Origin of the sequence: Portibacter lacus, assembly GCF_021533215.1 — a bacterium.
GTDB classification, from domain to species: Bacteria; Bacteroidota; Bacteroidia; order Chitinophagales; family Saprospiraceae; genus Portibacter; species Portibacter lacus.
This window is the reverse complement of sequence record NZ_JAJNKA010000005.1, coordinates 230,687-288,357: the sequence shown is the minus strand read 5'-3', so window position 1 is coordinate 288,357 and position 57,671 is coordinate 230,687. Positions and strand designations below refer to the sequence as shown.

Sequence of the window (57,671 nt, the reverse complement as noted above, 5' to 3'; positions counted from 1 at the left end):
AAAATCTGATCCTGAAAAGATTAATGAAGTTGAATTCTTCGTTAAGAGCTTTGCTAAAGATTTAGCGATTAACGAGAATATATACCCTAATATACTTATTAGTGTAACGGAAGCAGTGAATAATGCCATAATTCATGGTAATCAGAAAAATAAGAATAAGGAAGTTAAGATCGAACTATATAAAGTAAAGGAAGTACTTACCATCCTTGTTAGTGATCAAGGTGATGGCTTCAATCCAGAAGAAATTCCCGATCCTACTTTAATCGAAAATCTAGAAAAACTAGGTGGTAGAGGCGTATTTCTGATTCAACAACTATCAGATATTGTTCAATACACAAATGACGGTCGAACAGTAGAAATGCAGTTTTTTTTATGAGTGAAGAATTAGACTTGCCTGTTGTATTCCATTTTGAAGACATCGAATTTGAATTAATACCGGAAGAAAAATATACTACTTGGGTACACAAAATGGCGGAAGTCAATAAAGTATCCATCGAGGCCATTAACTATATCTTCTGCAGCGATGAATATTTACTAGATATTAATCGTAACTACTTACAACACGACTACTACACTGATATTATTAGTTTTCCTTATCATGAAAAGCCTAATCCTCTCCAAGGCGATATTTTCATTAGCATAGACCGAGTTAAAGAGAACGCAGCAGATTTAAAAATCGATTTCAACACGGAACTACTAAGAGTTATATCCCACGGACTCTTACATTTCTGTGGTTTCAAAGATAAAACATCTGAAGACCAACAAATAATGAGAGAGAAAGAAGAGGAAATGATGAATCTGTTCTAGAAACTAAATCATTAAGTCTTTCCCTAATTAATCAACACTATTAGTATTAATAATCTTTTACTATTTTTAACATCTACTTTCAGAAGCTGACTGTACATTCACAATTAACACCAATCTAACATGATCTATAAGTATTGTATAACTATTCTAATACCCGTCCTTTTATTTTTTTCTGATACTCTACCTACAAATAAAGACTATGATATCATTGTTTACGGTGGAACATCGGCTGGAATTGTAGCAGCAGTACAAGCTACCAGAATGGGCAAGACAGTTTTGGTAATAGAGCCATCAAGTCATATCGGAGGTCTAACTACAGGAGGATTAGGTGCGACAGATATTGGAAATAAACAAGTAATAGGAGGGATATCAAGATCTTTCTATGAAGAGATATACCAGAAATATCAAGATCCCAAGAATTGGAAATACCAGGATCGCTCAGACTATATCTCAGAAGAAAAAGATAAGAATATTAATTCCCAATGGACCTTCGAACCAAGTATCGCAATGGAAGTTTTCGAAGATTGGATTAAAGAAAATAAGCTAGAGATTATTAAGAATGAACGACTGAAATTAACGGACGGCGTTACCTCTAAAAATGGTAAAATCACATCCATTCATATGGAATCAGGTAAATCTTATCAAGCGAAAGTTTTTATCGATGCAACTTATGAAGGAGACCTAATGGCAGGAAGTAAAGTATCCTATACTATAGGAAGGGAAGCAAATAATGTCTATAACGAAACCCTGAATGGTGTTCAAGTAAAACATGCCATATATCATCAATTTCCAGATGGCGTAAGTCCATATATTATCGAAGATGATCCTAGTAGTGGACTACTTCCGAATGTCAATGCAAGTATAGCAGAGGATGGAACAGGTGATAATATGGTTCAAGGCTTCTGCTTTAGAATGTGTATCACTAACGTGCCTGAAAATAGAATCAAAACAGAAAAGCCTACAACTTATAATGAAAGCGAATATGAATTACTATTCAGAGCGATAGAAGCAGGATATAATGGTCCATTCTTTATCATGAGTATGATGCCTAATCACAAAACTGACGCCAACAACAAAGGTCCATTTTCAACTGATTACATCGGAAAAAACTTCGACTATCCAGATGGCACCTATGCAGAGCGTGAGAAAATCATTAATGATCATGAAGTATATCAGAAAGGACTACTATGGACACTCTCATACCATCCGAGAATACCACAAAAAATTAGAGACAAGTTTTCACAATGGGGACTTCCTAAAGATGAATACGATGAAAATGGCAATTGGACGCCTCAATTGTACATCAGGGAGGCACGAAGAATGGTCAGCGATTTCGTCATGACGGAACATCATTGTACTCAAGAATCGATAACTGCAGACCAATCCATCGGCATGGGTGCTTATACCATGGATTCACATCATATGCAAAGGTATGTGAACAAAAATGGCCACGTGAAAAATGAAGGTGATGTAGAAGTAGGTGGGTTTTCTCCTTATCCTATTAGTTACAAAGCCATTGTACCTAAAAAAGAAGAAGTTACTAATTTAATTGTTCCGGTTTGCTTGTCTGCATCTCATATAGCTTTTGGTTCCATACGAATGGAGCCTGTTTTTATGATCCTTGCTCAATCCGCTGCTACTGCCGCTAGCATTGCTATAGATCATCAGATTGACGTCCAAGACGTTACCTATTCAGAGTTAAAGGAAAAATTGGTAAAAGATGGTCAAATTTTAAATTATGAATAGTAAATATTCTACTTTATAAGAATATGAAATTCATAATTTTATCATATATATCTTAATAAAATCATATTTATACTAAAAAACTTCACATTCTAATTTATTATTCTTTGATTTGTGTAATTGAACTAGAAATTTAATGTTCTTTGAAAAGTACTTATCAAGAAAGGTGGAGGGAATAGGCCCAATGAAACCTTAGCAACCTGATCTTTATTAAGGTGCTAATTCCTAGCTTATGATTATATCTAAGTTAGATAAGTATGAAAAAACTCATTTGTTTTTCCATTTCTAATCTTTAAGAATTCCTGATAGCTGCTTTTCAATTAAAGCGATGTGTAGATTTTATGGAAATATACTCTAATAGAATAGGAATAAAACTAGAAGTTGAAGGACGCAATTTCCCTTTCGAAATTGCCTATCACACTTATGGAAAATTAAATGAAGATGCTTCGAATGCGAAATGGGTATTTCACGCATTAACTGCTAATTCTGATGCGGCAACTTGGTGGTCCGGACTTTTTGGTCCTGATAAGATATTGGATCCAGAAAAAGATTTCATCATTTGTGCTAATATGCCAGGATCTTGTTATGGATCTGTTGGTCCTTTAAGTATAAATCCAGAGACAGGAAAAAAATATTACCACGATTTTCCACAACTTACTCTTCAGGATATTGTGAAATGTTTTAATCTCCTGAAATCTCATCTTGGGATCGAAACGATAAATTTAGGAATTGGTGGTTCGATGGGAGGCAGTGTTTTATTAGAATGGAATGTCTTATTTCCGGATGATTTTAAAAATTCAATTTTAATAGCAACAAGTGCATATGAGTCATCTTGGGGAAAAGCAATTCACACTGTTCATAAAATGGCGATCGAAACAGATCCAACTTGGAAAAACGATCAAGATGATGCCGGAATTCATGGCCTAGAAGCGGCCAGAGGTGTTGGTATGCTTTTTTATCGCACGTATGAGAGCTTTAATCAGGCACAAATAGATAATATTAATTCTATAAATAATTATAAATCAGATAGTTACATTAGATATCAAGGAAAAAAATTAATTAATAGGTTCAATGCATTCTCATACTACTTTTTGCTCAATTCTCTTGATACACACAATATTGGAAGGGGAAGAGGGAGTGTAATTAATGCTTTAACGAAAATTAAGAGTCACTCTTTAATTATTGGTATAAATTCTGATATACTCTATCCGAAAGAAGAACAAAAGTTTTTAGGCGACCATATTCCTAATTCAGAATTAGAATTTATAGATTCTGAATATGGACATGATGGTTTCTTGATTGAAACAGAAAAAATAAACGCACTCAGTAAAAAGTTTTTAAATAATAGATAATGAAAGTATTAAAGTTTGGAGGTTCTTCAGTCAAAGATGCAGATCGAATAAAACTAGTCATTGACATTTTAAAAAATCAAAAAGAAAAATATACAGTCGTTTTTTCTGCTTTAGGAGGAGTGACCGATATGTTAATTTCTATGAGTGAATCTGCTGCGGAAGGTAATTCAGATTATTTAAAAGATTTCGCGACATTTAAAGAGAGACACATTGAAGTGGCTAAAGCTCTTCTGAATAAAACAATCCAAAAGAAGGTAATCAAAGGACTAGAAGGTAACTTCTTAGAACTCCAGAATATACTAGAAGGAATCAAACTTCTACTCGAAGCGACTCCTAGAACAATGGATTATGTTTTGTCTTTCGGTGAAAGAAATTCGGCATATATCATTGCTAATGCTTTAACCCAAAGAGGAGTAGAAGCTGATTACTTGGATGCACGAAAAATTATCAAAACAGATAAAAACTTCGGATCAGCCGCAGTAAAATTTAAAGAAACCAATAAGTCGATAAAAGAACATTACGACAAAAATGATAATGTACAAGTCGTTACTGGTTTCATCGCTTCTCATACCGGCGGGTTAACAACAACACTAGGTAGGGGAGGATCGGATTACACTGCTGCTATACTTGGTGCAGCGTTGAAAACAAAGTGTATAGAAATATGGACGGATGTAGATGGAATTCTGACCGCTGATCCAAGAAAGGTACCTGAAGCATTTACCATTCCTATTGTTACCTATGAAGAAGCAATGGAAATGTCGCATTTCGGTGCTAAAGTGATCTATCCACCGACCATACAACCAGCTCTAAAAGCTAAGATCCCTGTTTACATTAAAAATACTTTTAATCCTTCACATGACGGTTCATTAATCAGTAATAAAAAGGATAAGAATAATAAACCGGTGAAAGGAATTTCATCGATCTCTAATATCGCCTTGCTTTCCTTACAAGGAACAGGTATGTTCGGGGTACCAGGAACTGCAGGTAGGCTATTTTCCAGTTTGGCTAGAGAATCCATTAATATCATATTAATAACACAAGGATCCTCTGAACATTCTATCAGCTTTGCTATCCAGCCCAAAGAAGTTAAAAAGGCAGTAAATGTAATAGAGAAAGAATTCGAACACGAGATCAGAAGTGGATCTGTAGATAAAGTTAAAAGAGAAGAAGATCTCTCTGTTATCGCTATTATTGGGGAACATATGAGAGAAACTCCAGGAATAGCTGGAAGATTATTTAAATCTTTAGGTCAAAATGGGATTAACGTTATAGCGATTGCACAAGGATCTTCTGAATTGAATATCTCTGTAGTTATCAAAATGAATGACGAGAAAAAAGCTTTGAATGCTCTTCATGAGTCCTTCTTCTTATCAGAAACAAAGTCTCTACATATCTTTATGGTAGGTGTGGGTCTAATAGGTTCTACATTACTGGATCAGATTAACAAGCAACGTCAGATACTGATAGATGACCGAGCACTTGATATTAAGGTAGTAGGAATTGCGAATAGCAGGACTTTCTTAATTAATGAAAATGGAATTGACTTAGATAAATGGAAATCTGATTTAAAGAAAGGAGAGCAATTCAGTATGGATGATTTCTCTAAGGCAATGGTAAATCTCAATCTTAGAAATTCAGTTTTTATAGATAACACCGCTAGCTCTATCATAGCAGATAAGTATGAATTCATATTAAATAATAGTATCTCAATTTCTACTCCTAATAAAATAGCTGCATCATCTTCTTTCAAGTATTACGAGAAACTTAAGGAACTAGCTAAAAGAAGAGGTGTAAGTTTTAAATATGAAACCAATGTTGGAGCTGGACTTCCTGTGCTAAATACACTTAAGGATCTAATCAATAGTGGTGATAAAATAAACAAAATAGAAGGTGTTCTTTCTGGATCACTATCATATATATTTAATTCCTTCACAGCAAAGGACAAGTTTTCAGCGATTGTCAAAAAAGCACAAGAACTTGGCTATACTGAACCTGATCCAAGAGAGGATTTAAATGGGGGAGATATCAAGAGAAAAATTACAATTCTAGCAAGAGAAAGTGGTGCTTCACTAGAGATGAAAGATGTGAAAGTGGACTACCTTTTACCTAAATCTTGCAGGGATGCTAAAACGGTAGAAGACTTTTACAGTGAATTGGAAAAGAAAAATGATTATTTTCGCGACCTAATTACAAAGTCTGAAGAAGCTGATCAGAAACTAAGAATGATTGCTAGATACGAAAAAGGCAAGACGACTATAAAATTAGAATCTGTTGATTCCGATCATCCATTTTATGGATTGAAAGGAACAGACAACATGATCATATTTACAACGGAGAGATATAAAGAATTGCCTTTGGTGGTTAGAGGACCTGGAGCAGGAGCAGATGTTACTGCCGCCGGTATTTTCGCAGAGATCATAGGAATAAGTAATAGTTTTTCATAATAAGCATAGAAATAAATGGCAGTAGGTATAAAAGTATTTGCACCCGCATCAGTAGCGAATGTGGCATGTGGATACGATGTTTTAGGTTTTGCTCTAGAAGAACCTGGAGATGAAATCGTAATAACAAAAGTTGATAAGAAAGGCTTAAGAATAACTAAGATAACAGGCGGAAAATTACCTTACGATCCTTTAAAGAATACTGCTGGTTTTGCAGCTTTAAAAGTCCTTGAACATCTGGAATACGATGGTGGATTAGAAATGGAGATTCACAAGAAAATGCCTTTTGGTTCTGGATTAGGATCGAGTGCAGCAAGTGCAGTTGCTGGCGCAATGGCTGTGAATGAAGTGCTGAATAAACCATTGACTAAACAAGAATTACTTCCTTTCGCAGTGCTAGGTGAGCAGATAGCAGATGGTGCATATCATGCTGACAATGTAGCTCCATCTCTTTTAGGTGGTATGGTCCTTATTAGAGATACACAGACTTTAGACTTTCATAAAGTTTATATTCCTGATGGTTTATACGTAGTGGTTATACATCCACACATAGAAATTCTCACTAAGGATTCTAGAGGTATTTTAAAAACAGAAGTATCATTAGCAGATCATATAAAACAGTCAGCAAATCTTGCTGGTCTGATGCTTGGAATGCAAAACTCTAATTTTGAATTGATTAAAAATTCTCTGGAAGATATCATCATAGAACCTCAAAGAGCACATCTAATTCCACACTTCTATGATATAAAGAATGCAGCATTGACTAATGGTGCATTAGGATGTAGTATATCTGGAGCAGGACCTTCTATTTTTGCACTGTGTGACAGCACTATTATTGCCGAGAATGTAGCCATTCAAATGGAAAAGGTATTATTAGATCAAAAGATTTCATGCACAATTTACAAGTCCCGCATAAATAATGAAGGCGCAATTTTATGTTAATTCATAATTACCTATACTTTTAGTTTCAAAATAAAATCAAGTATGCAATTATATAGCACGAAAAATCCGGATTTAAGAGTTGATTTTGGGCAAGCGATTTTAAATGCTTTACCAAAAGACAATGGCCTTTATATGCCCACAGAAATTCCGAAATTAGGAGATGATTTTATTAAGAACATTAGGAAGATGTCTTTCCAAGAAATGTCCTATGAAATAGCTAAGACGATTATCGGTGATTCTATTCCTGCCGATATATTAAAAGAAATCGTTTATGATGCTATTAACTTTCCAGCAGAAGTGGTACATATTCATGACAATATTTATTCGCTTGAATTATTCCATGGTCCTACACTTGCATTTAAAGATTTCGGAGCTCGGTTTATGTCCAGGGTGATGAAGTATTTTAAGAAAAAAGGAAAGAAATTATACATATTAGTTGCAACATCTGGCGACACGGGTGGGGCAGTAGCTTCAGGCTTTTATAAAGTAGATGGCATAGAAATAGTAATTCTTTTTCCTAAAGGGAAGGTTAGTCCACTCCAACAAAAGCAATTAACCACACTCGGTGAAAATATAACAGCAGTTGAAATCGATGGTACTTTCGATGATTGCCAAGCCATTGTAAAAAAGGCTTTCCTAGATGAGGAAATGAGTGAAAATTATGATCTATCATCAGCCAACTCTATTAATATTTCAAGACTTATTCCACAATCTTTTTATTATTTCAATGCATTAAAGCAAGTTGATTATAATGAAAATGTGAGTTTTGTAGTCCCATCTGGAAATTTTGGTAACATAACAGCAGGGATTTTAGGACAGAAAATGGGACTTCCAGTTAAACATTTTATTGCAGCTACAAATGCAAATGATGTTGTTCCAGAATATATTGCAACAGGAGAATATAGACCAAGACCAGCCACTGCAACAATAAGCAATGCTATGGATGTCGGCGATCCATCTAACTTTCCACGCCTTTCAGATTTATATGGTTCCACGTGGAACACTATCAAAGATAAACTCAAAGGTTATGCCTATTCTGATGAGCAAACTAAGGAAACCATACTAGAAGTTTATAAAGATTATGGTTATTTACTAGATCCTCATGGAGCCATAGGATACCTTGCAGCCATGGAGTATAAATATGAAACTGGATACGAAGAACCTATTATATTTTTAGAAACTGCACATCCAAGTAAGTTTAAAGAAACTGTAGAAGAAACTCTCAATCAAGAAATAGAAATACCAGAGAGATTAAGCATCCTTTCTGAAAAACAAGAACACTTTTATCCACTTCCTAACAAGTATGAAAAATTCAAGAAGTGGTTTAAATCAACTTTCGAAGAGACAGAAAACTAATAAATTTCCGAATCATTATGTACTATTAGATGTAATTAAAGTTACATAGAAAATTCTAAATTTTGATTTTCGATAGTTTAAATAGCTTAATACTATGGAACGACCTGCTTAACTAAAACTTCAACTATTCCTTTCTCTATCATATCAATTTGTTCTGCAGCTAAATAACTGAGATCAATAATTCTACCTTCTATAAATGGGCCACGATCATTAATAGTTACTTGAACTGCTTTTTGATTATTTTTATTGATAACTTGAACAACTGTACCAAAGGGAAGAGATTTGTGAGCAGCTGTTAATTTTTGCTGATCAAAAGTATCACCATTAGCTGTTAATTTTCCTTGATAATAATCAGAATAGTACGAAGCTAAACCTTCTTCTTTATGGATATTAATATGACCTTTACTTACAGGCTTAAATGATAAAAGGCCAAATAGAAGTATTAAAGTAATAAGGGTTTTCATTATTGGAATTTATTAGGTTAATATTAAATTCCAAGTTTCATTAACATTAGTACTACAAAAATAAGCTATGTAAGAACAGGTATCAATAGGTGATATAAACAATAACATATTTTTAGCAGTTATCTGTCATTTGCAATCTAGTTTGTTCCACGTGGAACAAATATTCATATTTTCATATATTTAATAAATTATTATATTTATTGAACGAATAAAAACTAACATGTTGACCAAACATTTCTTTATAATACTATCTCTATTTCTTCTAAGCTTTTCCAATTGCACAGAGCCTTACAACTTCGAACAAGAAGGCCGTGCTTCATATTACGCTAATCTATTTATAGGGAAATCAACAGCAAGTGGTGAAATATTCTCTCAAGATAGTTTAACAGCAGCACATCCTACATTACCCTTTGGAACAGAAGTTTTAGTAACAAATATCCAAACCGGAAAAAGTATAAAAGTTACTATAAATGATCGAGGACCCTTCGTTAATGATAGAATAATTGATTTAACAAGAAGAGCAGCTGATACGCTTGAATATCTTACAGCAGGAGTTACAGATGTAAAAATTCAAGCTATAGTAGATGAAGAATTTTTAGTAGAGTAATAATAAATAATTATAAGAATACCATGATGAAACAAAATGCACACCTTATTCTTATTATTTTAATAATAGGAAGTCATTATAATTGCACCCATTCAACTACCAGTAAAATTCAATTAGAAGATAATCAAGAATTCAATATAAATCCCTTTGAACCTTATAATGGAATTCCACCATCAGAAATAAACGGCTATCATCTTGTATTCAACGATGAGTTTAATCATGAAGGTGAAATGAAAAATGAATACTGGGATTCAGAAACAGGATTCAGAAGAAACAATGAAGAACAATACTATCAATCTGAAAATTCTTACTGCAGTAATGGAACACTTAAAATTATTGCTAAAAGAGAAATGATTAAGAATGAACTATATGATGCTAATAGTAATGACTGGAGGAAAAAGAGAGAATATGCAGAATACACCTCATCCAGTTTCATAACGAAAAAACAATACCACGAGAAATACGATTTCATATTAATGGAAATGAGGGCCAAATTACCCATAGAAACAGGCGGGGTAGAAGACTACGGAATATGGCCTGCATTCTGGACAACTGGTGATGGACCTTGGCCACATGCAGGTGAAATAGATATACTAGAATATTATAATGGTTATATGTTGGCAAATTTTGCTTACAAAGATAATAATGGTACCAAATGGAAAGGGAATAAAGCTGAAAACGCAGCCAACTCAAAATTGGAAAATATTATTAACGGCAAAGCAATTGGTTTTAAAACTGATAAAGATTGGTTGAACAAATACCATACTTGGAAACTAATAGGAGATGGAAAATATCTTACGATTTATCTTGATGATGTATTTATGACTAGAATAGAAAACGACACTAAAAATTTAGATACTTCTAAAATTAAATACCCATTTAAAGATAATAAATGTAATATGTGGATTAATCTAGCAATAGGAGGCAACCCTCATCCAGATAAAGAACAACTATCAAAAACTGAATTCCCAAGAACTTATGAAATAGATTATGTAAGAATCTATGTAAAGAATAAATAATACCGATATTAGAATACTAAATTCAGTTTCAAGGAATCACAATACGTTCCACATATCTTCTTCTTTTATTATTAATAATTAATAGATAAATACCACAATCATAATTATCTAATTGGATATTTTCAACCTTATTATGAATAGACTTACTAAAAAGAATTCTTCCATTAATATCACTCAAACTTAATATAATACCATCATCATTTCTCTCAAAAAACTTGATATCTAAAACATCATTATGTATAGGATTAGAACCAATCTGATAAGCAAAATCAGTATTCCTTCTATCTACAGATATGATTTTAGAGTAACTAAAACTTCCATCATAATCTACTTGACGTAATCGATAATAGTTACTAACCATTAACGATGATCTATCCGTGAAGGAATAAGAATGTTCCATTGAAGATGATCCATTCCCATCTACTTTGCCAATAGTTTCAAAATTTACACCATCCACACTTCTCTCTACTTCAAAGTAATCATTGTTAATTTCTGAACTACTTATCCAATTCAATTGGACTCCATTAATTTTTGAATCCCCACTAAATAGTAAAAGATCTACTGGTACTAAAGAATTCATAGTTAACGTCAGCTCAGTTTCTCCATAATCTAAAGACCAGTTATAACCTGAAGGTAATATAACCGTATCAAAAGTACCACTTCTACTACCATAAGTCATAATTGTGAATTCTTCCCCTTCAGACGGAATCTTTCCATCGTTTAAAAGAACCTCGAGTTCTCCTAAGAAAGTTACGGATCCAGATGTAGAAATAAGATCATTAATACTTGATCCTATTTTGCTTATATATTTAGGAATAACTTCTGGCTCATTCATATAAAAAACTAGTGCATTATCACCTAAATCTAATGTATCAGGAGAGTTGCTAATACTCAAAGTTCTGTAATTATAAATTGATCCACCACCTGTGAAACTTCCAGTATTTTCTATTATACCATGATTTACAAAAATAGTTGTATTCTCAAATATATCTGAATTATTAAAAGTACCCAAATTATTAAAGGTGCCAATATTTAGCGAATAATTGTTGTTGTCAAATAATCCATCATTTTGAAAAGAACCTCTATTATTTAAATTATTGGTATTTTCAAAATAATCGTAATTATTAAAAACACCCCTAATTTCCAAAATACCTTGATTTACAAAAGTCGCATTATTATTATAAGTACCAGAAATAGTACAATTCCCATTGCATGTACAATATAAATTACATTCCTGTTGAGCAGTTAGAATTATTGAATTGAAGAATAAGCATACTGTGAAACAGATAAGTTTCATGCTCCCATAGAGGAATTTTGGTAAGTTTATTTTCATAGCGTCATTTATATATTTATAAAATATAGTTTCTTCTATAAGCAGAGTATAATTAAATAACATCTGTAAGTTAAGTTGATTCGAACCTAAAGAAAATACGTAGAGCTACGTAAAATAGGAAAAAGGACTGTTAATATTTTGATTTTGACTTCTACTAAACATAAATAGATAATAGACAAAAATTCACAAATGAACGATTCATAAACCCAATGAATGGACACAAAGTAAAAGGGTAATAATTGCTAAATTTAATGCATTATTTACTTATAATTACCTTTTGAATTATGTTTGTCTTTGGTGATTCCAATCTTAATAAGAATATACCTTTTAGATCTCTTACGTTTATCTCACTTTGCCAATTGGAAAGTTTCTCTTGCTTAATAATATTTCCAGCCATATCATATAATATATAATTAAGCTCATCGGATAATTCAGCATCCAAATGAATATTTAACATTCCATCTAACACTGGATTTTCATACCATATAATACGACTCCCTGCTTTATTAACACTGATGATCTTACTATAGTCATAGTCTCCATTATTATCCACTTGTTTCAATCGATAGTAATTTTCTCCTGATATCGAACTCCTATCTATGAAATCATAGATCACTTCCTTGTTCGTTGTACCTCTTCCTTCCACCCTTCCTATTGTTACAAACTCATTCCCATCTCCACTCCTCTCTATTGAGAAGTAATCGTTGTTTGCTTCTATACTGGTTATCCAATTTAGGTGGATATCATCACCTATTGCCTTTCCTTCGAAACTAAACAATTCTACAGGTAATAGGGTATTCATAGTTAAGGTCAATTCTGAGCTTCCATAATCCAGGCTCCAATCATAGCCTGCAGGTAAGTTTACATTTGTGAAGGTTCCGGTTCTACTGCTGTAACTCATTAATGTGAATGATTCTCCCATTAATGGCACCTTGCCATCTATCAGTAGTACTTCTAATTCTCCTGAGAATGTTACCGCTCCACCTACATTGATCACATCATTCGAGTTAGTTGAAAGCTCTGCTAAATACTTAGGAAAATCTGTAGATTGAGGACTTGAAAAAGTTAGGGAACCATCGATATTAATAATTCCTGGCGAATTTCCAGGACTCAATAAACCCCTATTAATAAATTCACCAAAACCTACAAAGTCTCCTAAATCAGTTATGGTATCTATGTTTTCAAAAGAGCCGTGATTGTAAAAAGTATAGTCATTGTTAAAAGTACCTTCATTCTTAAAAGTACCGTAATTGTTAAAAGGGTAGTCATTGTAAAAAGTACCTTGATTGTGAAAATCAGCTTCATTGTAAAAATCAGCTTCATTGTTAAAAGTACTTTCATTGTTAAAAGTACGATAATTCAAATAAGTACCTTCATTGTTAAAAGAGCCGTAATTGTGAAAAGTATTGTGATTGTAAAAAGTACCTTGATTCAAATAAGAATCGTAATTGTAAAAAATACCGTAATTGTAAAAAATATAGGAATTATTACAAATACTTGGACATGAATTTTGAGCTTTTACTTCTGTAGACGCAATGACTACTGTAAGAATTACATAAAGTATTATTTTCATATAATTATTGATTAAAAAATTAGCTTTAAACATTCTAAACAATAAATTAAGAAAAAACAATCTCAAAGTAAATAAGTAGGTCTACGTATATCCGTGTGTAATATATGCTACGCTCTTTTCCTAAACATAAATAGAAAATACACAGAACTCGCAAGAAGTAGAATGCCAAATCCCTGGTGCAATACACCATACAAAACTGGAATACTCCCCTTACTCATTAACAAAGTAATAATACCAAGAGCAACTTGTGTATGTAGAAGCAGCAGAAAAATTGTGGTAGGTACGCTTGAATATGCTCCCAAATTCCTCCTCAATAACTTTATTCCGAAAAATAATCCATATGCATAACTAACATAGGCCATCGTTCGATGAAGTACCTGAACTAGCGCACTCATAAAGGGATTCGTATCATAATTAATGATACTTTCCACATTCCAATGTGAAGTGTTGAAAAGTACTTGTGGAATAATCTCACCGTTCATGTCAGGCCAAGTAGGATAGAACAATCCAGCTTTCATACCACTCATTAATCCACCTAAAAGTATCTGTATTATTAACAGAGTTATTAACACTCTTGCCGTTGATTTAGTCTTCTTATCAATAATCCGCATCTTCGGAATTTCTACGTGGAGAATTGCCCAATACAAAGCAATGAATACAGAAATACCTATTGCTAAGTGAACTGTCAACTTATATGCATTCACCCATGGTCTTTCGATAAGCCCACTAGCCACCATAATCCATCCGAAACTCGCAGCAAGAGCTGCTAAGAAGACGACTAGTCCCAATCGTCTAATCAATGGCTTAGGAAGCATTTTACGTGAAACAAAGAATAGAAAAGGGATAAGAAAAACGAATCCCATCGTTCTGGCCCACAGTCGGTGAAAGTATTCCCAGAAATAAATGAACTTGAATTCCTTAAGTGACATTCCTTCATTAATTTTCTCGTACTGGGGCGTCTGCTTGTACAAATCAAATTCCTGCTCCCAAGCGAGTTCATTCATTGGCGGAAGTGTTCCAGAAACAACTTCCCATTTCGTGATGGACAATCCGGACTCAGTCAACCTCGTTATCCCACCGATTACAATTTGACCTAGCAGCATAATCAATCCAATGTACAACCAAACTTTAACCCATTTCGAAACTTGCATTCTCAAAAACTTTTTATTCTGAAGCAAATTTAAGCTTTAACTTTCTTTTAAAATCTTCGAATTTCCCTTTCTTCCTAATTATAATAATTCTATATAAATTTATTAATCTATCATTACTATTAAGGGTGTTAGTATGTGAGTAATAAATATTCTATTCTAACTGATAAGTGATTACTAATATTTAGATCACCTTACTCAACGTCTTTACGCTTTCTAAAACATTGACACAAAAGTAATTAACAATATGAATGTTAATTGTGAATAAGTTAAATAGGAGTAAAAATTTTGTGTGAGCAATGTCAGTAATCCAATTTTACCTGATGATAAGTATAGAGTAAAAAAACATATATTAATTATTTATAATATAATTCTGTTGGTAACTAGGTCCAGTGTTTATTAAGTTGGAGTTATCCACATACACCAACATATTATTTGTTAATAAGTTAAAATTAATGATATTTTAGTTCAAGTATTTATATAGTATAATTTACTTTAATGTTTGTAAGTATAGATATCGCAGCTAACCAATCTTACCGAAACTCAATAATGGCTATATTCTAACAAAATGGAATAATAATCTGTATTTCTGAGCTATCAGCTAGCGATTCACTCCATCGTCCTTCACTTTATCAATATTGGAGTTCATTACGAACAGTATAAAAAGTCATCCTATCTATTTCTCTAGTGCTATCGTCATTTTCCTAATTCGATCTTCTAGCGTTTCCGAAGTCAACTTATCCCGACTTAAACTGTCAACAATGATAGGAAAAGCAAATGGAGTTGGTCTATTAGGGTAGGAGAAAACTAGATTTTGATGTTCAATTCTTTTAAGGGCCTTACGCATTCTATCTTCTTCTAGCTGAAACGTTCTGACTTCTTCGAAGGTCTGCTGAAACAGTAGATTATCATCTTCATATTCTCTGAAAACATCGAAGAGTAAGTGAGAAGTTGTTTGTAAGTGGCGTTCCTTTTTAGTCTTTCCAGGAAAACCTTCGAATAACAACCCTGATATTTTAGCGATGTCTCTGAATTTTCTCCGTGCTAATTCTATAGCATTGATACTTGCCTGAATATCTTCGAATAAGTTCTGGGTGGAAAATATAGATTTGTCAATGTATTTTTCTACGTCTATTTTTTGATCAGATAACAACTCGAAACCGTAATCATTCATGGCGATCGAGAAACTAATGGGAAGAATGAATGATAATCTTCGTGCAATAAGAGCAGCTAGACCTTCATGAACATATCGACCTTCGAACGGAAAGAAAACCAAGTGATATCCGTCGTCTGTTTCGAAGTACTCTATTAAAAATTCATGCCTATCGGGAACATGAGAAATTTCTGATTGCTTAGCAAATAATTCCGCAAGTGTACTAAGTTCAGGGTCATCTTTGTCATAGTTTCCAGTTTTCAACTTAACGTACTGATCTCTTAGCGCTTCAGCTAGATTAGATGAGAGCGACATTCTGCCACCTTGCCAAGAAGGTATTTTTCCAGTTTTCTTCTTACTTTTTCTCACTTGAGCTTCTAGACCTTTTAACCTCACAAATTCCAATGGCCTTCCTGCAAACCAAAAATGATCTCCTGGATTAAACTGAGAGATAAAGTATTCTTCTACAGTTCCTATTCTCTTACCACTGACATATTTGAGAGTTATACTTACACTTCCCACGATAGTACCAATGGACATTTTATGGATCGTAGCTACTCTTTTATTGAGTATTTTATAGACACCATTGATAATACCAAGTTTTTGATATTCATCATAAGCTTGCAAAGAAGAACCACCATTGACTAAAAAATTAAGAATCCAGTCCCATTCATTCTTTGTAATACTATGGTAACAGAAAGTAGATTTCACTTCTTTGAATATTTCTTCAGAGGTGAATCCTCCCGAGACCGCTAATGTTACTAAGTATTGGATTAATACATCGAAAGATCGTATGTATGGAATTCTTTCTTCTACAATGTTATTTTCGATGGAGTATCGGAGGGCTGCTGCTTCCATTAGTTCTAATGCATGAGTAGGAGCGAAGAAAATTTTACTTTTCTCTCCTGGTCTATGCCCACTTCGACCAGCTCTTTGTTGAAAACGCGCTACACCTTTCGGACTGCCGATTTGGATAATCGCTTCCACAGGTCTAAAGTCGACCCCGAGATCTAAGCTGGAGGTACAGACTACGGCTTTTAATTTTTCTTTGTGCAAGTTTTCTTCTACCCATTCTCTTAGTTCTCTGCTCATGGAACCATGATGCATTGCTATTAATCCTGATAATTCTGGATCTTGCGCTAATATTTTCTGGTACCATATCTCGCATTGAGATCGAGTATTGGTAAATATTAAAGTAGTCGTATGTTCATAGATAATAGGCAGAATGTGATCCAGCATTTTAATTCCTAGATGACCAGCCCAGGGAAAATTATCCATTTTATCTGGAATGAGCGATTTGATTTCTATTTCCTTCTGAACATTTGCCTTTATAATAATGTGATTATCGTTGATTTTATCGACACCTAGAAGCACATCTAAGGCTTGATCAAGATTCGCAATTGTGGCAGATATTCCCCATAACCTCAGATTAGTTGTAATGTTTTTAATCCTAGACAACGCTAATTCTACCTGAACTCCACGCTTAGAACCCATTAATTCATGCCATTCATCAACGACGATACTTTTAAGATTTTTTAAAAGATGCTTATAATTCTTATTGCAAAGTATAATGTGAAGACTTTCCGGAGTAGTAATTAAGATCTGTGGAGGATCTTCGAATTGTTTCTTTCTATCGTTAGCGGAGGTATCTCCTGAGCGAATTTCTACACGCCAGTCCATTCCGAATCCATCGATAGCTCTTTCAGCCGCTAATTTTATTTCTTTGGTCAATGCACGAATAGGAGCAATCCATATACATTGTAAGCCAGTAATTTCTTCTTTTTGTATTTCTTTACGTTGTAGGTATTCTAATAAAACTGGAATGAGTAAAGAATATGTTTTTCCACTACCTGTCGGTGCATTAATGATTCCAGAGTAATTATCTAAAAACTTATTCCACGCCTGCTCTTGAAATGGATAAACTTTCCACTCGTTTGCCTTAAACCATGTCTTCGCAAATAAAATTAGGTCGCTGTTTTCCATATAATAAATAGACTGCAGTTCTCATTATACAAAGTAGAAGATAACATTAGCAAAATGGCTTTTGTATAATTGTCAATGTCAGACTTATTTTTTTAGTGAATATACATTGGAGATCTAACAAAAGAAAGGTGATGAAGTTTTCTGATACCCTAAAAACTGGTTTTGAAAATGTGTATGACGCTATAATGATATTTAGGAGTAATGTATTCTCTCAAACATTATAATTATTATTCCTTAATTAAATTAGCATTTAAATTTGGAGTTATTATTCTTTAACTTCATCAGAAATAAGAAGCTATGATTTATATATTTTCCTTTTTACTAGCTTTTACAGGAATATCTACGGATAAAAATCCGGAAGAATTAGGCAAGGTGCATTGGATGCGTGATTATGATCAAGCTTTGCAAAAGTCAAAAGAGACGAACAAGCCAGTCTTTATTTTATTTCAAGAAGTGCCAGGCTGTTCTACTTGCAAGAATTATGGTCAGAATGTGCTGAGTCATCCTTTCATCGTGGAAGCCATAGAGGACGAGTTTATTCCACTTGCCATTTATAATAATAAAGGTGGAGCGGATAAAAAAGTACTTGAGAAATATAATGAGCCTGCATGGAATAACCCTGTTGTTAGGATTGTAGATGCTAATGGTGAGAATGTAGTCCGTAGATTATACAGCAATTATAGTCAGCAAGGAGTTACGAATTCTATGATAGCCGCTCTATTAAAGAGTAATAAAATTGTCCCAGACTACCTTCATCTCTTCGAAGAAGAACTGCGGACGAATCAAGGAAGTCTGAAGGAAAGCTATGTTTCTATGTATTGCTTCTGGACAGGAGAAAAAGTGCTAGGCGATATAGATGGAATTGCTGAAACAGAAGCTGGATTTATGGATGGCAAAGAAGTGGTTAAATTCAAATATAATCCAGATTTAGTCGATTATAAGGATATTGTAGAGCGAGCAAATAAACTAAAATGTGCAGATGGCGTCTATTCTGATGATGTTCAAGAAAGGAAAATTGCACAATCAGCAACTCACCAACCATCAAAACCTACGAAATCTTACCGAAGTGATCAAACACCGAAGTACTATTTAGCTAACACGGTCTACCAATACATACCGATGACGACTTATCAATCGCTCAAGATAAATACGGCTTTAGGCAAAGGAGAATCAGCTAGTGAATTTTTGAGTCCTAGACAGAAAAATTTATACGCTCACATTGAAAAAAATCGAAATAAAAACTGGAAAACGGTATTTAGAGATGATTTTGCTAAAAACTGGTGGAAAACTTATTCATTACTAGCAAATCAGTCGTAGACATTTACTAAGATCTCTACGTTTCGAATTGGATTCATAGACAATGTGACCTTCTTCATCTGATAAGAGCCTGAAATATGAACTTGTTCTTGCTTTTATCGTGTTAAAAGCTGAAATTGAAACAATAAATAAAAAATTATGCACGAGGAAGAATATTATGAATATGCTGGATTTGGACAACGCTTTTTAGCGATTATTATAGATGTAATAATTTTAGGAGTCTGTGGAAGTGGAGTGGCTATGCTTTTCGGAGGATTGTTTATAGGAACTGCAGGAGGAAGTGCAATGTTAAGTGATGGAGAGATAGGAGAAGGAGCAATGCTTGTGGGTGTGCTTTTGTATTTAGTTTTCATTTTCTCAATGATGGTAGCTGGCTGGTTATATTTCGCTCTTCAAGAATCTTCATCTAAAATGGCAACACTTGGAAAAAGAGCTGTTGGTATTGTAGTTACGGATATGGAAGGAAATCGTATTTCGTTCGCAAGAGCAACAGGTAGATATTTTGGGAAAATGATTTCAGGAGCAATCATGTATGTAGGCTATATTATGGCAGCGTTTACTGAGAAAAAACAAGCGTTACATGATATGATCGCGAATTCGCTGGTAATGAAGGATCATTAGAAAGATTAGGTAGGTTTTAATAATCAGGAAATAGCTTAATTAATCTTTTTTCATAGAAGGATAACTCCTTTCCTAAAATTTTTGCTTTCCTAGCCAAGGTTAGTAATGTTTCTTACAGCGTAAATCTATTGGGTTAAGCCAGTTCACAAGAATATTGAAATATTATTAAAGCAATTCTTATTAGTTATTGCTCTCTATTTTGATAATATTTTTTCCTGGAAAAAGCCTCACGTCTCCAAAGGCAAGACTGACTTTTTCGCCATTAAGAGTTACCACCTTTCCTATTCTATCGAGAACTTCAAATTCAGCAAGCATTCCAGCTGGAATATCAATGGAATAGATTTGTAGCTTATTATCTACGTATTCATATTCTCCCTTAATATTTCCTTTCACAGTTGGTACTTCGATCTTACTTTCTGTCAGTTTACTCATCTGAGGCTTAATCGATGCAATACCGAAACCAGGAGTTTTTGGTTGAATTCCCCATAGTCCTCTAGGAATTATATTAGCTGGCGCTGCTCCCCAAGCATGGTTCCAGTCACCATTTGATTTGTACTTCATGTCCCAAGCCTCTAAGGTAATGGTTGAACCTACTTTTATCATATTATACCAACTCCTATCATGTGTTGCAGTCATTAATGATAGGGCATAATCCGCTTCACCAGCATTATAAAGTGCTTCCATAAGATATTGTGAACCATACACGCTGCAAGCCATTCCCCTAGATTTAATATGCTCGACAACACTTGGAATATACTTTTCTGGTACTATATTAAATGCCAATGCCATCATATTAGCATGGAGTGAAGCATGGTCTGTTCCTTCTCCATCTACATATCTACCCTTTTTTTTATCAAAAAGTTTTTCATTAATAGATTGCTTTGCTTGTGCTGCCAAGTATTCAAATTCTAATTGTTCTTCACTTTTTCCTAGACCTTTGGCAAATTCTGCCATAATGACCATATTCTGATAGTAAAGACAATTAATCACAGTGCTATAAGGCATAAAAACGAAACCATCTCGCTCACCCATCACTTCAGGATTTCCTCCCCAGCCTGCAGGTGGCCAATCTACGATGTCTTTCATTTTGGTTTTCGGATCTTTAAAACCTAATTTCTTCATAAATTCAGGACTTGAATTAGTGGAACTCACAAGTCCATCTTCCCTCCTCAACTCCATTAAAGTCTTGTATTTCAATGGCTCATAGTATTTTTCTACGAGTTCTAGATTACCAGTGTACATATAATCTGCATAAAACATTAAGGCTACATGCTGTTGCCATTCTGTCGGCCATGTAGGGTTTTTCATAAAATATTCAATGGTCTGTCTGGCAATAGCATATTCTTTATCTGTGGTGTAATGACTCAACTGATTCAAATATGCATCTGCTTCATAAGGAATTCTTTCTCTATCACCATCTACATAAAGTCCAGCAAAAGAGGTTGCTTTTATAGAATACTTACAGATATCCCACACTTGATTCAGTATATCATCGGAGCTAGTAAATCTAGAATTATTATTATCCCAATAGTTAAAAAATGCAAGTTGTGAAAAGTCTTCCTTTCTAATTTTTGAATTTGTCTTTTCTAATTCAGCATAGCGGAAAGGCATCAATACTGGAATCGAATCAGGTAACTTAACTGCCATAGGCCTAGAATGCCGAAAGTCCATTTCTACTTCTAACTGATAGGAATGGTTTCCTTTTTTAACAGGGACTTCAATTTTTTGATAACGAATATGTCCACCTGGATTTCGATCTACATGTCCTTCATCTAGTTTCTCTCCAAGATGAAAGACTAAAGTTTCATTCTCTTTAGCAGTATAATCGAATTCGAGCGTCGCAAAAGCATCCTTTCCAAAGTCAATCAATGTCGAAGATTCGAGTTGTGTTATTGCCACAGGAGCAATTCTTTCCTTTATAAACTTATTAGCACTTGTAATGGTATTTTCGCTTTTTCCTGTTGTAAATTTTTGGTGATTAGAATAATCCACAGGGCGGTTCATTTCATCCCAAATTCGAACTTTCCAATAATAACTTTTGTCAACCATCAGTGCTTTGCCTTCATATTCTATATTATTGGACGAGCTGGATAGTACTTTTTCGCTATCCCACATGTCACCTATATTGTTCTCGATGTTGGTTAAGCTAGAAGCAAGCAATATCTGATAAGCGGTTTGAAATTTAGAATCTAATGATATTTCCCAGGCAAATTCAGGTTTTAGGTCGATTATAGAAATCCCAGAAGGTTCCCGTATACGTTCTACAGTCAATACTGAAGGTGCAATAGAGTCAAAGCCCTGGCCATCCGTTGGGATAAAATTGGTACTAGGTTTTATGTTAGCTTGTGCAAATGCTTTGTTCAGTGTAAATAATGAAAGAGCAATAAAGAGAAGAATCGATTTCATAAATAAATAGGTTTAGGTGTTAATAACATCACTGCTCTAAACCTACTAAATGTTTATAATATAAATATCGATTTGAATAAAAAAAATTATGCTCTAATCATAGAAGACTTTCATACTGCTTCCAAATGCATTCTAGTCATGGTTTTCAAATGAAAAAATTGATACTTAGAAGATTGTGAGCCTAATCCAATAATGTCTTAATATCAGCCAAAGTATTGGCCTCGCTTGCCTTCTTGTCTTTTCTCCATCTAAGGATTCGAGGAAAGCGTAAAGCAATTCCTGATTTATGTCTCTTGGATTCCTGAATCCCTTCGAATGCCAATTCGAAAACCAAATCCGCTTTAACAGAATGTACAGGCCCGAATCGCTCGATCGTATTTTTTCGCACAAAGCGACTTAATTCTTGGAACTCTACATCAGTTAGTCCAGAATATGCCTTCGCAAAAGTGACTAAACGATCTCCATCCCAAAGCGCGAACGTGAAATCAGTAAATAAATTCGCCCTTCGGCCATGACCTCGTTGTGCATAAATCATTACTGCATCAATCGTGAATGGATCTACTTTCCACTTCCACCAATCTCCTTTTTTTCTACCATCTCGATAAGGAGAATGAAGATTTTTCAACATAAAACCTTCTGTCTTCCGAGCTCTTGCTTCCTCTATCAATGCTCTTAACTCCGACCATTCAGTAAACTCCACTTGCTCAGAAAGAATCAAGTTTTCACTATTGCTTTCTTTCACGAGTTGATTCAACAATGAACGTCGCTCTTTCAAAGGGAGCTGGCGAATATCTTCTCCTTTATATTCTATTAAATCGTAGACCATAAAGACGACAGGAACATCTTTGATCAGTTTCTTTCCGACTGATTTCCGACCGATTCTTTTCTGTAAATGTTGGAAATTCATTGGCTGGCCTTCATAAAAAGCTAGAATCTCTCCGTCTATAACAAAGTCATATTCAAGGCCATTAGGAATAGTGTGTAGTTCTGGAAAGCGATCAGTAACGAGTTCTTCTCCTCGTGACCAGATGAAAACTTCATTTTCACGGTATATAAATTGACCTCTAATACCATCCCACTTCCATTCAGCGCTCCACTCTTCCACTGGGTGAAGGTCTTCTAGTTCTTTTTCTACAGAATAAGCCAGATAGAATGGATATGGTCGAGAAATATTATCCTTGAAATCCTCTGAAACCATTAGGTCTTGAAAACTAATATCGAATGGTGACCAATCGCCCATTAATCGATGCGCAATCTTACTATCATCAACTTCTAAGTATTTAGACAAAGCTTTTGTAATAAGCCGTTGCGAGATTCCCACTCTGAATCCACCAGTGATGAGTTTATTGAAAAGAAACCGCTGATTCTTATCCAGAGCATTCCATGCTTCGATGATGTATTCTTTTTTTACTTCCTCAGGCTCATTTTTTAATGCTGCGATCTCAGTGATCCATTGTGCTAAAGGCTTATCTACTGAAACCTTATTCACAGGGAGTACCAATGCAATCGTTTCAGCGAGATCACCTACGATATGATAACTATTCTCGAACAACCAGTCAGGAATATTTGCTAGTTCTGCTGCCCATAATCTGAGAAAAGTGGTACTCACCGTTCTTTTTGGACGCCGATGTGTGAACAAGGCAATCGCCCATATTTTATCTGGATCTGGGGCTTCCTCGAAAAATTCAACCAATGCTTTTACTTTGGCGTTCGTGGAAGTCGTCTGCTCTATTTTCTGAAATAATTTGCTAAACGCTTTCATCCGCAGTGCTTTCTAATTCAACTTCATCACCTTCATATTCCGTTTCTAGGATACTCGCATCATATCCTTGCTCTTGAAGATATTTGGAAAAAACATTGACATAACCATGAGTAACAAGAATTTTTTCAGCCTCTGTGGCATTTATGGTATCTAGTAAACCAGTCCAATCCGCATGATCACTGAGGACAAATCCTCTATCAACGGAACGTCGTCGCCGAGCACCTCTTAAATTCATCCATCCAGAGGCAGAAGCGAGATCTACGTTTTTAAGTTTGGATATAAAATTAGAATTCATAAATCCGGGTGGCGCAACAATCATGGCACCTTCTAATTCTTTTCTTGGAACGTCTGGATCTAGCCTGAACGTTTTTTGGATATTAAATCCTGAATCGCGGACGATTTCATTTATATTTTCGACTGCGGCATGGCAGTAAATTTTGCCGATAGAAGCATCAAGACCACTGATCACACGCTGTGCTTTTCCAAGGGAATAAGCTGAAACGAAACTTATCTTTTTATCAGCATAGTTTTTCGCCCACCATTCATTGATATCGCTAAATATTTCTGCCTGCGGTCGCCAGTTAAATACCGGCAACCCGAAGGTACATTCCGTAATAAAAGTATTGCACTTCAGTGGTGCAAATTCGCCAGAAAGGTGATCCTTCTCTGTTTTATAATCTCCAGAAACAACCCAAACTTCACCCTTGTATTCTACCCTTATCTGTGCCGATCCGATGATATGGCCTGCAGGGTGGAAAGAGAACTTTACGCCATTGACCGATAAGGTTTCCCCGAAAGGAATACTGCTTACGTTCTGTGTACTTAGTCTATGTTTAATGATATTTTTCGATGCATCGACACAGACATATTCTGACGATCCAGGTCTGGCATGATCGGCATGAGCATGTGTAATGAATGCTTTTTTAACTGCTTTCCACGGATCTATATAAACATCCGCAACCTCGCAGTAAATTCCTTTATCATTATGTTCTAATAGTTTTGCCATTTATTTATCTAGCACTCAGTGCATATACTGCAAATGTTCCAAGCCAATGTGTTCCTTCGTAATGCTCGGAAGCAATATTAGGTAGCGTTGCTTTTAGATGTTCATTTGCAGATGTTATCATTTGCTCTCTTAGTTTTTCATTGAATGAATTGTTCGCAATACCGAAAAAACAAGTTGCTCTACTAAGGTTTAATCCGTCCAGATGGACAATCTTCGGATCAGATCGGTCAGAAACATTGGCAGGGATAAGGAGGCTCTTCAGTTCTTTTTTATCTAGGAAGTCCTCGAACCATTTGTTGAACGATTTCGGGTCTAGTACTCGTCTCATGATGTTCGCTTCTTCGAGACAGGGCGAAAGAAAATCTTCCCCAGATGGCTCCCATGATGCAGGGCAATCTTCATCATCTAAGTAGTAAGTTAAGGCGGCTTTTCTGATGTACCATTCCAGCTCTTCTTGTCCAGTTGTAATGGCATAATCGAAAGCGAAACTTAATCCGAAAGCTGTATTAGGATGAACCCCAGTTCTTATAGGATAAGTCTGAATAAGTAGAAATTCCTCATACTTTTCGATGATCACCTCGATTAACGGTTTCAGATTAGCGTACCATCTCTGGGCATTATCATCATCCCATTTGTATAATTCTTCACCGAGTTTCATCAGCCATGCCCATCCATACATTCGCTCCCAAGATTTACTTTCAGCTTGAATGTAATTGATCTCAGCTACGATATTTTCAGCAGTTAAACTAATATTTAGTTTATCTATAATCTCTTGCTCTGAATCCAGTCCAGGATAAGTTCTAAGGAGATGTATGAGCATCCAGTGTCCATGCACAGAAGAGTGCCAGTCGAAGCAACCATAGAATGCTGGATGCAGTTCTTTAGGACTTTTGAGCATAGTTGCATCTTGTAATACCTGATTCAGTTTGTTCGGGTATTCTTGGTGGACACAATTAATAGCGAGCTTCGCAAAAAAATCTGCGCCTTCTTTTTTCAAAGTTACTGCGCCATCGCTCCCTAATTCTATATATTGATCATTTTGCGTATTCGCTATTTGGGCGAAGAAGAAGAGTAATAGGATAAAAAGTATTCTCATTTTGAAATAAGTCTTAGTTTTAGGATTGTGTAATCACAACCGTTTATGAAAAAGGAATTTACGGCGAATATCTTGTTTTTAGTAGGTCTTAATCTTTTGATTAAACCTTTTTATGCTTTAGCAATAGATACGTCGGTCCAGAATATTGTTGGTACGGAGGCTTACGGTATTTTTTTAGCACTATTTAATTTTGTCTATATCCAGCAAATATTCGCAGACTTAGGCATTCAGAATTACAATAATCGAAAGATATCGCGGAATCCGGAACAGCTCTCCAGCTTTCTGCCTGGCGTATTAGGTGCTAAGTTGCTTTTTTCTATAGGTTTCGGAATACTAGTAACCATCACAGCTTATTTTTTCGGTTATCTAGCATATTTTCAGAGTATTCTAATCTGGATAATCGCGAGCCAGGCATGCCTTTCCTTTCTTCTTTACGTAAGAACGAATATTTCGGGGTCAGGAAAATATTTTACGGATAGTTTTATATCTGTATTAGACAAGCTCATTTTAATTATCTGGATGAGTTACGTGATCTGGGGAAATCCAGGCATTGTAGATATCACGATCAGCTACTTTGTTAAAGTACAATTCGGGAGTATAGCCATTACATTGTTTTTCGCCTTGATTTATACACATCGAAAATTAACAAAGCTGTCATTAAGTATTGACTTCAGTTTTATCAAGTCTTTGTTAAAAGAAAGTCTTCCGTACGCTTCCCTTGTTTTATTAATGGCGGGCTATTCAAGAATGGATAGTATCATGTTAGAACAGATGCTTAATGATAATGGTCAGGAAGCTGGACTTTATGCACAATCCTTCAGGTTATTCGATACGTTTAACAATTTCACATTTCTTTTCGCGGTCTTGTTATTGCCCATGTTTTCAAGGATGATTAAGCAAAATGAAAAGGTTAACGAATTGGTTTCTTGGGCATTTCGGTTGTTGACATTGGGAAGTATTTTTGTCATCGGAATGACCATATTTAGAGGAAAGGATATCTTATCTTTTTTTTATGTCAATGTGGAGAGTGAATATCCAGCAGCCTTTTTGTTCTTAATGATAGCCGGGTTTGCCTTAAGTTTGAATTACATATATGGGACTTTATTGACTGCGAATGGAAGCATCAAGATTCTCAATTATATTGCTTTGTTTGGCTTTGTACTAAATCTAGGAATTAACTATTATTTGATACCAGAATTGGGTAAAACAGGAGCTGCATTTGCCACAATGATCACACAATTTGTGGTGTTGATGATACAAGTGTTCTATTCATATCGAATATTTCATCTATCATTTTCTTGGGTGAACATGGTTAAGCTCATTTTAATGTCTTTGGTTGTCATCGTTCTATTCTATTTTACGAATAGCTACATGATTGATCGTCTTTTTATATCTATATTTTTCAATGGCTTACTCTTTCTAATGATTGCTTTCTTGATTGGGTTGATTAAAAAGTCAGACTTTAAGATGATATAGGTAGTCCTTTATTTAGGTCAATATTAGTATATAGTATACTAAATAATTAAATGCAGGAAGTCTCAGAATATAAACCGAAGTCAGGATTTAAGGAAAAGAATGTTGGGTTTTCATACATTTGCGAAATAATTGAATTAAATGAATAGTACGGATAGTTTATTATCGTTGATTAAAATATTTAGAAAGTGGTTCAAATCCATTCTTATATTATGTTCAATAGCCGTTATTGCTGCAGTGATTATTTCTCTAACATTGGACAATTACTACAAATCAACCACCATCTTCTATGCTGCTAGTTCAGATTTGGCAAAGCCAGCACCAATAGGAGGATTCGAAATAAACATTGACTATTATGGTCGAGATGAAGATATAGATAGACTGCTTTCTATTGCTAATTCTGGAGAATTAGCGAATACATTAATAGAGGAATTCAATCTAGCAGAACACTACGAAATTAAGACTGAGACAGCTAAGGGTAAGTTCAAAGTGAATGAGCATTTTAGAAAATTATTTTCTGCTCAGAAAAATAAGTTCGATGCGATAGAGATCTCAGTTGAAGATAAAGATCCAGAACTTTCACGAAAGATAGCAAATAGAGCTAGAGATGTAATTAATGAAATTGCACAACGAACGATTAAAAGAAGTCAATCTTTGCAGATTGAGAAATTTAAGTCCAATATTACTAGAAAGACCATTGATCTTGATTCTCTAACCAGAAAAATAGAAAGAGAAAAAAGCAAGTACGGGATTTTTGATACAGAATACCAAGGTCAAGCATTAACGGAAGCACTGGCATCAGCTACTAATAAATCGCAGATAGCTGCGATTGAAAAGCAAATTCAGGATTTCACGAAAGGAGTCTCTAGAGTTGTTGTATTAGAGCAGGAACAAAGAGAGTTCGGTCTTCAGTTAAGTTTGGATAAAGAAAGGTATAAACAATTATTATCGGCGAAGCAGTCGGATTATAATGCGATTCACCTAATAGAATCTGCTGAAACTCCGTTAGTAAAATCGAGACCGAAAAGATCTATATTAGTGCTGTCTGTAGCATTGATCTCCTTATTCTTCAGCTTATTGGTTGCGGTAGTTGTAGAAAAATACAAATCGGTGAACTGGAATGAGGTAAAATGATCTCTGCTATAAAACATAGCCATTTTTACAGCCCAGAGCGTCTTTTCATTATGCTGGGTTTAGTCTTTGTTTTATGTGTTAGTGCCGCTATATATCTAGAAGCATATTACTTGGCGCTAGTTCCATTTGTACTTGTTATTGGTATCTGGGGAATTTTAGATATATCTAAACTCTATTATTTATTGATTTTCGTCCTTCCGATCACGATCGAGTTTTACTTACCGAATGGTCTGGGAATCGATGTGCCGGGCGAGTTACTGTTAATCGGGCTAACAGCACTTTCTCCTTTCATCTTTCTATTAAAATTTAAACGAAGTGGTGTAAACTATATCACTCATCCAATTACGATAGGTTTACTTTTTCACCTAGGATGGATACTTGTAACTGCAGTTTTAGCAGATAGCATAGTGATTGGTATCAAGTTTTTTTTGGCTAAACTGTGGTTCGTTATTCCATTTTATTTCCTGAGTCTGTACATATTTAAAGACAAGAATAGATATAAGATGTTTTTTTGGACACTGCTTTCGATGTTAAGTCTGACCATCATTTATGTGTTAGTAAGACATGCTATGTTGGATTTCTCATTTTCAGAAGTGAATGCAGCGGTGAGTCCTATCTATAGAAACCATGTGAATTATGGCTTGCTCATGACGGCCTTCCTTCCGTATTTGTGGGCATTTTATAAATGGTATGATAAAGGTTCTTTGGAAAGATTACTGATTGCGTCATTAGGAGTCATGTTTCTAGTTGCGATCTATTTCACCTACACTAGAGCTGCGCAATTAGCAGTCGTTATTGCGATCGGATGTTATTATATCATCAAGTTTAAGCTTGTTAATATAACCATACTGACTAGTGGAATTATCGCTGTCTTGTTAGGTTTCTACTTTGTCAATAATTCAAAGTATCTCGAATTCGCGCCTCAGTATGAGAAGACGATTACGCATGAGAACTATGATAATCTGATCGAAGCAACCATTAAGTTAGAAGATATATCCACGATGGAGCGGGTGAATCGGTGGGTTGCTGGCGGGCACATGATAGGTGAAAGGCCGTGGACAGGATTTGGTCCTGGAAATTTTTACTTTAATTACAAGAACTACATGGTGAGTAGTTTTGTGACCTATGTTTCTGACAACCCTGATAAGTCTGGTATTCATAACTATTTTCTTATGACGATGGTGGAGCAGGGAGTTATAGGGCTATTGGTTTTTATCATTTTCTTGTTTACTGCGATTATATGTGGTTCTTCACTTTATCACCAGATTATGGATCCACAAATGAAAGCATTAGTCATGGCTGCTACGATATCCATTATCTTAATTGCAGTGACGGTGTTGATTAATGACTTAATCGAAGCTATAAAAGTGGGAGGAATGTTTTTTATCGCCATGGCCATTATCGTAAGGGAACAAGTGAGGTTGAGGAATCAAGCCTAACTTATTGTGAAATATTCTCCAGCTTGAATTGGGATGGAGCTACTCCGAATTCCGATTTGAAACACTTAGAAAAATACTTAGGATCGCTGAATCCGACCTTGTAAGCAGCTTCTGAAATTCCATATCCTTGAGTAGTAAATAATATACTGGCTTTTTTCATTCTTAGGTGACGGACGAACTTAACCAATGTCTTTCCGGTCAATGTTTGACACTTCCGATATACAGAAGAATAACTCATGTTCAATGCTGTGGATAAGTCTTCGAGTTTGAAATTTTCATTATCTAACTGACTATTTATTTCATTGACCAGTTGTTCTAAGAAAAGATCATCTTGAGACTTCGAATTCACTAAGTCTGGCTGAACGATCTGTTCCTTCTTGTAATTCTGAATGACGCTCTCACTTCTTGATATAATGTTATTAACCTTTAAGATAAGTTCTTGAACATTGAAGGGTTTATACAAATATTCGATGGCTCCATGTTGCAAGCCTTTCAGTTTGTTGCTCTTGCTTCCCGCGCTTAATAGAATGATCGGAATATGCTGAGTAGCTTTGTTTTTCTTAAGTAGTTTAATCATTTGTATACCATCCACTTCTGGCATCATTACATCACTTATGATGAGATCTGGATGGAATAATAAGGCTTTTTCTTTTCCTTCATTGCCATTTTCTGCGAGGATGACATTGAAATTTTCGCTAAAAACCGTCTGAAGAAATAACTGCATTTCGAAATTATCTTCTACGATTAGTAGAGTTTTATGATGTGTGGTTTTATTTACTTTGCCCTGTTCACCTTGCTCAACGATTACAGCGTTTTCAGTAATAGGTTTGTAATTAATCTTTTCTTCTGGTGAGTATGCATCTTCTCGTTTCGGAAGGATTACAGTGAATACAGATCCTTCACCTTTTATAGATACAACATCGATCTTTCCGTGATGTAATTCAATGATTTCTTTAGTAAGTGCAAGTCCTATTCCACTTCCTTTAATGTTCTTTCCAAGGTCCGTTTGATAGAATAACTTAAATATCTTTTTCAGCTCTTCTTCAGGTATTCCATCTCCAGAATCTTTTACTTCTATTTTAATCCATTCATCATTTTCAGAAATGAGCTTAAGGCCAACTTCGCCTTTTCTTGGTGTAAACTTGAAAGCATTAGAAAGTAGATTATAGATCACATGCTCTATAAGGTTCTGGTCATACCATGCACTCATGGACTGTTTGGGTAATTCTACATTGAATTTTATGTTTCTGAACGAGGCTTGATCTTCGAAAGATTGGCAGATAAGTTCTAAATCCTCAGCGATATCTGAAGATTTCACTTGTATTTTTAGCTTACCCAATTCTTTATCTCTGGATGTTGTGAGCTCCGTTGCTATTCTGGAAAGACGCCTTACATTCCTCAAGATGACAGACATTCTTTTATTCAGTTCTGGGTTCGTATCGGCATTGGTTTCTCTACGAATCGAATCTAGTGTTCCGAGGACTAGGGTAAGTGGCGTCTGGATCTCATGTGACATTTTCGTAAAGAATAACATCTTCGCTGCATAGACTTCCTTGTCTTTCTTACTCTGCCATTCTTCCTTAACCAATTTGCTTTTCAGTTTTATCTGCGCGTATAAGAAATAACCAATGGACAGCGCTACTAATACATAACCCATAAATGCCCAAATCGAAAACCACCAAGGAGGCGAAATATGTATATCTATTTTCTTAGTTGGTATATTCCACTCCTCATTTTCTGAACTTGCCCTAACTTCAAAAGAATAATCTCCATGAGGAATATTGGTATATGACACGAACAGGTTATTTCTAGGCTCTTGCCATTCTTCTTCGAAGCCTTTTAAGCGATATTCATATCTAAAATTAGGGTTTAGGATATTTCCTACAGCTGAAAATTGAAAGCCAAAAGAGGATTGTTTATAGGTAAATCTAAGTTGGTCAATGTTATTAAGGCCATAATTAACCTGATCAGGGATAATAGAAGCAGCAGGTTTATTTAAGATTTCTATTTCATTAAAATATAGACTTCCTTTAATATTCACAGGCTTCATTTCCGATGGATTAAAATAGTTTAAGCCATTGTTTCCGCCGAAATATAGGATGCCAGAAGGATCCTTGAAAGCACTTCTTCTATTAAAAATATCTCCTTGCAATCCATCGGTTCTATAATACTTATAGATGACTTCATTTTTTAGATCATAGTGAATGATACCCTTTAATGAACTTAACCACAAGTTCTGATCATCTTCTAGAAGTACTGCTGTGAAGTTTACATTTTTAAGTTCCTTTTTTGAAACATGCACGTATTCATTTGTCTCCGGATTGTAATTTATCAAATGTCCAGAAATGGTTACAAGCCATAATTGCCCATCATCCGTAATGGCGATATCGATGATGTTATAATTGTAAATACTAGCTTCAGTCTCATTGTAATAGAGGTGCTTATTAAAGTAGGATTTTGTGAAATCCTCTTTATTCTCATCAAATGAAAATAAACCACCTTGGTTTATTCCAATCCATATTTTACCATTTTTGTCTTCTGAAATGGCTTGTGATATACCGCCATAGATCCCGTTTTTATGATTGATAAACTTCGCAAGTAGCTTTCGGTTCTTATTGTATACGTAAATTCCTGCATCAGAATTAACCCAGATTCTATTTTTGCTATCATGGAAAATAAATCGGATATCTTTTACTTCGACTCCTTTCTTATCGAGCACTTGAAGATTATCAAATTTGTCTTTTTTGCTATTGTAAATCCAAAGCCCATTTAGGTAGGTACCTATCCAAAGGTTTTTGTTTTCATCTTCTACGATTGACTGTATGAATTTGCCCATAAACCCTTTTTCAGCTGAATACTGGACGGATAAGTTGTTCGGATAAAGTCGGTTCAGACCTTTTCCATCAGTTCCAGACCATAGACTGTTATCAGATGCTTTATAGATGGATAGAATACTGGACACTGAATTATTCTCTGAACCACTGTGGTAATTGATGTTCTTCGTATTATTTGGAATTACATTAACGCCACCTCCCTTGGTGATGATCCACATGTTTTTATTAGAATCTTCATGGATATCTATAATGGTATTGTTCTGGATAGAAACAGGATTTATTTCATCATTGACAAAATTCTGGATATGGTAAGTTTCGGTGTTTACTTTATATAATCCATCTCCATCTGTGCCCAGCCACAAAGCACCTGAACGATCGATATATTGCGAATAGATTAAGTTGTTTCGTTTATTAAATTCCGGATAATTAGAGGGAGTAAACGAAGTAATCATCTCTTGTTGTGGGTCGAATACATAAACTCCTATTCCTTCAGTTCCTATCCAAACCTTTCCCTTAGGGTCAACGGAGATTTTTATCCTATTATAAGATTGATTGAATGTCCCAGTGATCTCTGTTGTTTCGTGATGCTTTCTATCAATTTGAAATAAGCTTCCCTGATTGGAAGAGACATAGATATAGTTAGAATCGGATTCAACATCAGTAAACAATTCTCCTGATTCGATCGCCATGGGGATCTCTTCTAATTTTTTTAATTGATTAGTTATAAGGTCATATTGAATTATAATCCCATTTGTGGATAAAAACAAGACACTATTATCTTGTGAGGTAATATCTTGAATAACAACGTCACCAGATAGATCTTGAAGTTCTTTTGTCAAATTAAGGATCTCTCCAGAAGGTTCTATTTTTAATATTTCCCCTAAGAAAGATGAAATCCAGATATTACCTTTTCCATCTTTTTCACTTGAGTGAATTCTATATTGAGTTCTTTCATTATCAAATAACTCATCATAAGGATGGAAGAAATAATTATACCCATCAAACTTTGAAATTCCTTTATCGTGAAAAAACCAGATATAACCATTATTATCTTCTACGGTGGATTTTATGAATAGTGACTCATTGTACAACTTGGGATCTAAATGTATAAAGTTATTAGATTGTTGAGCGCTAATTATAGGTGGAAATAAGATCAATATTATCGCAACTAATACCTGAATCAAGTATTGGTGGAAATTGAGTAATATAGAATTATTGACCTTTGTTAACATGGTAATTATCTGCTTTTGAGTAAATCTTAACGCAGCAGTCTCGCAAATTTATAAAAGAAACGAACTTTAAGGCCATTAAGTTAGTACTTTCCAGTTTTATATTGGCTTATCTTATTAAATCTTTAATAATCAATAATTTATATTTTAATTCCTATACTAAACGTATAAATTCAATATACAAGATGACTAAATTTTAGGGTGTTTTAGCCGAATTTTTATCCCCTCTTCGAGAGCCTTTCCGCATAATTTTGACAAAACTGAATTAACAGAAATTAAATTATCTAAAACTGTAATTGGTCAGAATATGAATTCGAGAAGAAGTTTTATTAAAAAATCGGCAATAGCGGGGACGGCAATTTCTGTCCTACCTAACTTTAATAGTCTATTGTATAGCAACAATGTAGAAAAGCTAAACATTGGATTAATAGGAGTGGGTCTACGAGGAACGAATCACTTGAATAATCTCCTAAAAAGAGATGATGTTAACGTTACTTGTATATGTGATATAGATGAAAGAAGGATTAATATCGCTCAAGACAAAATTAAAAAAGCCAATCAGAATCCTGCCAAGGTTTTCGGAAAGGACGACTATGATTACAGAAACCTTTTAGAAGAAGATCTAGATGCAGTGGTGATATCTACACCATGGTTGTGGCACACCAAAATGGCGGTGGATGCCATGAAAGCTGGGAAGTACACTGGATTAGAAGTTTCTGCTGCGAATACTTTAGAAGAATGTTGGGACTTGGTCAATGTTCATGAAGAAACAGGATCACACTTAATGATTCTAGAGAATGTGAATTACAGAAGAGATGTGCTTGCTGTTTTGAACATGGTTAAGCAAAATGTTTTTGGTGAGTTACTCCACTTTACTTGTGGTTACCAGCATGACCTAAGAGGCGTAAAACTGAATGATGGCAAGACAGCATACGGAAAGGGAGTAGAATTCGGTGAAAAGGGAATTTCAGAATCAGCATGGAGAACGCAACACTCTCTACTAAGAAATGCCGATGTCTATCCTACTCATGGATTAGGACCGATTGCGGTAATGGCAGATATCAATAGAGGAAATCGTTTTGTTTCGTTGACTTCTCACGCCACTAAGGCCATCGGATTAAATAAATACATCGTAGACAATGCAGGAGTATCTCATCCTAATGCTAAACTAAAATGGAAGCAAGGAGATATTATCACTTCGACCATCGAGACTTCGAATGGAGAAACGATCATTGTCACGCATAATGTTAATACACCACACCCATATTCACTCGGTTTCAAAGTTCAAGGGGTACAAGGCCTAACAGACTTTGACTATCACACCCAACGAATTCACGTAGAAGGCACAACAAAGGGACATGGCTGGGAAGAAATGGACGAATGGTTTGAGAAATATGACCACCCATTATGGAAAAAATATGGTTCTGGCGCAAAAGAAGCTGGACATGGAGGAATCGATTTTTTTGTGATGAACGCTTTTATAGAATCTGTGAAAGCGAATGTTGCACCTCCGATGGACGCATATGACGCAGCTGCCTGGAGTGCAGTAACACCACTTTCTGAATTATCTATCGAAAACAACGGAGAACCTCAAGACTTCCCTGATTTCACTAGAGGAACTTGGATTAAGAGAAAGCCATACAACTGGATAAAAGATACTTATTAGAAAATTTTTAAAAACTACTTGAAATGAAAATTAATTTACAAAAAGGAGTTTATGCTTTGCTGCTGTTATTTAGTGCAGTGCTGGTGCAGGCTCAACAAGTTAGTATAACTGGAACCGTTTCTGATCAATCAGATGGAATTCCGCTTATTGGAGCAAATGTTCTTGTGAAAGGAACATTAGGAGGAACCATTACGGATGTAGAAGGGAACTTCGAACTAGAAGCGAAGACGAGTGATACTTTAGTCATTACTTATACTGGCTATATCTCTCAGGAAATACCAGTGAATGGACAGGAAATATTCAGTATTTCGCTTAATGTAGATGCACAAGTTTTAGATGAAGTAGTGGTAATGGGTTTCGGAACTCAGAAGAGGGAAAACGTGACAGGTGCAGCATCATTTGTCCAATTAGATGATATAATAGGCGATCGACCGTTGACAAATTCAGCACAAGCTTTAGAAGGTGTTGCAGCTGGACTGCAAGTGGTTAATACTTCTGGCCAACCAGGCGCAAATAATACAGCACTTAGAATTAGAGGATATATGTCTATCAATGGCGGATCTCCATTGGTTCTGGTGAATAATGTTCCCATGTCGTTAAATGATGTAAATCCAAGAGACATAGAATCTGTTTCGGTTCTTAAAGATGCATCAGCAACTTCTATTTATGGAGCAAGAGCGGCTTTTGGAGTTATATTAATTACGACCAAACAAGCTTCTAGAAATCAACCTACTCAGTTTAGTTATTCAACAACGAATAGTATTTCTAGAGCTTCGGAACTACCTGAAAAGGCAACAACGAGAGAGTTTGTTCAAGCGTTAAGCGACTTTGGGGTAGATGATTATTTTGCTGGCCAGAATGTGGATAAATGGTTAAACTACTTAGACACATATGATAGCGACCCAAGCTCCTTAACTTACCTAAAAGATCCAGTTTCAGGAGAGAATTATCCGATCGCCTTTGATGAGGCAAATAATAATTACTACGCATTAGCGGATTCAGATTTTATAGGTGACTTCTTGAATGATCAAGGTTACAATACACTACACAACCTTACTTTTAGTGGGGGAAGTGATCGGATTTCTTATAGGGTCAATGGTGGTTTTAGTTTCGAAGATGGGATTATGGTAACAGATAAAGATCAGTTTACTAATTACAATATCAATGCTTTCTTAGGTGCTGACCTGACCAAAAACCTAAAATCTACAACGAATATATTCTACAAAAACAGCAATCAAATCAGACCAATTGCTCAGTATGCAAGTGCTATTCAAGGCAGAATGTACGATCCTACAGGATTTTTCGAAACGAGTGCAGGAGATATTATACCTTTTGACTCACCAGGAAACTTTGTAAGATATAGAACGCCTAGTACGACAGATAATAACAATCAGCGTTTCTTTCAAAAGTTAGAATTTACACCAGTGAAAAATTTTACGCTTACTGGGGAGTATACCTATGAAAAGCGAATAGCTAATAATTTTTCTGCTAATAACGGGACGATTTTCGCAAGTAGTTTCAAATTTATTCCAAATACAAGTGCAGAAAATGCATTTCAAAACTCAAGAATTTCCAGAAGTGAGTTCAATACCTCGTATAACTCTCTAAACCTTTATGGAAAATACGATATGGGTTTCGGTAAACATAACATCAACTTGCTGGCTGGATTTAATAGAGAGAACTCTGTTAATAAAGGGTTTGCAAGTACAAGAACAGGTCTGATAGATCCGACGCTACCTACATTCAATCTTGCGATCGGAGATGTTTATGATATTTCTGATTCCTATGGAGACTGGGCGGTTATGGGATATTTCGGAAGAGTAAACTATAATTACGATAATAAGTATTTCTTAGAAGCGAATGGACGATATGATGGATCATCTAGATTCCCGAATGGAAGCCAATTCGTACTATTGCCTTCATTCTCTGTAGGATGGAATTTAGCTAAAGAAGCATTTTTAGCTCCAGTGGAGCAATTATCAATGCTTAAATTAAGAGCGTCATGGGGAGAGATCGGAAATCAACAAACTGCAGATTTTTACCCATCTATTTCGGGATACGAAGACTTTCAAGCTTCTTGGGTTAACCTAGATAATGACCAACAATACTTGACTTTACGCCCAGGGCAGTTGGTGAGTAACAGCTTTACTTGGGAAAAAGTACGAACAAGTAATATCGGTGTAGATATCGCCTTTTTCCAAGACAAATTAAATTTTTCAGGAGATATATACAAAAGAGAAACCATCGGGATGCTTTCAGCTGGCGCCGACTTACCGGCAACACTTGGAACAGAAGCTCCAGATCAAAATATTGCAGACCTTGAAACAAGAGGATGGGAAGTTGAACTGGGATGGAGAGATGGTGGAAATGATTTCAGATATGGAATAAATTTCAATCTTTCTGACAATCAAAGTAAAATCACTAAGTTCTTTAACGAAAGTGGAATCATCAGCAATTTCTATGTCGGAAAAGATCCAAGAGAGATCTGGGGATATGTAACGGATGGATATTATACAGTAGATGATTTTGTAGGTGGAACACTAGATGCGCATTTATCAGGTCCGAATCGTCAACTTAAAGAAGGCGTAGTTCAGATTGAAAATGCACCGACACCTTATCCTGGAGATATAAAATATAAGGATCTTAATGGAGATGGCGTCATCAATGCTGGAAATGGAACCTTAGAGGGTATGTATGATGAGTCAGGAAACTTGGTACCTAATACAGGACCTGGAGATGTAGAGATCATCGGTAATTCTAATAGAAGATATTTATTTGGTATCAATGGAAATGTAGGTTATAAAGGCTTAGATCTTTCCTTTGTACTTAGTGGAGTGGGTAAAAGAGACTTATGGAGAGATTCAGATGTAATATGGCCTTATCCATCGGTATTTGATAACATCTACAAACACCAATTAGACTACTGGACACCAGATAATCAGGATGCATTCTACCCAAGAGTTTATGGAGAGCCGAATGGTAATACAGGAAGCAATTATGGCAGAAGCAGAAGAGTACAAACCAAGTACTTAAGCAACGAGAGCTATATGAGAATCCAAAATATTACGATAGGTTATGCTATTCCTAAGAAAATCCTTTCAAGAGTGAAATTACAGCAATTGCGAGTATTTGTTGCAGGTAACAATATTCACACATTTGATCATCTGCCTAAAGGGCTAGATCCGGATTATGGCTCGAATGGAGTTTACCCATTGATGAGCAACTATTCTATTGGACTTAATACAACATTCTAAAAAAGAGACAAAAATGAAACAGATATATAAAATTTTATTCATCGTCACGCTCATAAGTTTTACAAGTTGTAGTGATGATTTTCTAAACCTAGTGCCCCAAGACGAGCTGTCGGAAGCAACTACGTTTTCAACTTACAATAATGTTAAACTTTACGCTTGGAGTTTCTACGATTTTTTTGAAACCTACGCGAGATCTACAGGAGGAATACATGCAACGGAGCCACAAGCTGATTTAATTCAGAATGGAGGCAGTACCGTAGGTCCAGCATACTCATGGAGTAATCTTAATGTGCCTGCAACTTCAGCTACATGGAATAATACCTATGCTAATATTAGAGTGGTTAATATCATGCTTGATAACATTGTGAATAGCGATATGACGGAAGAAGAAATTGCACACTGGAGAGGTGTGGGTTTGTTTTTCAGAGCACATGAATATTTTAAACTGCTAAAGTTATATGGAGGAGTTCCTTGGCTAGAAACAACACTGAAGGATACGGACTTAGAGAAATTATATGGTCCTAGAGATAGCAGAGATGTTGTAGCAGGAAACATGTTAAGAGATTTACTAGAAGCAACAGAAACCGTTAAGGAAGAAGGTGACGGTCCGAATACCATTAATAAAAACGTTGTGAAAGCCTTTATTTCTCGATTCGGTCTGTTCGAAGGAACATGGAGAAAGTATCATAACCTAGGAGATCAGGAAAAATACTTAGATGCTTCTATTAAAGCATCTAGAGAATTAATGGATAAGTATCCAACGATTCATCCAAATTATGACCAGGTATACAACAGTGAAGATCTAGGAAATAAAGACGGAATCATTCTGTACAAGCATTTTGTTGTAGATATTTTGACACATTGGAATTCTACGAATACAAGATCTACGAATAATAAGTATGACATCACGAGAAAAGGAATTGACAAATTTTTATGTAAAGATGGATTGACGGTTCACAATAGCCCGCTTTTCGAAGGCGATAAAGATCCATATGCTGAATTTAGAAATAGAGATACAAGGCTTTTGGTTATGACACCACCACCTTACAAGATTATCGGGAATGGTTCTGTAGACACATGGACATTTACAGAAGATCCAGCTGATCAAGAATACTTTCCAGTTTTGAAATCAATAACAGGTGGATTTCCATATAAAGAATTACCGGACGCTAACTGGTCAGGAAGAGCAACAGGAGAAGTGCCTAATTTTGACCTTCTAGCACCTACACAGACTGGAAATGGATACCGATTATGGAAGATATATAATGATCTTAATCCAAGAGTTTCTTCTGCAGATATCAATGACTTTCCAATTTTCAGAATAGGTGAAGTGATGCTTAATTATGCAGAAGCAACATGGGAAATGGGCACGTTTAATCAAGCTATTGCGGATGAAACCATTAACAAGTTAAGAGCGCGTGGAGAAGTTGCACCCATGGATGTAAATAGTATAGACGCAGCTTTCGATCCGACTAGAGATCCATCTGTAGATCCAGTGTTATTCGAAATCAGAAGAGAAAGAGCCATAGAATTAATGGCTGATGGATTTAGAAGAGAAGACCTAAGAAGATGGAAAAAAATGGATTATGCAACAGAAGTTCAACTGGGAAGATGGATTAAACAAGCGGATTATACGAAAACCATACCGATTCAGAATGATGCAGCCGAAGGATATGTGCAGTTAATTCCAGGACAAGCACCACCATTTCCAGAACACTCTTATTTATTCCCTTTACCATCGGATGAAATCGTACTTAATCCACAATTGACTCAAAATACAGGTTGGTAGAAATCTTTTCATAAATAATGTGATCCGTTATGTGAGAGTGCGGATCACCTTTTTAAAAGCAAACAAATGAAATATTTAAAATATAATAAGATATATCTCTTCGTGTTAACCTTAGCAATCATTGTTTCATGTGAGAAATCAATAGATGATGGTCCAGATCCAGCCTTGTTACCAATGGCTGCTTTTAATGCAAGCGCTACAACAGTAGAGGCTGGAGATTCTATAACTTTTTCGGACGCATCTACTAATGCACCATCGCTGTATACTTGGAATTTTGAGGGTGGAAATCCTACGTATAGTAACCAAGCGAATCCTACTGTCACTTATGAAGGAGCAGGGACTTATGATGTAATGTTAACCGTTAGAAATGATGAAGGTGCTGGGGAGATTTTGATGGAAGACCATATCGTGATCACTGCTCCTCCTGTTATTGATATTGAAACACAACCACAAGTTAGGTTGGATTTTGAGGACAACTTGGATAACGCAGGGTTGACTTCGTTTACAGCAACTCCAGCAGCTCCAGCTTCTTACGGAATTCGTCCAGGAGGTGGAGGCGCCTATGTATTCAATGGTAATAACCAAATAGACCTAACAGGTTATACAGGAATTAATGGTGCAGGAGCGAGATCCGTTGCTTTGTGGATTAAAACCAACCATGCTGCTACCTCTGGTTTGGTTCATTGGGGTCAGACAGGATCGTTTAGTAGATCTTCATTCAAAATGCAAAACACTGGTGAAATTAGATATGAGTATCAAGGAGGAGGTCACACCATAGGTCCTGCGGTAAATGATGATGAATGGCATCACATTGCTTATACTTATGATGGAGATAAAATTATCATATATATCGATGCAGTTGAAGTTTTTAGCATCGCTGGAAAAACATTAGATACAGGATCTGCTGGAGAAACGGATGTTAATATCGGTTCGCAATTAGGTGGGTCAATTTTTCAAGGGATGATGGATGATGTTAGAATTTTTGATGTAGTTTTAACTCAAGAAGAAGTTAAGATTCTAAGTGAAATAAAATAAATAGAATGCAAGTATTAGTACGTAAAGCAGGTAGATTTTCAATGTTATTCCTATTCTTTGGTTTAACCACATTATACAGTTGCTCGTCTTCTTCTTCGAAGAAAACTCAGAATGCCAAACCAAATATTATCTACATCCTTGCAGATGATCTAGGTTACGGAGAAGTCGGTGCTTATGGTCAGACTAAAATAGAGACACCTAACATTGATGCACTCGCTAGCAAAGGAATGATTTTCTCTCAGCATTATACTGGCGCTCCTGTATGTGCTCCAGCAAGATCTGTTTTATTGACTGGACAGCACATGGGACATTCTTATGTGAGAGGAAATGATGAATGGAGAGAAAGAGGAAATGTATGGTCTTACGAAGCGATGGTTAAAGATTCTACTCTCGAAGGTCAGCGACCATTACCTACAGGAACGGTTACCATTGCCAACTTATTAAAAGATGCTGGATATCGTACAGGAATGTTTGGGAAGTGGGGACTTGGAGCTCCGCATACAGAGTCTATTCCTACGAAAATGGGTTTCGATTATTTCTTCGGATACAATTGTCAGCGAATAGCTCATACATTTAACCCGATTCACATGTATGAGAATGAAAAGAGATACATCATTAATAAAGATACTATTGCACCGACTACTGGTCTAGATCCAGGCGCAGATCCATATGATCCTGAATCTTATGCAAAGTATCAACAACCAGGATATTCTCCGGAAATCTCTTTCGAGAAACTAATGGGATTTGTTAAAGAAAACGAGGAAGATCCTTTTTTTATTTATTGGGCATCATCGATTCCGCATGTGCCACTTCAGGCGCCTAAGAACTGGGTAGATCATTATGTAGAGAAATTCGGAGATGAAGAACCGTATTATTTCTTCGAAGGAGGTAAGAAGAAAAGTTACTTTCCAGTAAGATATCCGCATGCAACTTATGCTGCAATGATTTCTTACTTAGATGAGAATATTGGAAAATTAGTGGACTATCTTAAAGAAAAAGACCTTTACGATAATACCTTAATCGTTTTCACATCGGATAATGGACCGACCTTTAATGGAGGATCAGATTCTCCTTGGTTCGATAGTGGAGGACCGTTTGCAAGTGAGCGCGGAAGAGGAAAAGGGTTTTTATATGAAGGAGGAATTAGAATTCCTATGATTGCTACTTGGGCAGATAAAATCAAATCAGGTTCTAAAACAGACCACATCTCAGCGTTTTGGGATGTAATGCCTACTCTAAGTGAGATCGCTGGAGCTGAAACACCAGAAAATGCAGATGGAATAAGTTTCTTGAATACATTGACCCAAGAAAAAGAGCAGAAGGACCATGAATATATGTACTGGGAATATCCAGAATATGGTGGCCAAGTTGCTGTTAGAATGGGAAAATGGAAAATTCTCTGGAAGGATATGAACAAAGGGAATAAAAACATAGAAGTATATAACCTTGAAGAGGATATCGAAGAACTAAATAATTTGGTTGATGAACATCCAGAATTCATCACAAAATTATATGAAATCATTAAGAAAGAACACAAGACTCCAGAAATAGAGAGATTTCGAATTGAGGCCTTAGAGGAAGTTTATGCCTCTGAATAATCGGTCTTATAAATAAATAGAATGATAAAAGGACTTTATAAAAGAAACATGTTCATGTTTCTAATGGCATTGCTATGCTTTGTCAGTTGTAATAACAAAGTATCGGAATCAGTTTCAGACTCAGATTATCCTATCTGGATAGAAATGATGGAAGAACCTGATGTAAATATGAATGATGCTAGGCTCGCTTTTGATGCGTACTGGGCAAATCACACACATCATAAAGGAGACCGATCTAAGCAATTCGAGAGATGGTACGCCATCCAGTCGAAGCGGTTAGATGAATCAGGCCATGTTATTTCACCTACAGTTGTGAAAAAAGAGTTCCAAAGAATGCGTTCATATGTAGGAGGCAATCAGGAAGGTCAATGGTTTAATTATGGTCCACTTCGGGTAGGTCCTAGACCCAACGGAGATCAGAGAGATGGAGGAAGAGTGAAACACATTTCCTTTCATCCAGAGGATCTTGATACGTATTATATTTCTTGTTTTAAAAGTGGTTCATTTAAGACTGAAAATGGCGGAAAGACTTGGACGCCATTAACAGATCACTTAATCGAGGAAACCTATATTTCGGCCGTTGATCCGTCTGATCCAGAAACCATTTATTTAGGTAGTAATCTGGGTGTGCTGAAATCCACAGATGGAGGAAACACTTGGGATGAAACGGGGTTAACCACTGAAAAAACGAAGGGTTTACTGATTAAAAGTGATGAACCAGATGTGATCTTAGCAGGAAATGATAGTGGAATCTTTAAGTCTGAAGATGGAGGTGTTCATTTTATGAATGTCTTAACGGCTCCGTTTGTAGAAGAAATTAAATCACACCCAGAGCATCCAGAAATTCTATATGCTGGAACGAATGGAAATCCTTCGCAATTTTTCAGATCAGAAGATGGTGGAGATACATGGACAGAAATTGAATTCGAAAAGGGTGCGTTTATGAAAATCGCAACCACTAAGGCAAAACCGAATTATGTTTATGTCATCAATTCAAGAGATCACTTAGGAGATGATTCTTTCGAAGGAGTGTATCTTTCTAAAGACTCAGGTCAAACATTTACCAAGCAATCAGGACAATCTCCGTGCATTACAGGTTACAGCAGCGCAGGTGAAATTTCAAGAGGCCAGCCCAATTATAATCTTTTTATAGTTGCGGATCAAGAAGATGAAAACCTGATCTATGCTGGAGGCGTGAAAGCTTGGAAATCCACGGATGGAGGCGTTTCTTGGACACAGTCATTTGACCAAGTTACCACACTGGGTTTCGGTCTACATTTAGACCAGTTATCTTGGGCATACCAGCCAGGGACTAATAAACTATTTGCTGTTAATGATGGTGGAATCTATTTTCTGAATGAAGACAACTTGTTCGAACCGATAACTGATGGATTACCGATCGCAGAAGTATGGGAATGCACCCAAAGCCAAACGAATAGATCGAATGTAGCGGGTGGAACCTTCCATTGTGGCATTAAATTGAATAGAGGAGGATCATGGTATTCACCTTGGGGAGGCGATGAAGCCACTGTTTTATTTGATTATTCTGATGATAACTATGCTTACCATTTTAAGTATGACAAAATACACCGTTCCACGGATGGAGGCTTTTCATTCCAGAGAATTAACTCGACTACAGCGAACAGAGGTTATTACACAGGTACGGGCGTGTTAGATAAGAGTGATGTCAATGTTTTATACGTGGGCCTTTTCGAAGTAGAGCGAACACAGAATGCGAGAGCTGAAAACACACAAGATGTTTCTTGGACTAAAATCTCCACATTTGGTGGTAACCAGCGAATAGAAAAAATCGAGCAAGCGGATGCAAATCATGAAATCATGTATGTATCGAGAGAAGGAAACAGGTTTTTCAGGTCGGAAAATGTAAGATCAGCGCAACCTACATTTACGGATATTACTAGCAAGTTGCCTGCGAGTGGTAAAGTAACGGATATCGCCACTCATCCTACAAATGATGGGATAGTCTATATTTTACTAGGCTCTAAAATTTACAAATCCGAGGACAAAGGAGAAACATGGAAAAATATATCGGACGGACTTCCTGGAGTTGCATTGCTAGAAATGATATTGGATAAATCCAGTGACGAAGGCATCTACGTCGGGACAGATATAGGTGTTTATTACAAAGATAATTCCATGAGCGAATGGATAGATTACTCGAAAGGATTGCCCGTAATTAGAGTGGCTGGAATGGATATTTATTATGGAGAAAGCAGAACGGAAAGCCTATTAACGATAGCAACAGATGGAAGAGGTTTTTGGAGGTCAATGTTGTACGGTGAAGAGGCAGTTAAACCCAACGCTGATTTTTCATCTGAGCAGGAAGTGATCATTAAGGGTAATTCTATGAAATTCAAGGATGAGTCAAGCGGAAATCCAATAAGGTGGGAGTGGGAATTTGAAGGTGGAAATCCCTCAAAGAGTAATGATGAAAGCCCTGTTATCTTTTATGATGAAATAGGCAAGTATAAGGTCAAGCTTAAAGTGTTCACCACTTCTGATACAAGTTCTATTGAGAAAACAGATTTTATAGAAGTAACCGAGCACATGGGCATGGGAAATTTGCAAGCACATTATACGTTTGATGCAACGACGGCGGATTCATCATCTTACCAGAGAAACCTGGCGGAAGTTGGGAATTTCACACCCATGTATGTAAGGGATAAGAATAACAACTACTTAAGTGCACTTGAATTGCCTGGAAAGACTGGAAATTATCTTACTAACAGCTATAAAGGAATAGGAGGAAATGGTCCTAGAACGGTTACGGCGTGGATTAAAACGAGCACAGTGGGAAGTCGTAAGACCATTGTATCATGGGGAGAAAACCTAAGTGGTGAGATGTTTAATGTCATGGTTCATAATGGTAATATTCGGGTAGAAGCGGGTTCTTGCAATGTGCAGAATGCAAATAGTGAAGTCACTAGGTTAGATAATAATGAATGGAGGCATATTGCGGTCACCTATGATCCGGATAATGGAGCTTTACTTAAGGATATAAAACTCTACATCGATGGCAAGCATTACGAGAATCAGCCGGATTCTGGAGAGTCGTATAATTCTGAAAGCATTTCCATTAACACAGATGCGAAAGTCAATAACATCCAAATAGGCAACGCGAGTTACAATGGTAGCTATTTTTGGATAGGAGAGCTGGATGATATTAGAGTATATGATATTGCTCTAGATCAAGTACAGATCGAAGAAATTATGAACGATATTTTAGTTCATACAAAAGATTATGCTTTTTCGAGGTCCATTTCGATTTCCCCTAATCCAGTACAAGACCAAGTCATTATCAAAACAGACATAGACGAAGAATTTACGGTAAAAGTATTCAGCCAGTCAGGTGTGATGGTTAAAGATCAAAAGTTTAATGGTCGTTCTTCCATTCTTAATCTAAGTAAAATTACTCCTGGAATATACTTTGTTCAGGTAAACACGGCAACTTCAAAAAGTTGCAAGAAAATCATAAAGCAGTAGATAGATATCAGGCTTGACTGCTCAAAATTAAAAGTAGAGTCTAGATATTATAAAATTTCTTTTGCTTCTCACTTCTAATTATTCTTCCACTAATTTCTAATACCATTAGGATTCGAAATAAGAATAAACTATTCTTATTAAATTTGCTTTTCAAAATGGCTGTAATAAAATCACTATTTTGCGAGGATAACCTATGAAAAGTAAATATCTAAAGTTTTGTGAGGATAATGCTGAAGTTTCTGTTTTTGCACAGCCTTGGTATTTAGATATTGTGACTGGGGCCAACTGGGATGTTGTACTTTCGTACGATAAGGAAGAGAAGATTGTAGGTGCGTGGCCTTACCATTTTAGTAAGCGCAAAGGGTTTTCTTTTATTCAGATGCCACCTTATACGCCATCTTTAGGACCCATCATTAATTTCCCAGACCACCTTAATTCTCCATATAAAACCAATAGCTTTTACTTTAGTCAGTTGCGTGAATTAGCCGCTCAGCTACCAAATGCTGGATATATCAATATCAATTTCCCGATCGATGGCCAATCTTGGTATCCACTTTATGAGTTAGGTTACAAACAAACAACAAGGTATTCATACATTATTGACCACAAATTAGGGCTGGATAAGATCACATCGAATCTAAAACCTAAACTACGGAATGTAGTACTGAAAGAAGTCGGTGAATTTGAGATTAGAACGAATGAAAAGTTAGAAGAATTCGTGCGGATGTTAGGAGATACCTTAGCAGGTAATAATGCAGGTCAATTTTTTTATCCGACGAACATCAATGAGCTAATCACGGTTGCAATAAATAAAGGAGTTGGTAAAGTGCTGGGTTATTACAATCAGCAAGGTGAAATGATTGCTGGTATCTTTATCATAGAAGATGTTAAGAAAACCTATTGTTTATTTACGGCAAAAAATGAGGAAGGAAAGAAGGAGGAAGCGGTATCTAAGTTGATATGGGAAGGAATAAAAGAAAGTGTTGAGAAAGGTAAGGACTTTGATTTCGAAGGAAGTATGCTTCCGGGTGTAGAGAAATTTTTTAGAACTTTTGGAGGGGAGCAGGTCGCTTATCACCAAATTAGTAAAATCAGCAATCCAATTATGAGATGGTATAAATATATTAAACCATAATGAATGTTGTTGCTATCCATACAAACCCGAGGCCTAATCCTAGATTAGCATACACTATCGATATTCTGAATGATCATCCATTTGTCAAGGCGAGAAGACTTTTCTTTACCATAGAAGGTCAAGGAGAGATTAATGTTAGTTATGGGCTGGCTGAAATCGAGGGTAGTTTCTATATTCCACGTCAAGAATTGATCTTAGAAGATGTTTCAGGAGAATATGTAGCGAATGAATACAGCTATGGAGATGAGCAGATATATAGTGTAGAGTTAGCATCATCATCGAAAAGCTCTGAGTTTTATAATGATGGTCAATTTGGGTTTGACCTATTCGAAGCGATCTTTTTTCATTTATCTAGATATGAGGAAAGGTCACTAGACTTTTCAGCTTTCCTAAGTAACAAACTTGCATTCGAGCGTTCATTGTTAACGGTAAAAGCAGGATTAGAAAAGCGGCCATTAGTGGATGAATTGGTTGCAGCTTTTCTGGAAGTTTTAACAGGTGAAAAAGCAGATTACTCGAAACCAACCGTGCTAAGTCACGACATAGATTTTATACAGAAATTTAAATCGCCATTTTCTATTGTTAGAAAAATAGCTGGTCATATAAGGCACCGAAAATCTATGAGTGGATTTCCTAAATTATGGAAGTCGTACATGGATTATCTGTTAAGAGGCAGGGATGGGTTTGATACATTTGATTGGATGATAAGTGAGCTGAAAATAGATAAATCAATCTACTTTTTGGTGGGTGGAAAACATAAAGAGGATAATGAATATTCATTAAAATCTAAGGTTGTTCAAAAGGCATTTAGATTAGCAAAAGAAAGAAATTATATCATTGGCATACATCCTTCTTATGAAAGTTGGAATGATATAGACCTGATTCGGGCCGAAAAAGAGAAATTAGAGCATGAAGTAGGAATTGAGATATCAATAAGTAGGCAGCATTTCCTTAATTTCGATATTTCTATAACGCCAAGACTACTGGAAAACCTTGGTATTCGGGAGGATTCTAGTATTGGATTTACGAGGTATGTAGGATACAGATGTGGTACGGGATTACCGTATAAGTTGTATGATTTTGTGAATGAGAAAGCGTTTGATGTGGTGGAAATACCGCTAGTCTTCATGGATGTAGCTTGGTTATTTGAGGCGATTAGGTTAGATAACTTTACCCTTCCAGATTTGTCTAAATATTACGGTAGCTTTAATTTTCACAATTCTACTTTTGATGAGATGGAGGTTCGGGGGATTAATATGAAGGAACATTACATGAAAATATTTGGATGAGAGCATTAGTGATTTACAGAGTGGATATTTCGAATCTGGCGAACCAAGGTGTGAGCAAAAAAATGCAGGGACATGTTTATGGATTAACACAAAACGGTTATGAAGTGGATGTGATTTACATCAGTGAAAATGGATTGTATTTGAATCAGAATTGCTTGTGTATTTTCAATAAGAATTCAGTTTCGAGAGGCATATTTAAGGCAAGGACTTTTTACAAAGTTATTAAAGCTAGAATTGATGCAGGGATGTATGACCTGGTGCTTTTTCGATTTCATTTAGTAATGGAAGGAATGATTCGATTGTTTGCTATGTTGAAGAGCCACAGTCCATCTATAAAGATTATTATTGACATGCCTACTTATCCGTATGAACAGGAATGGAAAGGTGCTAGAGGGAAGTTATTATTGAAGATAGATGAGAAAAACAGGCAACGGCTGAGTAAGTATGTGGATTTAATGATTCATTACGGAAAGGAAGAGGAAATATGGGGAATTCCATGCATTAATAGTACCAACGGAATTATAACGGCAAAAGCACCTTTGAGAATAAAGGAGAGGAGCGACAAATTAGAATTACTAGCAGTAGGAAAGTGGGCGTATTGGCATGGGTTAGATCGGATCATTTATGGAGTATCCGAAAGCGAAATAGATCTTCATTTGACTATTGTTGGTGTGGGTCCAGAATCAGATCATCTCACTAAACTTGTGAAAGAGTTGAGTCTAGAAAATAGGGTAAGCTTTGAAGATAATTTGATTGGTGAATCGCTTAATCGTGCATTTGACAAAGCGGATATAGGAATTGGAACATTGGGTATCCAACGGAAGGGCGTTATGCTGGATTCCTCGCTTAAGCATAGAGATTATTGTAGCAGAGGACTACCTTTTATACTTGGTAGTGAGGATATTGACTTTCCGGAACTGCTAGGTTTTGTGAAGTATTTTCCTGGAGATGGCCCGATAGATATAGGACAGGTGTTACAATTTTATGAAAGTACAAAGGGTGTAGAAGAACGAATGATGGTTTATGCAGAAAGGCACTTGGACTGGGCTGTGAAAATGAAAGAGGTGGTGGATGCGCTTTAAATTGTGGCATATAATACTTCTGGCTCTTATTCTTAGAGTGCTAATGAATATTCCAGTATTCCAGGATGATACTTTAGCGATCCACAATGACAGTTATTACCATCTTAAGTTAGCTGAGAATATTACACTAGGAAATGGATTCTCAAGTTGTAGTACAGAACCTTTCTATAAAAATACCATTATTACCCCAGGCTATCCTTATTTTTTAGCAAGTGTACAATCATTATTTGGTAAGGATTTAAGAATAATAATTGGAATCCAGGTATTGATAGATTTGCTAATTTGTTGGCTCTTATTTCTACTAAGCAAGTCTCTTTTTAATCGAAAAGTTGGGTTGTTGGCTGTTTTATTCTATTCAGTATCCTCTCATGCGATAACGTATTCCGGTTTGGCAATTACCGAGTCTGTATTTAGCCTAGTTTTGTTATTGACCGTATATGTTGGAATAAATGCTCATAAGAAATATGATTTCTTGTTATTGGCAGTGCTCTACGGATTGTTAGTTTCGATACGACCTATTGCTTTCTACCTATTACCAATAATTGGCTTTATGGCGATTAAGGACAATACAATGAAACAGATTCTAAGGGGAGTAGCAACGGTCATGATTGGGGGATTAATTGTTTTTACTTGGATGAGTCGAAATCATTCATTAACCGGATTATATTCCATTTCGTCCATTCAAGAATACAACTTGTATTTCACTTTTGCCAATGCAATTGAATCTAGAAACAACAATAGGCACGAAAATGACCAAAGAGAGATCTTAATGAGTGGAATGGAACACAAGCCGTTAGCAGAATGTGGTGGCGATTATGCGTATGTACAAGAAAGTAGAAGAAAAGGGTTAGAGATTCTAAGGTCGAATAAGCTACAATATGCGTGGCTTCATTTTAAAAGCATTCCAAACATGTTTTTACCCGAAGTAACATTATTATCTGAGAAGTGGGGGTTGAGTTCCGGAGACAAAGGAACTTTAGGAGTGATAAATAAGGAAGGATTTTGGGCAGGTTTTAAACATTATTCTAATCACACTAAAATAGGCTACGTAGTAATGTTACCTTTTATTTTAATTTGGATGATTACACTTTTAGCGGCAGGAGTGGGCATTTTAAAATTCAAGAAGAAAGAATGGCAGAGTGGTGGTTCAATTATTCTTCTAATAATTTTTTATTTTATGATTATACCAGGGCCAGCGGGAAATGGAAGGTTTTTAATGCCTGTGATTCCTCTGATTTGCATGATTGCAGCATTAGGAGTCAGCAAATTGAATTTTAAGTATGGACGTGTTTAGAAACGTTTTTTATATCAATAGGGAGATACTTAGCTATCGACTTGAGGTATTCGGTAATAATTAGGCTCTCTTCGAAACTTTTCACCATTTTCTTCCTGCCTAATTTCCCCATTACAAATTTATCTTCGGGATCTAAATGGATAAATTTCTCAATCTTTTCGACGAGGTCTTCTACAGATTTTGGTTGAACTAAATATCCATTTACACCATCATCCACAAGATCACGGCACCCAACATTATCTGTTGTAATTATTGGTGTTTCCATGCTTGCTGCTTCCATTAAGATTCTGGATATACCTTCCCGATAGTAAGATGGAAAAACTAGACATGATGCCTTATTTAGGTAAGGACGGATATCAGTCGTTTCTCCTAGATATTTGATATTCTTTTCTTTTTGCCAATCTGTAAGTTGTTGGTAGGAAACAGCTTTGGGGTTGGATTGGTCTATGAACCCGATAATCTCAAACCTCGTATTCGGATATTTATCTTTAACGATCTTAGCAGCTTCCACATATTCATTGATACCCTTATCCCAAATCAGCCTCCCTGCAAATATAAACCTACTTATACCAGTAAAATGTTTATTCTTTCTTGGTGAAAACCACAGCGTATTAATTCCTTCGCCTTTAATGATCTTTGCCTTTTTAGCTCGTACAATTCTTTTGTAAACGAAAATATCACGATCATTCTCATTAAGGAACCACATTTCCTTACTCATCCATGCTGAAATTCGATATAGAAAAAGGGTGACCCAACGTAGAATAATATTCTTGAATTCAAATAGATGACCGAGACCAGTTGTTACGGAAATAGAAGGAATTCTATGAGTGAACGCAGCGATGCTCCCGTAAATGTTAGGTTTAATAGTATAGTGAAAGATCAATCCTGGCTTGACAGATTTATAGATCTTGGAAAGCTGAAGAATAATCTTCAAGTCATCAAATGGATTAATACTATAGTTTTTTATGTAAATTTCCTTGTAGAAAATACCTTCTGCGATTAACTTAGAAGTGAAGCTATCTCGAGGTGCAACCACTGTTACTTCGTAGCCTTTTTTGTTCAATGCTCTTATGAGTCCAAGCCTGAAATTATATAGACTCCAGGATGTATTAGAGACAAGAACTATTTTCTTATTATTGGACATCTAAGTTAAAAGTACAATTTTTGTTCCATAACTTAATTTCTGATCTTGGATATATACTTCTAAGTATTGTTTTTGTCAATTTACCATGTATTTTTCATTGTGCATATTGAAAAATGCATGGTTAATTAGGTTTTGTAAGCGATTGCACTACCGCTTTAATTTCCTGTTCGTCACCTTTAGGATAAATTAGCAAAGCTCCTGGCTCATCTACAACGATGTAATTATCTAAGCCTTTTATGACTATGGTCCGTTCATTTTGAGCACGTATCAAGGTATTTTTAGTTTCAGAAATATGATGTTTATGCGCTTGAACGATATTTTCGTTTTGATCTTTTTCTAAGTATGAATAAAGACTATTCCATGTTCCTAAGTCACTCCAGCCTATATCAGCGGGCAAAGTATAGGTGTTATCTGCCTTTTCCAAAATTGCATAATCTACTGAAATGCTTTCCGTTTTGGGATAGACTTCGTTAATGTAAGCTTGTTCTTCATCTGTACCAAATTTAGAATCATCAATACAAAGTGTTTCCAATATTCCTCCAGCGTATTTTTCATAAGCGGAGATGATCGTTTTCACACTCCAGACAAACATTCCGGCATTCCAGTAGTAATTCCCAGCGTCTAGGTATTGCTGAGCAACTTCTACATTAGGTTTTTCCTTAAATGAGATTACTTTTAATTCATCTTGATCAGGGGAAGCATTGTTATCTGTTTCTATATAGCCATATCCTGTATCTGGACGGGTAGGTTGTATTCCTAAAGTTACAATAGCTTCATTATTCGTAGCGAAGTCAAATGCTTCAGACAATCGATCTATATACTCTTTCTCTTTTAAAATTACATGATCTGAAGGGAGAACCGCAAAGACGGCTTCTGGGTTACGTGCTTTGATATGCATAGCAGTATAAGCCACACACGGAGCAGTATTATTCATCGATGGTTCACAAAGTATATTTCTTTCTGGAAGCTCGGGCAAGTGATTTTGAACTAATTGTTTGTACCGAATATTGGTTACAATTAAAATGTTTTCCACAGGAACCAAGTGTAAGCACCTTTCAAATGTTAATCTTATCAGTGATTTACCTACTCCTAGAATATCCAGGAATTGCTTCGGATGGTCTGCAGTACTAGAAGGCCAGAAACGAGAACCGATTCCACCAGCCATGATGGCTATGTAGTTTGAGCTGGAAGCTGCTAGCTTTGAGCGGTTAGCATTTACATTCATTTATTGAGATATTTTTTTAATAAAACCATTTAACATTTTATTTATTTCATCGCACAATTTAATAAGCACTTCGTATTTATCATTTGTGATATAATTTAAGTCTTTGCATATTTCTAAAATGCAATGGACTTCTTGATTAGAACCTCTCGAAATATGAAGGAAATGTCTAAATTCTTTATCTGACATTCTTGATTTTCCTTCTACAATGTTTAGTTCTATAGAGACTACAGCTCTTCTTACTTGTGAGGTTATCCCATATTTTTCATTATCTGGAAAAGTACTCGAAATTTTATAGATCTCTAGCGTAAAAATATGTGCTTTTTGCCAAACTATTAGATCTTTATAACTTCTTCCCATTTTATATTTATTTTTTGCTCATAGCTCATAGCTCATAGCTCATAGCTCATAGCTCATAGCTCATAGCTCATAGCTCATAGCTCATAGCTCATAGCTCATAGCTCACGATCCACGACCCACGTCTCAAATCCCCAACATCTCCCTCATCTCCCCATCACTAAATCCTCCACCAGCAAAATCATCAAATACCTTCTGCGTAGCTTCAATAATATGTCTCTGAATAAACGGAGCTCCTTCTTTTGCACCTTGTTCTGGACTCTTTATACAGCACTCCCATTCCATAACTGCCCACACATCGCAACCATATTGAGTTAGCTTTGAAAAAATGGTCTTAAAGTCGATCTGCCCATCTCCAGGAGAACGATATCGACCAGCACGATCTGCCCAATCTAAATATCCTCCAAATGCACCTTTCTTACCTGTAGGATTGAATTCTGAATCTTTAACATGAAAGGCTTTAATAAATTCATGATAATGGTCAATGTATTCTATGTAATCCAATTGTTGAAGAATAAAGTGGCTGGGATCGTATAATATATTAACAGCAGAATGGTTTCCGGTAGCTTCTAGGAAACGTTCAAAAGTTACACCATCATGAAGATCTTCACCTGGATGAATTTCATAACAACAAGCGACTCCATTTTCCTTATACACATCAAGAATAGGTGTCCATCTTTTAGCTAGTTCCTTGAAGCCCATTTCTACCAATCCTTTTGGTCTTTGTGGCCAAGGATGCGCGGCATGCCATAATAACGCACCAGAAAAGGTAGCATGTGCATTCAGTCCAAGTCGTCGGCTAGCGATTGCAGCTTTTTTGACTTGATCTATAGCCCATTCTGTTCTTTTTGCCGGATTCTTCTTGCAATCATCAGGAGCAAAATTGTCAAACATTAAATCATATGCTGGATGAACAGCAACAAGTTGGCCCTGAAGATGAGTGGATAGCTCCGTAATCTCAAGCCCATAGCTATTTATCCGACCTTTTAATTCATCACAATAGGTCTGACTTTCTGCAGCGAGGTCAAGATTCATCAACCTTGATTCGCCCGTCGGAATCTGAACACCTTTATATCCTAGATCGCTTGCCCATTGACATAAACCATCTAAAGAATTAAATGGCGCAACATCGTCCATAAATTGGGCTAGAAAAATGGCTGGTCCTTTAATTGTTTTCATATGATAGTTTTTAGTCTTAAGTTTTTTGTTTTTAGGGAGATTTTAAAATATAAATATCATCTATTGCAATAATAAAGGCGAGCTGTTATGTCACTATTCAACATATTCGATCTTCTCATTTTTGAACAAAAGAGCGAATATGATAAGAACGACTATTGCAAACATCGCTGGAAACAACCAGATACTCTGCCAAATGTGTGTACCATCTACAGTAAGGTAGTGATCTGAAATTTTCCCTGCCACCCAAAATCCTATTAGCATTCCGATCCCATAGGTTGCGAGCGTTATCAAAACTTGTGCAGCACTTTTATATTTTTTTCCTGCTTTAGAATCGGTGTAAATTTGACCCGCAACAAAGAAGAAATCGTAGCATATTCCATGCAGAGCGATTCCGATGATGAGCATAAATGCAAGGTCTCCTGCATCCCCAAAAGCAAATAAAGCATATCTTATCGTCCATGCTAACATCGCAAATAGAATGGTCACTTTGAATCCAAATTTCTTAAAGAATAGAGGCAATAGCAACATAAAAGCTACTTCGGATATTTGGCCGATGGCCATTTTTCCAGTTGGATTAGCGACGCCTATCTCAGCTAAAAATGGATTCGTATTTTGATAGTAAAAAGCCAATGGAATACAGATCAAAATGGAAGAAAGAAAGAAAATCAGAAAGTTCTTATCTTTTAATAGTTTGAGTGCATCGAGGCCTAGTAAGGTAGAAACACTTACTTTCTCTTTTTTGTCAATGTTTGGAGGCGTTTTCGGTAAGGTAAAACTATAGATTCCGAGGACAGCAGAGGCAATTGCAGTCATCAAAAATGTATTTCTTAGCAAACCTTGATTGATATTTTCTGAAGTGTCCCAGTTAAAAACAAAACTAATAGATAGACCAGCGAGAATCCAACCTATCGTTCCCCAGACTCGAATAAATGAAAATTCCTTAGCAGGATCAGTCATCTGATTAAAGGAAACAGAATTGACCAATGCCAATGTAGGCATGTAGGCAATCATATAGCCTAGGACAAGCGGGTAGAATGTTTGAAAGTCAGTACTTTGATACATCTGATACATCAAAACGGCTCCAATTAGGTGCAAAATCCCAAGTATCCTTTCAGCATTAATATATCGATCAGCAATTAGTCCAATAATAAAAGGTGCGATGATAGCACCCCACGATTGGGTAGAAAAAGCCATCCCAGTTTCTGCGCCACTTGCACTGAGATTGTTACCAAGAAATGTCCCTAAAGTAACAAACCATGCTCCCCAAATGAAAAATTCGAGAAACATCATGAAGGATAGACGGACTTGAATAGATTTTTTCAAAATTTGCTTACGGTTATTTCTTGAACAATGGTGTGTGATGCTCCTGGCTGTAATGTGACTGGGTCAAGATGGGTATTTGCTGCTTCAACACAACACATGGTAAGATATCCATCATCTGGCATATCCTTCATTTCTACAGATTTTTCAGGTCCTGGATTCCATATAACCGTTGAGTTAGAGCCTTTTTTGGTGATGAGGATTTCTCTTTGTAAACCTGGATCTATAAGTAGACTAGATGCTGTCGTGGTATATATTCGATCCGTCTCACCATTAAAGATTAATGTCCCTTTTTGGATATCATTATCATCCAGGACTTTATCATAGTAAGCTTGTTTATCATGACCCTTAATGCTTACTTTATTAATATCACTTACCTTAAAATAAGTATGTAGCGCTTGAGTAAATTCAAATTCAGAAGAATCGAGATTGGTGGTAGTAAGCTCCATTTTGAGTTTGTTTCCGTCCTCAGTTACGGTAAATACTAGTGAAGCCTTATTGCCCCATTCATCTTGAATAAGTTGTTCAGGAAGAGAAAAGGAATTTTCTGAAATCGTGTTCCAGG

General features: G+C 35.9%; 40 protein-coding genes and 1 riboswitch (2 of these 41 running past the window's edge). Of the genes, 24 read left to right on the top strand and 16 right to left on the bottom strand.

Annotation, left to right across the window (positions count from 1 at the left end):
• The 7 genes from L2586_RS10580 to thrC all read left to right on the top strand — a co-directional run.
• Positions 1-376 carry the 3' portion of an ATP-binding protein gene (locus L2586_RS10580; protein ID WP_235292862.1) on the top strand. 23 nt of this gene lie to the left of the window's left edge, so 376 of the gene's 399 nt are visible here — the last part of the coding sequence; the start codon falls outside the window, past its left edge; its stop codon occupies positions 374-376.
• Positions 373-807, top strand: a complete 435-nt coding sequence (gene ybeY / locus L2586_RS10575) for an rRNA maturation RNase YbeY (RefSeq protein ID WP_235292861.1) — start codon at positions 373-375, stop codon at positions 805-807. The genes L2586_RS10580 and ybeY overlap by 4 nt, the downstream gene beginning before the upstream one ends.
• A gap of 120 nt (positions 808-927) precedes the next feature.
• Positions 928-2,553: an FAD-dependent oxidoreductase gene (locus tag L2586_RS10570; RefSeq protein WP_235292860.1), complete on the top strand. Its 1,626-nt coding sequence runs from the start codon at positions 928-930 to the stop codon at positions 2,551-2,553.
• A 148-nt stretch (positions 2,554-2,701) separates the two neighbouring features.
• Positions 2,702-2,808: riboswitch (SAM riboswitch) on the top strand.
• A gap of 83 nt (positions 2,809-2,891) precedes the next feature.
• The gene (locus tag L2586_RS10565; RefSeq protein ID WP_235292859.1) at positions 2,892-3,902 is read left to right on the top strand and encodes a homoserine O-acetyltransferase family protein; all 1,011 of its coding nucleotides are present in this window, start codon (positions 2,892-2,894) and stop codon (positions 3,900-3,902) included.
• Positions 3,902-6,346 carry a bifunctional aspartate kinase/homoserine dehydrogenase I gene (gene thrA, locus L2586_RS10560; protein ID WP_235292858.1) on the top strand — a complete coding sequence of 815 codons (2,445 nt, stop codon included), beginning with the start codon at positions 3,902-3,904 and terminating at the stop codon, positions 6,344-6,346. The genes L2586_RS10565 and thrA overlap by 1 nt, the downstream gene beginning before the upstream one ends.
• Before the next feature lie 15 nt (positions 6,347-6,361).
• Entirely contained in the window at positions 6,362-7,285 is a 924-nt protein-coding gene (locus L2586_RS10555; protein ID WP_235292857.1) for a homoserine kinase, read from the top strand.
• Between the two features lie 42 nt (positions 7,286-7,327).
• Positions 7,328-8,641 (top strand): threonine synthase, encoded by a 1,314-nt coding sequence (gene thrC / locus L2586_RS10550; RefSeq protein WP_235292856.1) that lies wholly within the window; start codon positions 7,328-7,330, stop codon positions 8,639-8,641.
• A 92-nt stretch (positions 8,642-8,733) separates the two neighbouring features.
• On the opposite strand, the gene L2586_RS10545 is transcribed toward thrC, so the two are convergent.
• Positions 8,734-9,105 (bottom strand): septal ring lytic transglycosylase RlpA family protein, encoded by a 372-nt coding sequence (locus L2586_RS10545; RefSeq protein WP_235292855.1) that lies wholly within the window; start codon positions 9,103-9,105, stop codon positions 8,734-8,736.
• A gap of 220 nt (positions 9,106-9,325) precedes the next feature.
• Between L2586_RS10545 and L2586_RS10540 the strand changes: the two genes are divergently transcribed.
• Together L2586_RS10540 and L2586_RS10535 are read left to right on the top strand one after the other, a co-directional pair.
• On the top strand, positions 9,326-9,712 hold the full coding sequence (locus L2586_RS10540) for a septal ring lytic transglycosylase RlpA family protein (RefSeq protein WP_235292854.1): 387 nt from the start codon (positions 9,326-9,328) through the stop codon (positions 9,710-9,712).
• Positions 9,713-9,735: 23 nt separating this feature from the next.
• The gene (locus L2586_RS10535; protein WP_235292853.1) at positions 9,736-10,731 is read left to right on the top strand and encodes a glycoside hydrolase family 16 protein; all 996 of its coding nucleotides are present in this window, start codon (positions 9,736-9,738) and stop codon (positions 10,729-10,731) included.
• A 28-nt stretch (positions 10,732-10,759) separates the two neighbouring features.
• Here the strand turns inward: L2586_RS10535 and L2586_RS10530 are convergent, their stop codons facing one another.
• The 4 genes from L2586_RS10530 to L2586_RS10515 all read right to left on the bottom strand — a co-directional run bounded on the left by L2586_RS10530 (position 10,760) and on the right by L2586_RS10515 (position 17,921).
• A complete protein-coding gene (locus L2586_RS10530; protein ID WP_235292852.1) occupies positions 10,760-12,028 on the bottom strand; it encodes a T9SS type A sorting domain-containing protein in 1,269 nt (422 codons plus the stop codon).
• Between the two features lie 292 nt (positions 12,029-12,320).
• Positions 12,321-13,637, bottom strand: a complete 1,317-nt coding sequence (locus L2586_RS10525) for a T9SS type A sorting domain-containing protein (RefSeq protein ID WP_235292851.1) — start codon at positions 13,635-13,637, stop codon at positions 12,321-12,323.
• Positions 13,638-13,744: 107 nt separating this feature from the next.
• Positions 13,745-14,788 carry a COX15/CtaA family protein gene (locus L2586_RS10520; RefSeq protein WP_235292850.1) on the bottom strand — a complete coding sequence of 348 codons (1,044 nt, stop codon included), beginning with the start codon at positions 14,786-14,788 and terminating at the stop codon, positions 13,745-13,747.
• A gap of 673 nt (positions 14,789-15,461) precedes the next feature.
• The gene (locus L2586_RS10515) at positions 15,462-17,921 is read right to left on the bottom strand and encodes a ligase-associated DNA damage response DEXH box helicase (protein WP_235292849.1); all 2,460 of its coding nucleotides are present in this window, start codon (positions 17,919-17,921) and stop codon (positions 15,462-15,464) included.
• A gap of 297 nt (positions 17,922-18,218) precedes the next feature.
• Between L2586_RS10515 and L2586_RS10510 the strand changes: the two genes are divergently transcribed.
• Together L2586_RS10510 and L2586_RS10505 are read left to right on the top strand one after the other, a co-directional pair.
• Entirely contained in the window at positions 18,219-19,238 is a 1,020-nt protein-coding gene (locus tag L2586_RS10510) for a VPGUxxT family thioredoxin-like (seleno)protein, type 2 (RefSeq protein ID WP_235292848.1), read from the top strand.
• A gap of 138 nt (positions 19,239-19,376) precedes the next feature.
• A complete protein-coding gene (locus tag L2586_RS10505; protein WP_235292847.1) occupies positions 19,377-19,859 on the top strand; it encodes an RDD family protein in 483 nt (160 codons plus the stop codon).
• A 180-nt stretch (positions 19,860-20,039) separates the two neighbouring features.
• Here L2586_RS10505 and L2586_RS10500 read toward each other — a convergent pair whose 3' ends face one another.
• The 4 genes from L2586_RS10500 to L2586_RS10485 form a co-directional block, all read right to left on the bottom strand.
• Positions 20,040-22,265, bottom strand: a complete 2,226-nt coding sequence (locus tag L2586_RS10500; RefSeq protein WP_235292846.1) for an alpha-L-rhamnosidase-related protein — start codon at positions 22,263-22,265, stop codon at positions 20,040-20,042.
• Between the two features lie 181 nt (positions 22,266-22,446).
• A complete protein-coding gene (locus L2586_RS10495) occupies positions 22,447-24,027 on the bottom strand; it encodes an ATP-dependent DNA ligase (protein ID WP_235292845.1) in 1,581 nt (526 codons plus the stop codon).
• A complete protein-coding gene (locus L2586_RS10490) occupies positions 24,014-25,033 on the bottom strand; it encodes a ligase-associated DNA damage response exonuclease (RefSeq protein ID WP_235292844.1) in 1,020 nt (339 codons plus the stop codon). The genes L2586_RS10495 and L2586_RS10490 overlap by 14 nt, the downstream gene beginning before the upstream one ends.
• A 4-nt stretch (positions 25,034-25,037) precedes the next feature.
• Positions 25,038-26,129 (bottom strand): DUF2891 domain-containing protein, encoded by a 1,092-nt coding sequence (locus L2586_RS10485; RefSeq protein WP_235292843.1) that lies wholly within the window; start codon positions 26,127-26,129, stop codon positions 25,038-25,040.
• Between the two features lie 45 nt (positions 26,130-26,174).
• On the opposite strand from L2586_RS10485, the gene L2586_RS10480 reads away from it, so the two are divergent.
• From L2586_RS10480 to L2586_RS10470, 3 genes are all read left to right on the top strand, one after another.
• The gene (locus L2586_RS10480; protein ID WP_235292842.1) at positions 26,175-27,605 is read left to right on the top strand and encodes an oligosaccharide flippase family protein; all 1,431 of its coding nucleotides are present in this window, start codon (positions 26,175-26,177) and stop codon (positions 27,603-27,605) included.
• A 138-nt stretch (positions 27,606-27,743) separates the two neighbouring features.
• The gene (locus tag L2586_RS10475) at positions 27,744-28,736 is read left to right on the top strand and encodes a GumC domain-containing protein (RefSeq protein ID WP_235292841.1); all 993 of its coding nucleotides are present in this window, start codon (positions 27,744-27,746) and stop codon (positions 28,734-28,736) included.
• Complete coding sequence (locus L2586_RS10470) at positions 28,733-30,175, top strand: O-antigen ligase family protein (protein WP_235292840.1); 1,443 nt, start codon at positions 28,733-28,735, stop codon at positions 30,173-30,175. The genes L2586_RS10475 and L2586_RS10470 overlap by 4 nt, the downstream gene beginning before the upstream one ends.
• A gap of 1 nt (position 30,176) precedes the next feature.
• Here L2586_RS10470 and L2586_RS10465 read toward each other — a convergent pair whose 3' ends face one another.
• The gene (locus L2586_RS10465; protein ID WP_235292839.1) at positions 30,177-34,241 is read right to left on the bottom strand and encodes a two-component regulator propeller domain-containing protein; all 4,065 of its coding nucleotides are present in this window, start codon (positions 34,239-34,241) and stop codon (positions 30,177-30,179) included.
• Between the two features lie 304 nt (positions 34,242-34,545).
• Here L2586_RS10465 and L2586_RS10460 point away from each other — a divergent pair, with 304 nt between their 5' ends.
• The 10 genes from L2586_RS10460 to L2586_RS10415 all read left to right on the top strand — a co-directional run bounded on the left by L2586_RS10460 (position 34,546) and on the right by L2586_RS10415 (position 51,884).
• Positions 34,546-35,904: a Gfo/Idh/MocA family protein gene (locus L2586_RS10460; protein ID WP_235292838.1), complete on the top strand. Its 1,359-nt coding sequence runs from the start codon at positions 34,546-34,548 to the stop codon at positions 35,902-35,904.
• A 23-nt stretch (positions 35,905-35,927) separates the two neighbouring features.
• The gene (locus tag L2586_RS10455) at positions 35,928-39,158 is read left to right on the top strand and encodes a SusC/RagA family TonB-linked outer membrane protein (RefSeq protein ID WP_235292837.1); all 3,231 of its coding nucleotides are present in this window, start codon (positions 35,928-35,930) and stop codon (positions 39,156-39,158) included.
• A gap of 13 nt (positions 39,159-39,171) precedes the next feature.
• Positions 39,172-40,947, top strand: coding sequence for a RagB/SusD family nutrient uptake outer membrane protein (locus tag L2586_RS10450; protein ID WP_235292836.1), 1,776 nt, complete (start codon positions 39,172-39,174; stop codon positions 40,945-40,947).
• 66 nt (positions 40,948-41,013) lie between these two features.
• Positions 41,014-41,982 (top strand): LamG-like jellyroll fold domain-containing protein, encoded by a 969-nt coding sequence (locus L2586_RS10445; protein WP_235292835.1) that lies wholly within the window; start codon positions 41,014-41,016, stop codon positions 41,980-41,982.
• A gap of 5 nt (positions 41,983-41,987) precedes the next feature.
• Positions 41,988-43,580 (top strand): arylsulfatase, encoded by a 1,593-nt coding sequence (locus L2586_RS10440; protein WP_235292834.1) that lies wholly within the window; start codon positions 41,988-41,990, stop codon positions 43,578-43,580.
• Between the two features lie 21 nt (positions 43,581-43,601).
• Entirely contained in the window at positions 43,602-47,084 is a 3,483-nt protein-coding gene (locus L2586_RS10435; protein ID WP_235292833.1) for a LamG-like jellyroll fold domain-containing protein, read from the top strand.
• Positions 47,085-47,277: 193 nt separating this feature from the next.
• Positions 47,278-48,219 (top strand): hypothetical protein, encoded by a 942-nt coding sequence (locus L2586_RS10430; protein ID WP_235292832.1) that lies wholly within the window; start codon positions 47,278-47,280, stop codon positions 48,217-48,219.
• Positions 48,219-49,508 (top strand): DUF7033 domain-containing protein, encoded by a 1,290-nt coding sequence (locus L2586_RS10425; RefSeq protein ID WP_235292831.1) that lies wholly within the window; start codon positions 48,219-48,221, stop codon positions 49,506-49,508. Before L2586_RS10430 ends, L2586_RS10425 begins: the two co-directional genes overlap by 1 nt.
• Complete coding sequence (locus L2586_RS10420) at positions 49,505-50,590, top strand: glycosyltransferase family protein (protein ID WP_235292830.1); 1,086 nt, start codon at positions 49,505-49,507, stop codon at positions 50,588-50,590. The genes L2586_RS10425 and L2586_RS10420 overlap by 4 nt, the downstream gene beginning before the upstream one ends.
• Positions 50,591-50,633: 43 nt before the next feature.
• Positions 50,634-51,884 carry a glycosyltransferase family 39 protein gene (locus L2586_RS10415; protein WP_235292829.1) on the top strand — a complete coding sequence of 417 codons (1,251 nt, stop codon included), beginning with the start codon at positions 50,634-50,636 and terminating at the stop codon, positions 51,882-51,884.
• Here the strand turns inward: L2586_RS10415 and L2586_RS10410 are convergent.
• From L2586_RS10410 to L2586_RS10385, 6 genes are all read right to left on the bottom strand, one after another.
• On the bottom strand, positions 51,865-53,028 hold the full coding sequence (locus L2586_RS10410) for a glycosyltransferase family 4 protein (RefSeq protein ID WP_235292828.1): 1,164 nt from the start codon (positions 53,026-53,028) through the stop codon (positions 51,865-51,867). The two genes, L2586_RS10415 and L2586_RS10410, sit on opposite strands and share 20 nt — an antisense overlap.
• Before the next feature lie 121 nt (positions 53,029-53,149).
• Positions 53,150-54,253: a mannose-1-phosphate guanylyltransferase gene (locus tag L2586_RS10405; protein ID WP_235292827.1), complete on the bottom strand. Its 1,104-nt coding sequence runs from the start codon at positions 54,251-54,253 to the stop codon at positions 53,150-53,152.
• A complete protein-coding gene (locus L2586_RS10400) occupies positions 54,254-54,610 on the bottom strand; it encodes a four helix bundle protein (protein ID WP_235292826.1) in 357 nt (118 codons plus the stop codon).
• A 123-nt stretch (positions 54,611-54,733) separates the two neighbouring features.
• On the bottom strand, positions 54,734-55,786 hold the full coding sequence (locus tag L2586_RS10395) for a sugar phosphate isomerase/epimerase family protein (RefSeq protein WP_235292825.1): 1,053 nt from the start codon (positions 55,784-55,786) through the stop codon (positions 54,734-54,736).
• Between the two features lie 93 nt (positions 55,787-55,879).
• The gene (locus L2586_RS10390; RefSeq protein WP_235292824.1) at positions 55,880-57,109 is read right to left on the bottom strand and encodes a nucleoside permease; all 1,230 of its coding nucleotides are present in this window, start codon (positions 57,107-57,109) and stop codon (positions 55,880-55,882) included.
• A protein-coding gene (locus L2586_RS10385; RefSeq protein WP_235292823.1) for a D-hexose-6-phosphate mutarotase crosses the window boundary here: on the bottom strand, positions 57,106-57,671 show its 3' portion. Its footprint extends 190 nt past the window's final position; the window shows 566 of its 756 coding nt (coding positions 191-756); the start codon falls outside the window, past its right edge; it ends in the stop codon at positions 57,106-57,108. The genes L2586_RS10390 and L2586_RS10385 overlap by 4 nt, the downstream gene beginning before the upstream one ends.

Coding starts and splice junctions, on each gene's coding strand:
- L2586_RS10455 (WP_235292837.1), top strand. CDS start 35,928: ATGAAAATTAATTTACAAAAAGGAGTTTATGCTTTGCTGCTGTTATTT.
- L2586_RS10540 (WP_235292854.1), top strand. CDS start 9,326: ATGTTGACCAAACATTTCTTTATAATACTATCTCTATTTCTTCTAAGC.
- L2586_RS10395 (WP_235292825.1), bottom strand. CDS start 55,786: ATGAAAACAATTAAAGGACCAGCCATTTTTCTAGCCCAATTTATGGAC.
- L2586_RS10505 (WP_235292847.1), top strand. CDS start 19,377: ATGCACGAGGAAGAATATTATGAATATGCTGGATTTGGACAACGCTTT.
- L2586_RS10465 (WP_235292839.1), bottom strand. CDS start 34,241: ATGTTAACAAAGGTCAATAATTCTATATTACTCAATTTCCACCAATAC.
- L2586_RS10490 (WP_235292844.1), bottom strand. CDS start 25,033: ATGGCAAAACTATTAGAACATAATGATAAAGGAATTTACTGCGAGGTT.
- L2586_RS10410 (WP_235292828.1), bottom strand. CDS start 53,028: ATGTCCAATAATAAGAAAATAGTTCTTGTCTCTAATACATCCTGGAGT.
- L2586_RS10470 (WP_235292840.1), top strand. CDS start 28,733: ATGATCTCTGCTATAAAACATAGCCATTTTTACAGCCCAGAGCGTCTT.
- L2586_RS10570 (WP_235292860.1), top strand. CDS start 928: ATGATCTATAAGTATTGTATAACTATTCTAATACCCGTCCTTTTATTT.
- L2586_RS10435 (WP_235292833.1), top strand. CDS start 43,602: ATGATAAAAGGACTTTATAAAAGAAACATGTTCATGTTTCTAATGGCA.
- L2586_RS10425 (WP_235292831.1), top strand. CDS start 48,219: ATGAATGTTGTTGCTATCCATACAAACCCGAGGCCTAATCCTAGATTA.
- L2586_RS10495 (WP_235292845.1), bottom strand. CDS start 24,027: ATGAAAGCGTTTAGCAAATTATTTCAGAAAATAGAGCAGACGACTTCC.
- thrC (WP_235292856.1), top strand. CDS start 7,328: ATGCAATTATATAGCACGAAAAATCCGGATTTAAGAGTTGATTTTGGG.
- L2586_RS10480 (WP_235292842.1), top strand. CDS start 26,175: ATGAAAAAGGAATTTACGGCGAATATCTTGTTTTTAGTAGGTCTTAAT.
- L2586_RS10485 (WP_235292843.1), bottom strand. CDS start 26,129: ATGAGAATACTTTTTATCCTATTACTCTTCTTCTTCGCCCAAATAGCG.
- L2586_RS10525 (WP_235292851.1), bottom strand. CDS start 13,637: ATGAAAATAATACTTTATGTAATTCTTACAGTAGTCATTGCGTCTACA.
- L2586_RS10565 (WP_235292859.1), top strand. CDS start 2,892: ATGGAAATATACTCTAATAGAATAGGAATAAAACTAGAAGTTGAAGGA.
- L2586_RS10510 (WP_235292848.1), top strand. CDS start 18,219: ATGATTTATATATTTTCCTTTTTACTAGCTTTTACAGGAATATCTACG.
- L2586_RS10500 (WP_235292846.1), bottom strand. CDS start 22,265: ATGAAATCGATTCTTCTCTTTATTGCTCTTTCATTATTTACACTGAAC.
- L2586_RS10400 (WP_235292826.1), bottom strand. CDS start 54,610: ATGGGAAGAAGTTATAAAGATCTAATAGTTTGGCAAAAAGCACATATT.
- L2586_RS10535 (WP_235292853.1), top strand. CDS start 9,736: ATGATGAAACAAAATGCACACCTTATTCTTATTATTTTAATAATAGGA.
- L2586_RS10545 (WP_235292855.1), bottom strand. CDS start 9,105: ATGAAAACCCTTATTACTTTAATACTTCTATTTGGCCTTTTATCATTT.
- ybeY (WP_235292861.1), top strand. CDS start 373: ATGAGTGAAGAATTAGACTTGCCTGTTGTATTCCATTTTGAAGACATC.
- L2586_RS10555 (WP_235292857.1), top strand. CDS start 6,362: ATGGCAGTAGGTATAAAAGTATTTGCACCCGCATCAGTAGCGAATGTG.
- L2586_RS10445 (WP_235292835.1), top strand. CDS start 41,014: ATGAAATATTTAAAATATAATAAGATATATCTCTTCGTGTTAACCTTA.
- L2586_RS10450 (WP_235292836.1), top strand. CDS start 39,172: ATGAAACAGATATATAAAATTTTATTCATCGTCACGCTCATAAGTTTT.
- thrA (WP_235292858.1), top strand. CDS start 3,902: ATGAAAGTATTAAAGTTTGGAGGTTCTTCAGTCAAAGATGCAGATCGA.
- L2586_RS10475 (WP_235292841.1), top strand. CDS start 27,744: ATGAATAGTACGGATAGTTTATTATCGTTGATTAAAATATTTAGAAAG.
- L2586_RS10530 (WP_235292852.1), bottom strand. CDS start 12,028: ATGAAACTTATCTGTTTCACAGTATGCTTATTCTTCAATTCAATAATT.
- L2586_RS10515 (WP_235292849.1), bottom strand. CDS start 17,921: ATGGAAAACAGCGACCTAATTTTATTTGCGAAGACATGGTTTAAGGCA.
- L2586_RS10440 (WP_235292834.1), top strand. CDS start 41,988: ATGCAAGTATTAGTACGTAAAGCAGGTAGATTTTCAATGTTATTCCTA.
- L2586_RS10420 (WP_235292830.1), top strand. CDS start 49,505: ATGAGAGCATTAGTGATTTACAGAGTGGATATTTCGAATCTGGCGAAC.
- L2586_RS10460 (WP_235292838.1), top strand. CDS start 34,546: ATGAATTCGAGAAGAAGTTTTATTAAAAAATCGGCAATAGCGGGGACG.
- L2586_RS10415 (WP_235292829.1), top strand. CDS start 50,634: ATGAATATTCCAGTATTCCAGGATGATACTTTAGCGATCCACAATGAC.
- L2586_RS10430 (WP_235292832.1), top strand. CDS start 47,278: ATGAAAAGTAAATATCTAAAGTTTTGTGAGGATAATGCTGAAGTTTCT.
- L2586_RS10405 (WP_235292827.1), bottom strand. CDS start 54,253: ATGAATGTAAATGCTAACCGCTCAAAGCTAGCAGCTTCCAGCTCAAAC.
- L2586_RS10520 (WP_235292850.1), bottom strand. CDS start 14,788: ATGCAAGTTTCGAAATGGGTTAAAGTTTGGTTGTACATTGGATTGATT.